58 protein-coding genes and 1 pseudogene (2 of these 59 cut by a window edge) are annotated in these 55,397 nt (G+C 68.5%); 36 read left to right on the top strand and 23 right to left on the bottom strand.

The window, feature by feature from the left end:
- The 12 genes in view from ACFPJ1_RS29125 to ACFPJ1_RS29180 are tightly spaced (at most 35 nt apart) and all read left to right on the top strand, a layout consistent with a single transcriptional unit that may run on beyond the window.
- Positions 1–392: the 3' end of an NADH-quinone oxidoreductase subunit D gene (locus ACFPJ1_RS29125; protein WP_380108742.1), read on the top strand. Its footprint begins 946 nt before the window's first position; 392 of the gene's 1,338 nt are visible here — the last part of the coding sequence; its start codon lies off the left edge, out of view; the stop codon is at positions 390–392.
- Positions 393–1,199: an NADH-quinone oxidoreductase subunit NuoE gene (gene nuoE / locus ACFPJ1_RS29130; protein WP_380108743.1), complete on the top strand. Its 807-nt coding sequence runs from the start codon at positions 393–395 to the stop codon at positions 1,197–1,199. It begins immediately after the preceding gene.
- Complete coding sequence (nuoF, locus tag ACFPJ1_RS29135; protein WP_380109370.1) at positions 1,196–2,506, top strand: NADH-quinone oxidoreductase subunit NuoF; 1,311 nt, start codon at positions 1,196–1,198, stop codon at positions 2,504–2,506. Before nuoE ends, nuoF begins: the two co-directional genes overlap by 4 nt.
- Positions 2,503–4,932 carry an NADH-quinone oxidoreductase subunit G gene (locus tag ACFPJ1_RS29140; RefSeq protein ID WP_380108744.1) on the top strand — a complete coding sequence of 810 codons (2,430 nt, stop codon included), beginning with the start codon at positions 2,503–2,505 and terminating at the stop codon, positions 4,930–4,932. The genes nuoF and ACFPJ1_RS29140 overlap by 4 nt, the downstream gene beginning before the upstream one ends.
- Positions 4,929–6,257, top strand: coding sequence for an NADH-quinone oxidoreductase subunit NuoH (gene nuoH / locus ACFPJ1_RS29145; RefSeq protein ID WP_380108745.1), 1,329 nt, complete (start codon positions 4,929–4,931; stop codon positions 6,255–6,257). The genes ACFPJ1_RS29140 and nuoH overlap by 4 nt, the downstream gene beginning before the upstream one ends.
- On the top strand, positions 6,250–6,801 hold the full coding sequence (gene nuoI, locus ACFPJ1_RS29150) for an NADH-quinone oxidoreductase subunit NuoI (protein ID WP_380108746.1): 552 nt from the start codon (positions 6,250–6,252) through the stop codon (positions 6,799–6,801). Before nuoH ends, nuoI begins: the two co-directional genes overlap by 8 nt.
- Positions 6,802–6,836: 35 nt before the next feature.
- Positions 6,837–7,643: an NADH-quinone oxidoreductase subunit J gene (locus ACFPJ1_RS29155; RefSeq protein WP_465261088.1), complete on the top strand. Its 807-nt coding sequence runs from the start codon at positions 6,837–6,839 to the stop codon at positions 7,641–7,643.
- A complete protein-coding gene (gene nuoK / locus ACFPJ1_RS29160; RefSeq protein ID WP_020391937.1) occupies positions 7,640–7,939 on the top strand; it encodes an NADH-quinone oxidoreductase subunit NuoK in 300 nt (99 codons plus the stop codon). The genes ACFPJ1_RS29155 and nuoK (ACFPJ1_RS29160) overlap by 4 nt, the downstream gene beginning before the upstream one ends.
- 12 nt (positions 7,940–7,951) lie before the next feature.
- Complete coding sequence (gene nuoL, locus ACFPJ1_RS29165; protein WP_380108748.1) at positions 7,952–9,823, top strand: NADH-quinone oxidoreductase subunit L; 1,872 nt, start codon at positions 7,952–7,954, stop codon at positions 9,821–9,823.
- Positions 9,820–11,343, top strand: a complete 1,524-nt coding sequence (locus ACFPJ1_RS29170; RefSeq protein WP_380108749.1) for an NADH-quinone oxidoreductase subunit M — start codon at positions 9,820–9,822, stop codon at positions 11,341–11,343. The genes nuoL and ACFPJ1_RS29170 overlap by 4 nt, the downstream gene beginning before the upstream one ends.
- Before the next feature lie 11 nt (positions 11,344–11,354).
- On the top strand, positions 11,355–12,953 hold the full coding sequence (gene nuoN / locus ACFPJ1_RS29175) for an NADH-quinone oxidoreductase subunit NuoN (RefSeq protein ID WP_380109372.1): 1,599 nt from the start codon (positions 11,355–11,357) through the stop codon (positions 12,951–12,953).
- The gene (locus ACFPJ1_RS29180) at positions 12,950–13,972 is read left to right on the top strand and encodes a polyprenyl synthetase family protein (protein WP_380108751.1); all 1,023 of its coding nucleotides are present in this window, start codon (positions 12,950–12,952) and stop codon (positions 13,970–13,972) included. The genes nuoN and ACFPJ1_RS29180 overlap by 4 nt, the downstream gene beginning before the upstream one ends.
- Here the strand turns inward: ACFPJ1_RS29180 and ACFPJ1_RS29185 are convergent.
- Complete coding sequence (locus ACFPJ1_RS29185; protein WP_380108753.1) at positions 13,956–14,597, bottom strand: AAA family ATPase; 642 nt, start codon at positions 14,595–14,597, stop codon at positions 13,956–13,958. The two genes, ACFPJ1_RS29180 and ACFPJ1_RS29185, sit on opposite strands and share 17 nt — an antisense overlap.
- A 162-nt stretch (positions 14,598–14,759) precedes the next feature.
- Here ACFPJ1_RS29185 and ACFPJ1_RS29190 point away from each other — a divergent pair, with 162 nt between their 5' ends.
- Positions 14,760–15,158: an SRPBCC family protein gene (locus tag ACFPJ1_RS29190; RefSeq protein ID WP_380108755.1), complete on the top strand. Its 399-nt coding sequence runs from the start codon at positions 14,760–14,762 to the stop codon at positions 15,156–15,158.
- Here ACFPJ1_RS29190 and ACFPJ1_RS29195 read toward each other — a convergent pair.
- From ACFPJ1_RS29195 to rarD, 3 genes are all read right to left on the bottom strand, one after another.
- Positions 15,155–15,574 (bottom strand): cupin domain-containing protein, encoded by a 420-nt coding sequence (locus ACFPJ1_RS29195; protein WP_380109374.1) that lies wholly within the window; start codon positions 15,572–15,574, stop codon positions 15,155–15,157. The genes ACFPJ1_RS29190 and ACFPJ1_RS29195 overlap by 4 nt on opposite strands.
- Positions 15,462–15,944, bottom strand: coding sequence for an RrF2 family transcriptional regulator (locus ACFPJ1_RS29200; protein ID WP_380108756.1), 483 nt, complete (start codon positions 15,942–15,944; stop codon positions 15,462–15,464). Before ACFPJ1_RS29200 ends, ACFPJ1_RS29195 begins: the two co-directional genes overlap by 113 nt.
- A gap of 300 nt (positions 15,945–16,244) precedes the next feature.
- Complete coding sequence (gene rarD, locus ACFPJ1_RS29205) at positions 16,245–17,153, bottom strand: EamA family transporter RarD (RefSeq protein ID WP_380108758.1); 909 nt, start codon at positions 17,151–17,153, stop codon at positions 16,245–16,247.
- 141 nt (positions 17,154–17,294) lie between these two features.
- Here rarD and ACFPJ1_RS29210 point away from each other — a divergent pair, with 141 nt between their 5' ends.
- Together ACFPJ1_RS29210 and ACFPJ1_RS29215 are read left to right on the top strand one after the other, a co-directional pair.
- Positions 17,295–18,029, top strand: coding sequence for a sugar phosphate isomerase/epimerase family protein (locus ACFPJ1_RS29210; RefSeq protein WP_380108759.1), 735 nt, complete (start codon positions 17,295–17,297; stop codon positions 18,027–18,029).
- Positions 18,030–18,131: 102 nt separating this feature from the next.
- Positions 18,132–18,890, top strand: coding sequence for a D-Ala-D-Ala carboxypeptidase family metallohydrolase (locus tag ACFPJ1_RS29215; protein ID WP_380108760.1), 759 nt, complete (start codon positions 18,132–18,134; stop codon positions 18,888–18,890).
- A gap of 38 nt (positions 18,891–18,928) precedes the next feature.
- On the opposite strand, the gene ACFPJ1_RS29220 is transcribed toward ACFPJ1_RS29215, so the two are convergent.
- Positions 18,929–19,585 (bottom strand): HAD family hydrolase, encoded by a 657-nt coding sequence (locus ACFPJ1_RS29220; protein ID WP_380108761.1) that lies wholly within the window; start codon positions 19,583–19,585, stop codon positions 18,929–18,931.
- Positions 19,582–20,733: an alpha-hydroxy-acid oxidizing protein gene (locus ACFPJ1_RS29225; RefSeq protein ID WP_380108763.1), complete on the bottom strand. Its 1,152-nt coding sequence runs from the start codon at positions 20,731–20,733 to the stop codon at positions 19,582–19,584. The genes ACFPJ1_RS29220 and ACFPJ1_RS29225 overlap by 4 nt, the downstream gene beginning before the upstream one ends.
- 166 nt (positions 20,734–20,899) lie before the next feature.
- On the opposite strand from ACFPJ1_RS29225, the gene ACFPJ1_RS29230 reads away from it, so the two are divergent.
- On the top strand, positions 20,900–21,937 hold the full coding sequence (locus ACFPJ1_RS29230; protein WP_380108764.1) for a hypothetical protein: 1,038 nt from the start codon (positions 20,900–20,902) through the stop codon (positions 21,935–21,937).
- Positions 21,927–23,132, top strand: coding sequence for an MFS transporter (locus ACFPJ1_RS29235; protein WP_380108766.1), 1,206 nt, complete (start codon positions 21,927–21,929; stop codon positions 23,130–23,132). The genes ACFPJ1_RS29230 and ACFPJ1_RS29235 overlap by 11 nt, the downstream gene beginning before the upstream one ends.
- Before the next feature lie 4 nt (positions 23,133–23,136).
- Here the strand turns inward: ACFPJ1_RS29235 and ACFPJ1_RS29240 are convergent, their stop codons facing one another.
- Complete coding sequence (locus ACFPJ1_RS29240) at positions 23,137–23,673, bottom strand: TetR/AcrR family transcriptional regulator (RefSeq protein WP_380108768.1); 537 nt, start codon at positions 23,671–23,673, stop codon at positions 23,137–23,139.
- An 86-nt stretch (positions 23,674–23,759) separates the two neighbouring features.
- Here ACFPJ1_RS29240 and ACFPJ1_RS29245 point away from each other — a divergent pair, with 86 nt between their 5' ends.
- From ACFPJ1_RS29245 to ACFPJ1_RS29265, 5 genes are all read left to right on the top strand, one after another.
- Positions 23,760–25,007 (top strand): DUF445 domain-containing protein, encoded by a 1,248-nt coding sequence (locus ACFPJ1_RS29245; protein ID WP_380108769.1) that lies wholly within the window; start codon positions 23,760–23,762, stop codon positions 25,005–25,007.
- A gap of 205 nt (positions 25,008–25,212) precedes the next feature.
- Complete coding sequence (locus tag ACFPJ1_RS29250; protein WP_380108771.1) at positions 25,213–25,563, top strand: helix-turn-helix domain-containing protein; 351 nt, start codon at positions 25,213–25,215, stop codon at positions 25,561–25,563.
- Positions 25,560–26,492 carry an ImmA/IrrE family metallo-endopeptidase gene (locus tag ACFPJ1_RS29255; protein ID WP_380108773.1) on the top strand — a complete coding sequence of 311 codons (933 nt, stop codon included), beginning with the start codon at positions 25,560–25,562 and terminating at the stop codon, positions 26,490–26,492. The genes ACFPJ1_RS29250 and ACFPJ1_RS29255 overlap by 4 nt, the downstream gene beginning before the upstream one ends.
- The gene (locus ACFPJ1_RS29260; RefSeq protein WP_380108774.1) at positions 26,489–27,112 is read left to right on the top strand and encodes a PIN domain-containing protein; all 624 of its coding nucleotides are present in this window, start codon (positions 26,489–26,491) and stop codon (positions 27,110–27,112) included. The genes ACFPJ1_RS29255 and ACFPJ1_RS29260 overlap by 4 nt, the downstream gene beginning before the upstream one ends.
- Before the next feature lie 307 nt (positions 27,113–27,419).
- Positions 27,420–30,146: a PQQ-dependent sugar dehydrogenase gene (locus ACFPJ1_RS29265; RefSeq protein ID WP_380108775.1), complete on the top strand. Its 2,727-nt coding sequence runs from the start codon at positions 27,420–27,422 to the stop codon at positions 30,144–30,146.
- 79 nt (positions 30,147–30,225) lie between these two features.
- Here ACFPJ1_RS29265 and ACFPJ1_RS29270 read toward each other — a convergent pair whose 3' ends face one another.
- The 4 genes from ACFPJ1_RS29270 to ACFPJ1_RS29285 form a co-directional block, all read right to left on the bottom strand.
- The gene (locus ACFPJ1_RS29270; protein WP_380108776.1) at positions 30,226–30,378 is read right to left on the bottom strand and encodes a hypothetical protein; all 153 of its coding nucleotides are present in this window, start codon (positions 30,376–30,378) and stop codon (positions 30,226–30,228) included.
- 171 nt (positions 30,379–30,549) lie between these two features.
- Entirely contained in the window at positions 30,550–31,359 is an 810-nt protein-coding gene (locus tag ACFPJ1_RS29275; protein WP_380108778.1) for a hypothetical protein, read from the bottom strand.
- A gap of 173 nt (positions 31,360–31,532) precedes the next feature.
- Positions 31,533–32,612, bottom strand: coding sequence for a 2-oxoacid:ferredoxin oxidoreductase subunit beta (locus ACFPJ1_RS29280; RefSeq protein ID WP_380108779.1), 1,080 nt, complete (start codon positions 32,610–32,612; stop codon positions 31,533–31,535).
- Positions 32,609–34,588, bottom strand: coding sequence for a 2-oxoacid:acceptor oxidoreductase subunit alpha (locus ACFPJ1_RS29285; protein WP_380108780.1), 1,980 nt, complete (start codon positions 34,586–34,588; stop codon positions 32,609–32,611). Before ACFPJ1_RS29285 ends, ACFPJ1_RS29280 begins: the two co-directional genes overlap by 4 nt.
- Positions 34,589–35,041: 453 nt before the next feature.
- Between ACFPJ1_RS29285 and ACFPJ1_RS29290 the strand changes: the two genes are divergently transcribed.
- Entirely contained in the window at positions 35,042–35,398 is a 357-nt protein-coding gene (locus ACFPJ1_RS29290) for an NADH-quinone oxidoreductase subunit A (RefSeq protein ID WP_132189761.1), read from the top strand.
- Positions 35,399–35,438: 40 nt separating this feature from the next.
- On the opposite strand, the gene ACFPJ1_RS29295 is transcribed toward ACFPJ1_RS29290, so the two are convergent.
- The 9 genes from ACFPJ1_RS29295 to ACFPJ1_RS29335 all read right to left on the bottom strand — a co-directional run bounded on the left by ACFPJ1_RS29295 (position 35,439) and on the right by ACFPJ1_RS29335 (position 44,000).
- On the bottom strand, positions 35,439–38,354 hold the full coding sequence (locus ACFPJ1_RS29295) for a helix-turn-helix transcriptional regulator (protein ID WP_380108781.1): 2,916 nt from the start codon (positions 38,352–38,354) through the stop codon (positions 35,439–35,441).
- 155 nt (positions 38,355–38,509) lie between these two features.
- Complete coding sequence (locus ACFPJ1_RS29300) at positions 38,510–38,674, bottom strand: hypothetical protein (RefSeq protein ID WP_380108783.1); 165 nt, start codon at positions 38,672–38,674, stop codon at positions 38,510–38,512.
- 13 nt (positions 38,675–38,687) lie between these two features.
- Positions 38,688–38,819, bottom strand: a complete 132-nt coding sequence (locus tag ACFPJ1_RS29305; protein ID WP_255511328.1) for a hypothetical protein — start codon at positions 38,817–38,819, stop codon at positions 38,688–38,690.
- Positions 38,820–39,069: 250 nt separating this feature from the next.
- The gene (locus ACFPJ1_RS29310; protein ID WP_380108784.1) at positions 39,070–39,291 is read right to left on the bottom strand and encodes a hypothetical protein; all 222 of its coding nucleotides are present in this window, start codon (positions 39,289–39,291) and stop codon (positions 39,070–39,072) included.
- 23 nt (positions 39,292–39,314) lie between these two features.
- Positions 39,315–40,229, bottom strand: a complete 915-nt coding sequence (locus tag ACFPJ1_RS29315) for a PfkB family carbohydrate kinase (RefSeq protein WP_380108785.1) — start codon at positions 40,227–40,229, stop codon at positions 39,315–39,317.
- On the bottom strand, positions 40,226–41,242 hold the full coding sequence (locus ACFPJ1_RS29320; protein WP_380108787.1) for an ADP-ribosylglycohydrolase family protein: 1,017 nt from the start codon (positions 41,240–41,242) through the stop codon (positions 40,226–40,228). The genes ACFPJ1_RS29315 and ACFPJ1_RS29320 overlap by 4 nt, the downstream gene beginning before the upstream one ends.
- Positions 41,239–41,958, bottom strand: coding sequence for a GntR family transcriptional regulator (locus tag ACFPJ1_RS29325; RefSeq protein WP_380108789.1), 720 nt, complete (start codon positions 41,956–41,958; stop codon positions 41,239–41,241). Before ACFPJ1_RS29325 ends, ACFPJ1_RS29320 begins: the two co-directional genes overlap by 4 nt.
- Positions 41,955–42,506 carry a cysteine hydrolase family protein gene (locus tag ACFPJ1_RS29330; RefSeq protein ID WP_380108791.1) on the bottom strand — a complete coding sequence of 184 codons (552 nt, stop codon included), beginning with the start codon at positions 42,504–42,506 and terminating at the stop codon, positions 41,955–41,957. The genes ACFPJ1_RS29325 and ACFPJ1_RS29330 overlap by 4 nt, the downstream gene beginning before the upstream one ends.
- Entirely contained in the window at positions 42,507–44,000 is a 1,494-nt protein-coding gene (locus tag ACFPJ1_RS29335) for a purine-cytosine permease family protein (RefSeq protein WP_380108793.1), read from the bottom strand.
- 129 nt (positions 44,001–44,129) lie between these two features.
- Between ACFPJ1_RS29335 and ACFPJ1_RS29340 the strand changes: the two genes are divergently transcribed.
- The 4 genes from ACFPJ1_RS29340 to ACFPJ1_RS29355 are packed head-to-tail and all read left to right on the top strand — an operon-like array spanning position 44,130 to position 47,264.
- Positions 44,130–44,981: an alpha/beta fold hydrolase gene (locus ACFPJ1_RS29340; protein ID WP_380108795.1), complete on the top strand. Its 852-nt coding sequence runs from the start codon at positions 44,130–44,132 to the stop codon at positions 44,979–44,981.
- A gap of 5 nt (positions 44,982–44,986) precedes the next feature.
- Positions 44,987–45,601 carry an NADH-quinone oxidoreductase subunit B gene (locus ACFPJ1_RS29345; protein WP_380108796.1) on the top strand — a complete coding sequence of 205 codons (615 nt, stop codon included), beginning with the start codon at positions 44,987–44,989 and terminating at the stop codon, positions 45,599–45,601.
- Positions 45,598–46,329: an NADH-quinone oxidoreductase subunit C gene (locus ACFPJ1_RS29350; RefSeq protein WP_380108797.1), complete on the top strand. Its 732-nt coding sequence runs from the start codon at positions 45,598–45,600 to the stop codon at positions 46,327–46,329. Before ACFPJ1_RS29345 ends, ACFPJ1_RS29350 begins: the two co-directional genes overlap by 4 nt.
- Entirely contained in the window at positions 46,326–47,264 is a 939-nt protein-coding gene (locus tag ACFPJ1_RS29355; RefSeq protein ID WP_380108798.1) for a GNAT family N-acetyltransferase, read from the top strand. The genes ACFPJ1_RS29350 and ACFPJ1_RS29355 overlap by 4 nt, the downstream gene beginning before the upstream one ends.
- A 2-nt stretch (positions 47,265–47,266) precedes the next feature.
- Here ACFPJ1_RS29355 and vapB read toward each other — a convergent pair whose 3' ends face one another.
- Both vapB and ACFPJ1_RS29365 read right to left on the bottom strand, forming a co-directional pair.
- A complete protein-coding gene (vapB, locus tag ACFPJ1_RS29360) occupies positions 47,267–47,497 on the bottom strand; it encodes a type II toxin-antitoxin system VapB family antitoxin (RefSeq protein WP_380108799.1) in 231 nt (76 codons plus the stop codon).
- Between the two features lie 19 nt (positions 47,498–47,516).
- Positions 47,517–48,371 (bottom strand): SDR family oxidoreductase, encoded by an 855-nt coding sequence (locus ACFPJ1_RS29365; RefSeq protein WP_380108801.1) that lies wholly within the window; start codon positions 48,369–48,371, stop codon positions 47,517–47,519.
- A gap of 85 nt (positions 48,372–48,456) precedes the next feature.
- Here ACFPJ1_RS29365 and ACFPJ1_RS29370 point away from each other — a divergent pair, with 85 nt between their 5' ends.
- The 3 genes from ACFPJ1_RS29370 to ACFPJ1_RS29380 are packed head-to-tail and all read left to right on the top strand — an operon-like array spanning position 48,457 to position 51,016.
- Positions 48,457–49,407 (top strand): complex I subunit 1/NuoH family protein, encoded by a 951-nt coding sequence (locus ACFPJ1_RS29370; RefSeq protein WP_380108803.1) that lies wholly within the window; start codon positions 48,457–48,459, stop codon positions 49,405–49,407.
- 60 nt (positions 49,408–49,467) lie between these two features.
- Positions 49,468–49,809 carry a YciI family protein gene (locus ACFPJ1_RS29375; protein WP_380108805.1) on the top strand — a complete coding sequence of 114 codons (342 nt, stop codon included), beginning with the start codon at positions 49,468–49,470 and terminating at the stop codon, positions 49,807–49,809.
- Positions 49,802–51,016 (top strand): RNA polymerase sigma factor, encoded by a 1,215-nt coding sequence (locus tag ACFPJ1_RS29380; RefSeq protein ID WP_380108807.1) that lies wholly within the window; start codon positions 49,802–49,804, stop codon positions 51,014–51,016. The genes ACFPJ1_RS29375 and ACFPJ1_RS29380 overlap by 8 nt, the downstream gene beginning before the upstream one ends.
- Positions 51,017–51,021: 5 nt before the next feature.
- Here the strand turns inward: ACFPJ1_RS29380 and ACFPJ1_RS29385 are convergent, their stop codons facing one another.
- Entirely contained in the window at positions 51,022–51,246 is a 225-nt protein-coding gene (locus ACFPJ1_RS29385) for a hypothetical protein (RefSeq protein ID WP_380108808.1), read from the bottom strand.
- A gap of 71 nt (positions 51,247–51,317) precedes the next feature.
- Between ACFPJ1_RS29385 and ACFPJ1_RS29390 the strand changes: the two genes are divergently transcribed.
- The 6 genes and pseudogenes from ACFPJ1_RS29390 to ACFPJ1_RS29415 form a co-directional block, all read left to right on the top strand.
- Entirely contained in the window at positions 51,318–52,082 is a 765-nt protein-coding gene (locus ACFPJ1_RS29390) for a methylenetetrahydrofolate reductase (RefSeq protein ID WP_380108810.1), read from the top strand.
- 205 nt (positions 52,083–52,287) lie between these two features.
- Positions 52,288–52,503: pseudogene (locus ACFPJ1_RS29395) on the top strand (4Fe-4S binding protein); the annotation flags it as partial.
- 155 nt (positions 52,504–52,658) lie between these two features.
- Positions 52,659–53,198, top strand: coding sequence for an NADH-quinone oxidoreductase subunit J family protein (locus ACFPJ1_RS29400; RefSeq protein ID WP_380108811.1), 540 nt, complete (start codon positions 52,659–52,661; stop codon positions 53,196–53,198).
- Positions 53,198–53,542: an NADH-quinone oxidoreductase subunit NuoK gene (gene nuoK / locus ACFPJ1_RS29405; protein WP_380108812.1), complete on the top strand. Its 345-nt coding sequence runs from the start codon at positions 53,198–53,200 to the stop codon at positions 53,540–53,542. The genes ACFPJ1_RS29400 and nuoK (ACFPJ1_RS29405) overlap by 1 nt, the downstream gene beginning before the upstream one ends.
- Positions 53,539–55,308: an NADH-quinone oxidoreductase subunit 5 family protein gene (locus ACFPJ1_RS29410; RefSeq protein WP_380108813.1), complete on the top strand. Its 1,770-nt coding sequence runs from the start codon at positions 53,539–53,541 to the stop codon at positions 55,306–55,308. Before nuoK (ACFPJ1_RS29405) ends, ACFPJ1_RS29410 begins: the two co-directional genes overlap by 4 nt.
- A protein-coding gene (locus ACFPJ1_RS29415) for a complex I subunit 4 family protein (protein WP_380108814.1) crosses the window boundary here: on the top strand, positions 55,305–55,397 show its beginning. It continues 1,464 nt past the right edge of the window; 93 of the gene's 1,557 nt are visible here — the first part of the coding sequence; its start codon is at positions 55,305–55,307; its stop codon lies off the right edge, out of view. The genes ACFPJ1_RS29410 and ACFPJ1_RS29415 overlap by 4 nt, the downstream gene beginning before the upstream one ends.

Raw genomic sequence — 55,397 nt, forward strand, 5'->3', positions numbered from 1 at the left:
AGATGGAGGGCGAGCCGGTGATGGTGGCGGACAAGAAGATCGGCTGGCCGGCCCAGCTGGCCGTCGGCAACGACGGGATGGGCAACTCTCTCGACCACATCAAGCACATCATGGGCGAGTCGATGGAAGCGCTGATCCATCACTTCAAACTGGTCACCGAGGGCTTCCGGGTGCCGGCCGGGCAGGCCTACGTGGCGGTCGAGTCGCCGCGCGGTGAGCTGGGCTGCCATCTGGTCTCCGACGGCGGCACCAAGCCGTACCGGGCGCACTTCCGCGACCCGTCGTTCGCAAACCTGCAGGCGATGCCGATCCTGTGCGAGGGCGCACAGGTCGCCGACGTGATCGTCGCCGTCGCCAGCCTTGACCCGGTGATGGGTGGAGTGGACCGATAGATGTCTGACACAACCGTTCCCTACAGCACAGGCGAGACGAAGCTCGGCGACACCACGCTCGCCGAGATGCGCGAGCTGGCCGCGCGGTACCCGGTCGGCCGGTCCGCCCTGCTGCCGATGCTGCACCTGGTGCAGTCGGTCGAGGGCCGGATCACCCCCGAGGGCATCGAGGCCTGTGCCGACGTGCTCGGCCTGACCGGCGCCGAGGTGTCGGCGGTGGCGACCTTCTACACGATGTACAAGCGTCGCCCGGTCGGCGAGTACCACGTCGGGGTGTGCACCAACACGCTCTGCGCGGTGATGGGTGGCGACCTGATCTTCGAGCGGCTCAAGCAGCACCTCGACGTCGGCAACGACGAGACCACCGAGGACGGCAAGATCACCCTCGAGCACCTCGAGTGCAACGCCGCCTGCGACTACGCGCCGGTGATGATGGTGAACTGGGAGTTCTTCGACGACATGACCCCGGAGTCCGCCACCCAGCTGGTGGACAACCTGCGCGAGGGCACCGAGGTGAAGTCGCCGCGCGGTGCCACCGTCTGCACCTGGCGCGAGGCCGAGCGGGTGCTCGCCGGGTTCCCCGACGGCCGCGCCGACGAGGGCCCGACCGGTGGCAAGGCCACTCTCGCCGGCCTGCGGCTGGCCCGGGAGCGCAACTGGACAGCGCCGCAGGGCAACCACTCCGGCCGTGCGCCGGAGCCGGAGCAGACGGTCTCCCCGGACGCGGCCTCCGGTCCGCGCCCTGAGGACCAGCCCGGCAAGGAATCCCAGACGGTCCACACCGACGACGCGCGGAAGGAGGACTGATCGCCGTGCTGACTCCGGTGCTGTCCGACAACTGGGACCAGATCCGTTCCTGGCAGCTGACGAGCTACCAGCGCTCCGGCGGCTACGAGGCGCTGAAGACCGCGCTGCGGATGCAGCCGGCCGACGTGGTCACCGCGGTGAAGGACTCGGGCCTGCGCGGCCGTGGCGGTGCGGGCTTCCCGACCGGCATGAAGTGGTCGTTCATCCCGCAGGACAACCCCAAGCCGAAGTACCTGGTGGTGAACGCGGACGAGTCCGAGCCGGGTACCTGCAAGGACATTCCGCTGATGCTGGCCTCGCCGCACACCCTGGTCGAGGGCGTGATCATCTCGGCGTACGCGATCCGCGCGAACACGGCGTTCATCTACGTCCGCGGTGAGGTGCTGCACGTGGTCCGCCGGCTGCAGCAGGCGGTCGCCGAGGCCAGGGCGGGCGGCTTCATCGGCGCCGACATCCTCGGCAGCGGGTACGACCTCGACGTGGTCGTGCACGCCGGCGCCGGCGCGTACATCTGCGGCGAGGAGACGGCGCTGCTCGACTCGCTGGAAGGTCGTCGTGGTCAACCTCGGCTGCGTCCTCCGTTCCCCGCGGTGGCCGGCCTGTACGGCTGCCCCACTGTCATCAACAACGTCGAATCGATCGCCTCAGTTCCCTCGATCATCGCCAACGGCCCGGACTGGTTCGCCTCGATGGGCACCGAGAAGTCCAAGGGCCCGACGATCTACTCGCTGTCCGGGCACGTCACCAGGCCGGGCCAGTACGAGGCGCCGATGGGGATCACCCTGCGGGAGCTGCTCGACCTGGCCGGCGGGGTCCGCGAGGGCCACACGCTGAAGTTCTGGACGCCGGGCGGATCGTCCACCCCGCTGCTGACCGAGGAGCACCTGGACGTCCCGCTGGACTACGAGGGCGTCGCGGGCGCCGGCTCGCTGCTCGGCACCAAGGCGCTGCAGATCTTCGACGACACCACCTGTGTGGTCCGGGCGACGCTGCGCTGGACCGAGTTCTACAAGCACGAGTCGTGCGGCAAGTGCACGCCGTGCCGCGAGGGCACCTGGTGGCTGGTGCAGATCCTCGAGCGGCTGGAGGCCGGCAACGGCTCCGAGGCCGACCTGGAGACGCTGCTGGATCTGTGCGACAACATCACCGGCCGTTCCTTCTGCGCCCTCGCCGACGGCGCGACCGCGCCGATCACCAGCTCGCTCCAGCACTTCAAGGACGAGTACCTGGCGCACTTCACCCACGGCGGCTGCCCGTTCGACCCGATGGCGGCTGCCGTCTTCGCGACCGCTGGAGCTAACGCATGACCATCCAAGCGAACCCGCCGGCCGGCTCCCAGGTGGAGCGCACCGACCTGGTGACGGTCACGATCGACGACATCGAGGTGAAGGTTCCGAAGAACACGCTGGCGATCCGTGCCGCCGAGCAGATCGGCGTGCAGATCCCGCGGTTCTGCGACCACCCGCTGCTCGACCCGGTCGCCGCCTGCCGGCAGTGCCTGATCGAGGTGGTCGACGCCGGCAACGGCCGGGGGATGCCGAAGCCGCAGACCTCCTGCTCGCTGACCGTTGCCGACGGCATGGTGCTGCGGACCCAGATCAGCTCGCCGGTGGCCGACAAGGCGCAGCAGGGCCAGATGGAGTTCCTGCTGATCAACCACCCGCTGGACTGCCCGGTCTGCGACAAGGGCGGCGAGTGCCCGCTGCAGAACCAGGCGATGACGAATGGCCGGGGCGAGAGCCGCTTCCACGAGGTGAAGCGGACCTACCCCAAGCCGATCAACATCTCCGCGCAGGTGCTGCTGGACCGCGAGCGCTGCGTGCTCTGCGCCCGCTGCACCCGGTTCTCCCAGCAGATCGCAGGTGACCCGTTCATCGAGATGCTCGAGCGGGGCGCCCTGCAGCAGGTCGGCATCTACGAGAAGGAGCCGTTCGAGAGCTACTTCTCGGGCAACACGATCCAGATCTGCCCGGTCGGCGCGCTCACCAGCGCGGCGTACCGGTTCCGGTCCCGGCCGTTCGACCTCGTCTCGGTGCCGTCGGTGGCCGAGCACGACGCGTCCGGCGCGGCGATCCGGGTCGACTTCCGGCGCGGCAAGGTGATGCGCCGGCTGGCCGGCGACGACCCAGAGGTCAACGAGGAGTGGATCTCCGACCGCGACCGGTTCGCGTTCAACTACGCGACCACCGGTGACCGGCTGACCCACCCGATGATCCGCGAGGACGGCGAGCTGCGGCCCGCGTCCTGGCCGGAGGCGCTGGACTTCGCGGCGAAGAAGCTCACCGCCGCCCGGGGCAACGCCGCCGTCCTGACCGGTGGCCGGCTGACCCTTGAGGACGCCTACGCGTACTCGAAGTTCGCCCGGGTCGCCCTCGGCACCAACGACATCGACTTCCGGTCCCGGCCGCACTCGGTGGAGGAAGCGGACTTCCTCGCCGCCGCGGTCGCCGGCACCGGCATCGGTACGACGTTCGCGGACCTGGAGCGCGCGGGATCCGTGCTGCTGGTCGGGTTCGAGCCCGAGGAGGAGTCGCCGACGGTCTTCCTGCGGCTCCGCAAGGGCGTTCGCAAGATCGGCACCAAGGTGTTCACCGTGGCGCCGTTCGCGTCGCGCGGAGTACAGAAGCTCTCGGGGGTCGTCGTCCAGACCTCGCCGGGCACGGAGGCCGCGGTACTGGGTGACCTCCGGAGCATGGGCGAGGCCGGAGCCGCGGCGCAGGAAGCGCTCGGCGCCGACTCGATCATCATCGTGGGCGAGCGGCTCGCGGCTGTGCCGGGTGCACTCTCCGCGGCGCTGCGGCTGGCGCTGGACTCGGGCGCGCAGCTGGCCTGGATCCCGCGCCGCGCGGGCGACCGTGGAGCGCTCGAGGCCGGCTGCCTGCCGGCCCTGCTGCCGGGCGGTCGCCTGGTGTCGGACGCTGCCGCGCGGGTCGACCTGCAGGCAGCCTGGGGCGTCGAGCACCTGCCGGGCACCATCGGCCGGGACACCGGCGAGATCATCGAGGCGGCCGGATCGCTGCAGGCACTGGTCGTCGCCGGCGTCGAGATCGACGACCTGCCGGACCCGGAGGCGGCCCTGGCCGCGCTGGAGGCCGCGCCGTTCGTGGTGAGCTTCGAGCTGCGCAGTTCGCAGGTGACCGAGCACGCGGACGTCATCTTCCCGGTGGTTCCGCCGGCGGAGAAGGACGGCACCTTCGTGAACTGGGAGGGTCGCGAGCGGCCGTTCCCGGTGGTGCTTCAGGTGCCCGCCGCGATGCCCGATGTCCGGGCGCTCGCCGCGCTGGCGCAGGAGATGGACACCCCGCTCGGGTTCAGCACCCCGGCCGCCGCCAAGAAGGAGTTCGACGAGCTCGGCCGCTGGGACGGCGACCGGGCCAGCGAGCCGACGTACCAGGCCGGTCCGGCGCTGGGCGCCTTCGACTCGACCCGGCTGGCGACCTGGCGGATGCTGATCGACGACAGCCGCGGCAACGACGGTGAGCCGCACCTGGTCGCGACCGCCCGCCGGCCGGTGGCGCGGATCTCGCTGACCACGGCGCACCGGATCGGTGTGCACGACGGTGACGAACTCGTGGTGAGCACCGACGCCGGCTCGATCCGGCTGCCGGTGCTGATCACCCCGATGACCGACAACGTGGTCTGGCTGCCGACCAACTCGGCCGACTCGCACGTCAGAAGGTCGCTGCACGCCGACCATGGCTCGATCGTGACGATCGCCGGAGGGAACGCATGAGCCCCATCTCCCTGGTGGCACGGCCGCTCGCCGTGCCGGACGCCGGAGTCGGCAACGATCCCTGGTGGGTCGTTGTCCTCAAGGTCCTGATCATCTTCGTCTTCCTGGTCGTGCTGACGCTGTTCAACATCTGGTGGGAGCGCCGGGTCGTGGCCCGGATGCAGCACCGGATCGGACCGAACGTGCACGGCCCGTTCGGTCTGCTCCAGTCGCTCGCCGACGGTATGAAGCTGATGTTCAAGGAAGACCTGATGCCGAAGGGCGTGGACAGGTTCGTCTACGTCGCGGCGCCGGTGATCGTGTCGATCCCGGCCTTCCTGACCTTCGCGGTGATCCCGTTCGGGCCGACGGTGAAGATCCCCTTCACCGACACCTACACCCGGCTGCAGCTCACCGACCTGCCGGTCTCGGTGCTGTATGTGATGGCGATCGCCTCGATCGGCATCTACGGCATCGTGCTGGGCGGCTGGTCGTCGAACTCGACCTACTCGCTGCTCGGCGGTCTGCGCTCGAGCGCCCAGATGATCTCCTACGAGGTCGGCATGGGCCTGGCGTTCGTGACGGTCTTCCTGTTCGCCGGCTCGATGTCCACCTGGGACATCGTCCAGGCACAGGGCTCGCACCAGTCGATCAACCTGTTCGGCGCGGACATCCCGATCCCCGGCTGGTACGCGTTCCTGCTCTTCCCGTCCTTCGTGATCTACGTGGTCTCGATGATCGGCGAGACGAACCGGGCGCCGTTCGACCTGCCGGAGGCCGAGGGCGAACTGGTGGCCGGCTTCCTGACCGAGTACTCGTCGATGAAGTACGCGATGTTCTTCCTGGCCGAGTACATCAACATGGCGACCGTGTCGGCGCTGGCGACCACCCTGTTCCTGGGCGGCTACCGGGCGCCCTGGCCGATCTCGATCTGGGAGGGCGCGAACTCCGGCTTCTGGCCGGTGCTGTGGTTCGTCGGCAAGATGATGTGCTTCATCTTCTTCTACATCTGGCTGCGCGGAACGCTGCCGCGACTGCGCTACGACCAGTTCATGAAGCTGGGGTGGAAGATCCTGATCCCGGTCTCGCTGGCCTGGATCGTGCTGGTCGCCACCGTGCGCGCCGTCGGCCGCGAGGTCGACTTCCAGCGCAACTGGCTGCTGGTGGCCGCGGGGATCGTCGCGCTGATCGCGGTGATCACGATGTTCCTGCCGCAGAAGAAGACCGAGGACAAGTCCGGACTGCCTGACGATGACGCCGACTTCGACGCCTTCGCCGGCGGGTTCCCGGTTCCACCACCGCTCGTCAAGACTCCGAGCCGAAGCGAGGAAGCCGACCGTGGCTAGTGTCAAAGAATCCCTCTGGGATCCGGTAGCCGGGTTCGGGGTCACCTTCCGGACGATGTTCCGGAAGGTGTTCACCGAGCAGTACCCGTTCGAGAAGAAGCCGACCGCGCCGCGGTTCCACGGCAGGCACCAGTTGAACCGCTGGCCGGACGGCCTGGAGAAGTGCATCGGCTGCGAGCTGTGCGCGTGGGCCTGCCCGGCGGACGCGATCTACGTCGAGGGCGCCGACAACGCCGAGGGCGGCAGGATGTCGCCGGGTGAGCGCTACGGCAGCGTCTACCAGATCAACTACCTGCGCTGCATCCTCTGCGGACTCTGCATCGAGGCGTGCCCGACCCGGGCGCTCACGATGACGAACGAGTACGAACTGGCCGACCGTAGCCGCGAGTCCCTCATCTACGAGAAGAAGGACCTGCTGGCCCCGCTGCTTCCCGGCATGCAGGAGCCGCCGCACGAGATGCTGCTCGGCACCACTGACAAGGACTACTACCGCGGCCTGACCGGCTCGGCCGTCGTCCCCGCCGAGGGAGGTGCCGAGAAGTGATCGGCCTCGTCACCGGCGGCCAGTTCGCCTTCTGGATGCTGGCGCCGGTCATGGTGCTGGCCGCGATCGCGATGATCCTGGTCCGCAAGGCGGTGCACTCCGCGTTGCTGCTGGCAACGGTGATGGTCTGCCTGGCCGTGCAGTACGCGGCCCAGGACGCGCCATTCCTGTTCGCGGTGCAGATCATCGTCTACACCGGCGCCATCCTGATGCTCTTCCTGTTCGTGCTGATGCTGGTCGGCGTCGATGCCTCCGACTCGCTGGTCGAGACGATCCGCGGTCAGCGGCTGCTGGCCGGCCTCGCCTTCCTCGGCTTCGGCATCCTGCTGGTCTTCGCGGTCGGCAACGCCGTGTACGGCGAACCGGTGGGCCTCGCGCAGGCGCAGCCGGACGGCAACCCGAAGGGGATCGCCCAACTGCTGTTCGGCAGGTACGTGTTCGCCTTCGAGGTGACCTCGGCGCTGCTGATCACCGCGGCGATGGGCGCGATGATGCTGGCGCACCGCGAGCGGCTCAAGCCCAAGCGGACCCAGCGCGACCTGGCCGAGGACCGGATCCGCAAGTACGCCGAGACCGGCGTACACCCGGGCCCGCTGCCGACTCCCGGCGTACTGGCCCGGCACAACGCCGTCGACACGCCGGCGCTGCTGCCCGACGGGTCGGTCGCGCCGACCTCGGTTTCGCGCGTGCTGCAGGCACGTGGCACGGTGTTCCCCGAGACCGAGGAGCGCGACGAGATCGAGACCGTCCGCCGGATCGCCGATGGCGACGCCGGCGACGTGGTCCCGCCGGAGCACACCGGCACGGACCTGACCGGATTCGGTGAAGGAGAGAAGCTGTGACCACCGAGCCGTACATCGTCTTGTCGGCGATGTTGTTCAGCATCGGGGCGCTGGGCGTGCTGGTGCGTCGCAACGCCATCGTCGTCTTCATGTGTGTCGAGCTGATGCTCAACGCGACCAACCTCGCGTTCGTCAGCTTCGCCCGCCAGCACGGCAACCTCGACGGCCAGATCGCCGCCTTCTTCGTGATGGTGGTGGCGGCGGCCGAGGTTGTGATCGGCCTGGCGATCATCATGGCCATCTTCCGCACCCGTCGCTCGGCCTCGGTCGACGACGCCAACCTGCTCAAGTACTGAGGTCGATCACCGATGAGTCATGAGCTGACGTGGCTGCTGGTCGCGATCCCGGCCGTGTCCGCGGCGATCCTGTTGCTCGGTGGCAAGGCCACCGACGCCTGGGGTCACCTGCTGGGCACCGCCGCACCGCTGGCCTCGTTCGTCTGCGGAGTCCTGCTGTTCATCCAGATGTCGGGCAAGCCCGGCGACGACCGGTCCGAAACGGTCAAGCTGTTCGAGTGGTTCTCGGTCGGCGGCATCAAGGTGGATGTGACCCTGCTGGTCGACCAGCTGTCCATCCTCTTCGTGCTGCTGATCACCGGTGTGGGTTCGCTGATCCACATCTATTCGATCGGCTACATGGCCGGCGACCCCCGCCGGCGCCGCTTCTTCGCCTACCTGAACCTGTTCATCGCCTCCATGCTGCTGCTGGTGCTGGCGTCGGACTACCTGGTGGTCTTCGTCGGCTGGGAAGGCGTCGGTCTGGCGTCGTACCTGCTGATCGGCTACTACCAGGCCAAGCCGTCGGCCGCGACCGCCGCGAAGAAGGCGTTCGTGGTGAACCGGGTCGGTGACATGGGCCTCTCGCTCGCGGTGATGAGCATGTGGGCGTTGTTCGGCTCCTCCGCGTTCACCACGGTGAACGCGGGCGCCGAGCAACTGTCCTCCACCTGGGCGACACTGCTGGGTCTGATGCTGCTGCTCGCGGCCTGCGGCAAGTCCGCGCAGGTGCCGCTGCAGTCGTGGCTGCTCGACGCGATGGAAGGCCCGACCCCGGTGTCGGCGCTGATCCACGCGGCGACCATGGTCACCGCGGGCGTCTACCTGGTGACGCGGTCGAGCGCGATCTACGAGCAGACCGACGCGGCCTCCACAGCGGTGGTGATCGTCGGTACGGTGACAGTCCTGGTGGGCGCGATCATCGGTTGTGCCAAGGACGACATCAAGAAGGTGCTGGCCGGTTCGACGATGAGCCAGATCGGCTACATGATGCTCGCCGCCGGTCTCGGCCCGGTGGGTTACGTCTTCGCGATCTTCCACCTGCTCATGCACGGCTTCTTCAAGGCCAACATGTTCCTCGGGGCCGGCTCGGTGATGCACGGCATGAACGACGACGTGGACATGCGGCGCTACGGCGGGCTGGCGAAGTACATGAAAGTCACGTTCGTGACGTTCGCCTTCGGCTACCTGGCGATCCTCGGCATCCCGCCGTTCTCCGGGTTCTTCAGCAAGGACAAGATCATCGAGGTCGCCTTCGCGGAGAACACGGTGGTCGGTCTGTGCGCGCTGCTCGGCGCCGGCATCACCGCGTTCTACATGACCCGGCTGATGATGATGACCTTCTTCGGCGAGAAGCGCTGGAAGGAGGACGTGCACCCGCACGAGTCGCCGAAGGTGATGACCGGTCCGCTGATCATCCTGGCGATCCTCTCGCTGGTCGGCGGCGCGCTCTACTTCGTCGGCCACTGGATCGTCAACTGGCTCGAGCCGGTCACCGGTTTCGAGGAAGCACACCCGCCGCTCAGCGAGCTGGCGATGACGCTGATCATCCTCGCGGTGGTCATCGTCGGCGCCGCCATCGGAGTCGTGCTGTTCCGCCGCGACATCCCGCGCGAGGCGCCGGTCCAGGTCTCGCCGGTCACCACCTTCGCCCGCCGTGACCTGTACGGCGACGCGCTGAACGAGGCGGTCCTGATGCGTCCGGGCCAGTACCTCACCCGGACGCTGGTCTGGTTCGACAACCGCGGGGTGGACGGCCTGGTCAACGGGCTGGCCGCGCTCTTCGGTGGGTTGTCCGGCCGGTTGCGCCGGTTCCAGACGGGCTTCGTCCGTTCGTACGCACTCAGCATGGTCTTCGGCGCCGCACTCGTGGTCGTCGCCCTCCTCGCGGTGAGGTTGTCGTGAACATCGGTTGGTTGACCCTGACAATGCTCCTGCCGCTGGTGGGTGTCCTGGCGACGATGGTGGTGCCGAAGGCCAAGGCGCTGCTGTCCAAGCAGGTCGCGGTGGGCTTCTCCCTGCTCACGCTGGTGCTGACCATCGTGATCGCGGTCGGCTACCAGCAGAACGGTCCCGCGGACTACGACGAGACGCACACCTGGATCGCGGCGTTCGGCGCGCACTACGCGGTCGGCCTCGACGGGGTCGGCATCGTGCTGATCGTGCTCACCGCGCTGCTCACCCCGGTCGTGCTGATCGCCTCCTGGAATGACGCGAAGAGCGGCCGCTGGAGCGAGAAGTCCTTCTTCGCCTGGGTCCTGGGCCTGGAGGCGCTGTCGATCGGCGTGTTCGCCGCCACCGACGTGTTCCTCTTCTACGTGCTCTTCGAGGCCACGCTGATCCCGATGTACTTCCTGATCGGTGGCTTCGGCGGCGCCCAGCGCTCGTACGCCGCGGTGAAGTTCCTGCTCTACTCGCTGCTCGGCGGTCTGCTGATGCTGGCGTCCGTGGTCGGCCTGTACGTCGTGTCCGCCAAGACCGGCGACCCGTCGTACCTGCTCAGCGACCTGATGAAGGCCGACATGAGCCAGAACACCGAGCGCTGGCTGTTCCTCGGCTTCTTCTTCGCCTTCGCGGTGAAGGCGCCGATGGTGCCGTTCCACACCTGGCTGCCGGACGCCGCCGCCGAGGCGACACCCGGGACGTCGGTGCTGCTGGTCGGCATCCTGGACAAGATCGGCACCTTCGGGATGATCCGGTTCTGCCTGGGTCTGTTCCCGAACGCGTCCGAGTGGGCCACCCCGGTGGTGCTCGTGCTCGCGCTGATCAGCGTCCTGTACGGCGCGCTGGTGGCGATCGGGCAGACCGACATCAAGCGGCTGATCGCGTACACCTCGATCTCGCACTTCGGCTTCATCGTGATGGGCATCTTCGCGCTCACCTCGCAGGGCCTGACCGGGTCGACCTTGTACATGTTCAACCACGGTCTCTCCACGGCGGCGCTGTTCCTGATCGCCGGCTACCTGATCTCGCGGCGCGGGTCGGCCCGGATCGCGGACTACGGCGGTGTCGAGAAGGTGGCTCCGGTGCTGGCCGGCACTTTCCTGTTCGCCGGCCTGTCCAGCCTCTCGCTGCCCGGATTGTCGCCGTTCATCTCCGAGTTCATGGTGCTCGCCGGGACGTTCAGCAGGCACAAGGTGATCGCGGTGATCGCCGTGCTCGGTATCGTGCTGGCCGCGCTCTACATCCTGATCATGTACCAGCGCCTGATGACCGGGCCGGTGCGTGAAGGGATCGACAAGATCAAGGACCTGAACTTCCGCGAGGTGTTCGCGATCGCACCGCTGGTGCTGCTGATCGTCGGCATCGGCCTCTACCCGAAGCCGGTGGTCGACATCATCAAGCCGGCGGTCCAGTCGACGATGCAGCGCGTGGGTGTCACCGACCCGGCCCCGCAGGTTCCCGTGACGGAGGGACAGAAGTGAGTGCAGTGCTGATGCCGCTGGCGGCGGAGATCTCCAGGCCGCTCGCGGACTTCGTGGCACCGAAGATCGAGTACAACGAGCTCGCTCCGCTGCTTGTCATCTTCGGCGCGGCGTGTGTCGGCGTTCTCGCGGAGGCGTTCGTGCCGCGGTCGTGGCGGCACCTCGTGCAGCTGGCGATCTCCATCCTCGCCCTGCTCGTCGCCGGCGTGCTGACGGTGATCCTGGTGGCCGACAACAAGGAGCTGATCGCGGCCCAGGGCGCGATCTCGGTGGACGGCCCGGCGCTGTTCACCTGGATGCTCCTGCTGGCGCTGACCCTGATCAGCGTGCTGCTGTTCGCCGAGCGCTCGGTCGACGGTGGCCTGTCCGCGTTCGCGGGCCAGGCGGCCGCGGTACCGGGGAGTGAGGCGGAGCGGGAAGCCACCGCGGCCAAGGTCGAGCACACCGAGGTCTTCCCGCTGACCCTGTTCGCGGTCGGCGGCATGATGCTCTTCGCCTCGGCGAACGACCTGCTGACGCTGTTCGTCGCGCTCGAGGTCTTCTCGCTGCCGCTCTACCTGCTCTGCGGGCTGGCCCGCCGTCGCCGGCTGATCTCGCAGGAAGCCGCGATGAAGTACTTCCTGCTCGGCGCGTTCTCCTCGGCGTTCCTGCTCTACGGCATCGCCCTGCTCTACGGCTACTCCGGCACCATGTCGCTGGGCGGCATCTCCGACGCGCTGGCCACCAAGACCGGCGGCGACTCGATCCTGCTGGCCGGTACCGGCCTGATCGGGGTCGGCCTGCTGTTCAAGGTCGGGGCCGTGCCGTTCCACTCGTGGACGCCGGACGTGTACCAGGGTGCGCCGACGCCGATCACCGGATTCATGGCGGCCTGCACCAAGATCGCCGCGTTCATCGGGCTGATGCGGGTCTTCTACGTCGCGCTCGGCGGCACCCGCTGGGACTGGGCGCCGATGATGTGGGTCGTCGCCATCCTGACCATGGTGGTCGGCTCGGTCGTCGCGATCACCCAGACCGACGTGAAGCGGATGCTGGCCTACTCGTCGATCGCGCACGCGGGCTTCCTGCTGACCGCTTTCGTGGGGCTCGCACAGGCCGGCAACGGCGTGCTCAATGGGATCACCTCGACCCAGGCGGTGCTGTTCTACCTGGTCACCTACGGTTTCCCGACCATCGGCGCCTTCGCCGTCGTCACGCTGGTGCGGGACGCGGGCGGCGAGGCGACCCACCTGTCCCGGTGGGCCGGGCTGGGCAAGAAGTCGCCATTGCTGGCCGGCATCTTCGCCTTCTTCCTGCTCTCCTTCGCCGGTATCCCGCTGACCGCGGGCTTTACCGGCAAGTGGGCCGTGTTCACCGCGGCGTGGACCGGTGGCGCCTGGCCGCTGGTGGTGGTCGCCGTACTGTGCAGCGTGGTCGCCGCCTTCTTCTACGTCCGCGTGATCGTGCTGATGTTCTTCTCCGACCTACCGGCTGACAGCCCGGACGTGGCCCTGCCCGGGTGGCAGACCACCGCGGCTGTCGCCCTGGGTCTCGCCGCCACGGTGGTGCTCGGTCTGGTTCCCGGACCGGTGCTCGACCTGGCGGCCCGAGCGGGTGAGTTCATCCGTTGAGCCCGTCACCGCTGCCGGCCGAGAGCCTGGGATTCGAGTTCGCCGACGCGGCGCTCGAGTCCCGGGTTCGTACTGGGCTGGAGGCGGTCGAGCGGGCGCTCCGCGACGCCGCCCGTTCCGAAGCTCCTTTCGTCACCGAGGCCGCCCAGCACGTAATGGTTGCTGGCGGCAAGCGGTTCCGGCCGTTGCTGGTGCTGCTCGCCGCTGAGCTCGGCTCCGAGCCGGGCGCGGCCGAGGTGGTCGACTCCGCCGTGGTGGTCGAGCTGACCCACCTGGCGACGCTGTACCACGACGACGTGATGGACGAGGCAGCCCTGCGTCGCGGCGCCGACAGCGCCAACGCGCGCTGGGACAACTCGGTGGCGATCCTGACCGGCGACTGGCTGTTCGCACGGGCCTCCGACCTGGTGGCCGACCTCGGCCCCGAGGCGGTCAAGATCCAGGCCCGTACCTTCGGCCGGCTGGTCGAGGGCCAGATCCGGGAGACGCTCGGTGTCTCACGGGGCCAGGACCCGCTCGCGCACTACCTGTCGGTGGTCGCGGACAAGACCGGCTCGCTGATCGCGACGTCCGCGCTCTTCGGCGCTCGCTTCGCCGGCGCCTCCGCCGAGATCCAGGAGACGCTGCGGGCCTTCGGTGAGGAGATCGGCCAGGCCTTCCAGCTGGCCGACGACATCCTCGACGTGACCTCGGAGTCCGGCCAGTCCGGCAAGACGCCCGGGACGGATCTGCGCGAAGGCGTGCCGACCCTGCCGGTACTGATCTTCCGGGCCCAGGCAGATCCGGCCAAGGCCGAGGACACCCGGCTGCTCGAACTGCTCGACTCCGACCTGAGCGACGACGCCCGCCTGGCCGAGACCCTCGGGCTGCTGCGGTCGCACTCGTCGCTCCAGCAGGCCGAGGACGACGTACGCCGTCGTGCGGACGACGCCCGCAAGCTGCTCGAGGACCTTCCCGAGGGCTCAGGCCGCAGCGCGCTCGAGTCCCTGTGCGACCTGGTGGTCACCCGCTCGGTCTGATCCCACCTGCTCGTGCGGGCTGTTGGTCGGCTCGCGACGTGAAGGTGATCTTGCGGAGCCGGTCGGCCTGGTCCCGGTCCAGGATCACCGCGGAGGCCGCGCCGGGGACCACCTGCCCGGGGTCGTCGGCTGCCAGGTCGAGCAATTCGGGCCAGCGCCGGCTGTGGGTCGCCATGCTCCGTGCTCGCACCACCCGCGCCCGCGCGTGCTGACCGAGCCGCGCCACGTCGGCCGGTACGTCGAGCATGATCAGGTGGACCGCCACTCCCGAACGCCGGGCCCATCGCCCGATGAGCTGTCGCGCCCAGGGCCTTGTTGCGCAGTCGTGAACCACCAATGGGCCGCCGCCGCGGATGGCCCGTAGTACGCGCGCGTAGTACGTGAGGTGCATCAGCGGGCGCCAGACGGAGTACGGGACCGGACCGAGCACCGGCATCCAGCGGTCCCTGATGCGTTCGGAGTCGAGGACCCGTACGTCGGCGGTCCCGGGGAACAACCGCCGGAGCAGAGTGCTCTTGCCGGCTCCCGGGATCCCGGCCAGCACGACGACGGAGTCCGCCGGGTACCGCAACTCGGTGATGCCCGGATCCTGGCGGGCGCTCGGCGGGATGAGCAGAGCTGTCAAGGAACCTCCCTCGGCCTTTCCCTCGACAACGGGGGAGGCGGCGACCGGTGTTCCGCGATCGGCGCCCGGGACCCTAAGAACTCGATGAGAATCCGCTGAGTCCGCCGAGGACGTCCGATCTGTTCAAGACGGGCGGCGCGGCGGCCGGATAGCGTCGCCGTCATGGCTACAGAAACCCGGCACCTCAGTACCTTCGTCGATCGGTCCGCGCAGGAGGTCTACGACTTCGCCTCCGACCCGGCCAATCTGCCCGCGTGGGCCGCGGGGCTGAGCAGCAAAGTGGAGCAGGTCGACGGCCAGTGGTTCGCGGACTCACCGATGGGCCGGATCGAGCTCGCCTTCGCGCCCAGGAACTCGTACGGCGTACTGGACCACACCGTCACGCTGGCGTCGGGCGAGGCGACGGCCAACCCGATGCGGGTGATTCCCGACGGGGCCGGCTGCGAAGTCGTCTTCACGCTCCGGCGCCGTCCGGGCATGACCGATGAAGACTTCGCTGCCGACGCCGACGCCGTACAGGCCGACCTCAAGACCCTCAAAGCCCTGCTGGAAAAGGCCTAACGCCCGATCCAGACCGGGCTCTCGACATAGTGGTTGTCGTAGAGATCGCTGGTCGCGGCAAGCTCGGCCGGGTCGGTCTCGCCGCGGTACACGCCCTCGAGCAGCCGGTAGTAGTCGAACCGCGGCTTGGCGTGAGTGAGCACGAACAGTACTTCGGTATCCGTGGTGCCGGCCGCCTCGAAGGCGTGCGGAGTGTTCGGCGGGATCACCAGGAAGTCGCCCTCGTTGAGGATCACGAGATCTTCGCCAGTGAGAACGCGGAGGCTGCCGGTGAGGACGTAGAACAGCTCGGACGCGTCCGGCTCAGGACTTGAGGTTGGCGAACCAGTTACGGGTGTCGTCGGCGGTGGCGGGGTAGGAGGTTTCGACCTGGCGGACGAGGTCGGCGATGGTCTTGCCGGCCAGTTCGCGGCGATAGGTGAGCTCGGCCTTGCGCATCGACTGGGAGATCACGCAGATCTTGCGGTAGTCGGCCTTCGGGTCGGCGCCCGGTCCGGCCTTCAGGATCTGCGTGCAGCGGAAGGCGTCCTCTGGTCCGTCGATCGCGGTCACGACGTCGAGCACGCTGATCTTGTCCGGCCGGCGGGCCAGCTGGAAACCTCCCTTGGGTCCGGAGGTCGAGGTGAGGATGCCCGCTCTGCTCAGCGCCTGGAGTTGTTTGTTCAGGTATGCGGTGGGCAGGTTGTAGAACGCGGCGAGGCGCTTGGCGGTGACGGCCTCTCCGGGGATGAAGCACAGGTTCACGCAGCTGTGCAGCGCCCACTCCACGCCCTCGTTCATCTTCATAACCTAGATACTAAATGTCCAGAATGAAGTCCGTCAAGAGCCCGGCGCACCCTCGAGCGCCGGGCTCCTGGCTGAGTGCTGAAACGGTGGCTTAGCGCGTGAAACACCGTTTCAGACGGTAGTCGGTGGTTCTGGTGGTGGACGGTTCAGGGAGCGAGGTGGTGGGGCGGCTCGTCAGCCGCCCCACCGGTCAGGGGGTTAGTTGCCGCGAGGCTAGGGAGCAGAAGCGGGGACGGGGTGAAGGTCAGGTGAACGTCGTGAGGCTTAGGTTGTCCTAAGTCGCCAAGAGCGGTGAAACGGTCACGCTGCGGAGGCGGCGACCTCGAGCGGCAGGGTACGCCGGCGACGCGTCACGCCGTGCCAGGTGAGGATCACCAGCGCCAGCCAGACCAGCCCGAAGCCGGCCCAGCGCATCGGCGACATCAGTTCGTGGAAGACCAGCACGCCCACGGCGAACTGCATGATCGGCGCGATGTAGTTCAGCAGTCCCAGCGTAGTCATCGAGATCCGGGTCGCGGCGGCGCCGAACAACAGCAGCGGTACGGCGGTGATCGGCCCTGTCAGCAGCACGAGCACCAGGTAGCCGAGGCCCTCGTGGGTCACGGTGGATTGGCCCTGGACACCCAGTACCAGGATCGCGATCAGCGCGAGCGGGGCCACCGTCGCCGACTCGACCGCCATCCCCTCGATCGCCCCGGCGCCGGCCTTCTTCTTCGCCAGCCCGTAGAGCCCGAACGAGAAGGTCAGGATGATCGCGACCCACGGCGGCCGGCCGTTCTCAATGGTCAGGCCGACCACGGCGACGAACGCGATCGCCAGCGCGATCCACTGCGCCACCCGGAGCCGCTCCTTCATCACGATCACGCCGAGCAGCACGGTGAACAGCGGAGTGATGAAGTACCCGAGCGAGGTCTCGACCACCCGGCCGTGGTTGACGCCCCAGATGTAGGTGCCCCAGTTCACCGAGATCAGCAGCGCCCCGGCGACCAGTGGCCACCGCCGGCGGGGATCCCCGAGCAGGGCCCGCACCTGGCCGAAGCGTCGCCGTACCAGCACCAGCGCGACGATCGTGATCAGTGACCACAGGATCCGGTGGGCGAGCAGTTCGACCGCGCCGGAGGAGTCGAGCAGTTTCCAGTAGAGCGGGAAGAGGCCCCAGAGCAGATAGGCGGAGAAGCCGTAGATGAACCCTCTCCGCTGTTCTGGCACGCTGGCGAGTCTAGACCTGAGGTCAGTTGCGTCCAAGTCCTTTGCTCATGACGTGAGATGCGCTTTACCGATGAGGTTGGATAGAGGGGTGCAACGCGATTCTGGGAGGCGCACGTGGGCGTGAGGACCGGACTGGTCTCGGTGACGTTTCGTCAGCTGGCCGTCGAAGAGGTCGTCGAGGTGGCCGCGCAGTCGGGCCTGGCCGCGATCGAGTGGGGCGGGGACATCCATGTCCCGCTCGGTGATCTGCCGGCCGCCCGCAAGGCCCGCGCGCTCTGCGAGGACCACGGCCTCGCCGTTGCCGCCTACGGTTCCTACCTGCGGGCCGGCAGCGTCGACCGCGAAGAGATCCGTACTGCGGTCAACACCGCCGCGGAGCTCGGGGCGCCGCGGATCCGCGTCTGGGCCGGCACTGTCGGGACCGCCGAGGCGGGAGTCGGTGACCGGATGGCGGTGACCCGCGGTCTGGCCGAGCTCTCGGACGTGGCGGCCGGCTCCGGGATCGAGATCGCGATGGAGTTCCACCGGGGCACGCTGACCGACGAGGTGGACTCCACCATCACCCTGCTGCTGGATGTCGGCGCGCCCAACCTCACGACGTACTGGCAACCTCCGGTGGATCTCGACGACGGCGAGTGCCTGGCCCAGCTGGAGGCGCTGATGCCGTGGCTCAGCACCGTGCACGTCTTCTCCTGGTGGCCTTCCAACACCAGGCTGCCGCTGTCCGGCCGCGAATCCCTGTGGCGTCCGGTGCTCGACCGCATCGCCAAGGAGCCTCGCGAGATCAACGCGCTGCTGGAATTCGTTGCCGACGACTCGGTGACCCAGCTGGCCACCGACGCCGCCAAACTCCACAGCTGGGTGCCGACTGTCTGACCCCGGTCGAAAATTTCTGCTGAGGTCTGGTCAAGCGGTAGAAAGTGACGCAATTCTTGCGGTGACCGCGTTTCGCCCCAATCGCGTCCCGGAGGTTGATCCATGTCCCTCTTCAGCAAACCCCTTCCCCGCGTCCTGGCTGTACTGTCGCTGTTCGCGGCGATGCTCGGCGCCACTGTGGTGACCTCGGTGGTCACCGCGACCGAGGCACACGCCGACGGCTGCTACACCTGGAGCCGCACGCTCAGCCAGGGAGCCAGTGGCGAGGACGTCCGCCAGTTGCAGATCCGCGTCGCCGGCTACCCGGCGTACGGCGCGCACATCGCCGCCGACGGCGCCTTCGGCCCGGCGACCAAGGCCGCGGTGCAGCGGTTCCAATCGGCGTACGGTCTGGGCGCGGACGGCATCGCCGGACCCGCGACCTTCAGCAAGATCTACTCCCTACAGGACGACGACTGCACGCCCATCCACTTCGCCTACACCGAGCTCGACGACGGCTGCGGCGGAAGCGGCTGGGACGGCGGCCCGCTGTCCGCGGCCGCGACCAAGGCCAACGCGCTGCAGACCATGTGGCAGCTCGAGGCGATGCGGCACGCGCTCGGCGACCAGCCGCTGAACATCACCAGCGGATTCCGCAGCATCCCCTGCAACAACTCGGTCGGCGGTGCGAGCAACAGCCAGCACCTGTACGGCCGATCGGCCGACCTGGTCGGCGCGCATTCGCTGTGCACGTTGGCGAAGCAGGCCCGCAACCACGGCTTCGGCGGCATCTTCGGTCCCGGCTACCCCGGCCACAACGACCACACCCACGTCGACATCCGCACCAGCAACGCCTGGTCGGCTCCGACCTGCGGCATCTGACGAACCGATCGACCCGGCCCCCGTCCGGGCCGGGTCGATCACCCTGTACTGCGAACCAGCTGCGCGAGGGTGATCCCGGCGGCCCGGTCGAGGTGCTCCGCCGTCAGGCCGGCCGCCTGGGCTCCCAGCACGTCGAGCTCCAGGTTGTCGCCGATCATCAGGACATCCGCGGGCTCCACGCCGAGCGCCTCGCAGGTCCGCAGGTACGCCTCGGGCGCGGGCTTGCTGCAGCCGAGCGTCTCCGTGGTGCAGACGACGTCGACCAGGTCGGCAAGGCCGATCGCCGCGAGCTTGTTGTTCTGCTGCGCGGTGCTGCCGTTGGTCAGCACGCCGATCCGCCAGCCGTTGCCGCGGGCAACCTCCAGCGCGGGCCGGGCGTCGTCGAAGGCCGACCAGCTCGCGCGATAGCGGTCTAGGTAACCTGTGAAGAGCTCGTCCAGCTCGTCGTCGGCCTGCGGCACCGGCAGCGACAGCATCGGCAGGAAGTCCCGCAGCCTGCCCCGCCGCTGCCCCTGGTGGCTGGTCTGCCCGGTCAGCCAGCGGTCGTACTGCACCCGCTCGATCTCGAACCAGCGGGTGACCAGGTCGTCGGAGAACCTCGCCCCGAGGGTCGGGACCCAGGCCCGGATCGCGGTGGTGGCCGAGGTGGTGTGGTCGAAGAGGGTGTCGTCCAGGTCGAAGATGACCGCCTTCACGCGGGGACCACCGAGTCCCGGTTGAGCTCGCGATGGTTCGCATATCCCGACAGCGCGAGGGTGAGATCGAGCTCGGCCAGCAGACAACGCAGTACATGATCGACACCTGCCTGTCCGGCCAGGGCCAGTCCGTACAAGAAGGGCCGGCCGAGCAGCACGGCCTTGGCGCCGAGCGCGAGCGCCTTCGCGGCATCCGAACCTGTGCGCACACCCGAGTCGAAGAGAACGGTCAACTGCTCGCCGACCGCGTCCGCGATCGCGGGCAACGCATCGAGGGAGGCGATCGCGCCATCGACCTGGCGGCCGCCATGGTTCGACACCACCACGCCGTCCACGCCGTGCTCGGCCGCGAGCTTGGCGTCGTCGACCGAGGTGATGCCCTTCAGCACGATCGGGCCGTCCCAGTTGTCGCGCAGGAAGGACAGTTCGTCCCAGCCGAGACCGACGTTCGGGAACATCTGCGCCCAGTGCATCACCGCCGCGGTCGGGTCCTCCTCGAGCGGCTTGGCCAGCTTCGCGCGGAAGGCGGGATCGCTGAAGTAGTTCGCCAAGCCCTCGCCCTTGAGGAACGGCAGGAAGCCGCGGTCCAGGTCGGCCGGGCGCCAGCCGATCGTCCCGGTGTCCAGCGTCACCATCAGCACGGAGTACCCGTTGTCCTTGGCGCGTCGGAGGAAGCTCAGGCAGACGTCCTTGTCGGTCGGCCAGTACAGCTGGTACCACTTGTTGTCCGCCTCGATCTGCTCGAACGAGTGGCTCGCCTGGGTCGAGTGGGTGTAGGTCAACCCGAGCGCACTGGCAGCCCTCGCCGTAGCGAGCTCGCCCTCGGGATGCGCGAGCGTCTGGACGCCGACCGGCGCGATCAGCACGGGCGCGGGCATCCTGGTGCCGAGGATCGTGCAGGACAGATCCCGCTCGGTGCTGCCGCGCAGCATCCGCGGTACCAGTCGCCACCGGTCGAACGCGGCCAGGTTGGCCCGCGCGGTCGAACCGCTGCCCGCGCTCGGCACGATGTAGCCCATCGCCTCGGCGGTCAGGTTCGCCGCGGCCTGGGACTCCAGCCGGGACAGATCGGTGGTGATCTCCGGCCGGGTGTCCTGGAACATCCCCTGCACGTAGATGCTCAACTGGTGATCGCCGTAGTTCGCCATGCCGGATGTTTTCACAAGCGCTTCCCGCAGGTACAGATGCTGACCTGCGTGCCGTGATCGGATGGTGCCCGCATGACATCCGTCAGGGGCAGATCGGTACGGACAGCACCGTCGCCCGGGCGTTGTCCCCTCGAAGCTGGGAGGAGACACCCGGAGGAGAGGGAACATGGAGCAGAGGCGGCGGTACTGGCCGGCAGTCGGGTTGTTCTTCCTGGCGCCGTTGGTGGCGGAGTTCCTGCTCGGGAACCTCCCGGTCACCAAGTTGTTCGCGCTCTTCGCCCTGGCACCTCTGTACGGCGGTGGGGCGGTCGTGATTCGCGAGGTGGCCCGCCGGCGCGGCTGGGGATACCCGAGCATCATGCTGCTGGCGCTCGCGTACGGCGTACTGGAGGAGGGGGTGACCACCCAGTCGCTGTTCAACCCGAACTACGCGGATCTGCGGCTGCTGGATCCGGGGCACATCTCCGCGCTGGGCATGGGTGCTCCGTGGACTGTCTTCGTGCTCTCGATCCACACGCTCTGGAGCATCACCGTCCCGATCGTGCTGATGGAGTCGGTGTCACGCCGACCGCGAGAGCCTTGGCTGGGCAGGAAGGGCTTCGTGGTCTTCTGCGTGATGTTCGCCTTCGGCATCTTCGCGACCACCGCCTTCCAGTTGCAGAGCGACTCCTTCGTCGCATCCGCCGGGCAGTTCATCGGGGTCGGGGTCGCGCTGGTGGTGCTGATCGCGCTCGCGGTTTGGGTGGGGCGCCGGGAACCGGTCCACGAGCACGGCTCGGCCCTGTCAGTTTGGCTGGTCGGTGTTGCCGGACTGGCCGGCACGTCGCTCTACATGGTGGTGGATGACCTCGACCTGAACGGCTGGCTCCAGGCGGTGCTCCTGCTGGCACTGATCGCGGTCGGGACCTTGGTCGTACTCCGCTGGTCGCGGCGCGACGGCTGGACCCGCCTGCACACGCTGGCGCTGGCCGGGGGAGCCCTGTTGACCTATGCCTGGCACGCGTTCCCGGAGAAGTCGCTCGGTGGCGGGTCGAAGGCGGTCGACCTGGCGGGCAACGCGGTGTTCGCAGTACTGGCGGTGGCTCTGCTCGTGATCGCCTGGCGGCGGACGGCGGTGGCAGTCGTCACACCCGCGGCTGAGATGACCGGGGATGACGGAATGGCTGATGCGACAATCAGGCGTGACAAGTTCGGTGACTCCTGACAACAGGCCTATTTCCCGGCACGTCGGCCTGGCTCTGCTGGCGCTGGCGACCGGTGGATTCGCGATCGGGACCACCGAATTCGTGACGATGGGTCTGCTGCCGCAGATCGCGGACGGGGTCGGCATCTCGATCCCGACCGCCGGGCACATCGTCTCGGCGTACGCGATCGGTGTCGTCGTCGGTGCTCCGGTGATCGCGGCGCTGGGCGCCCGGACCGGACGCAAGCGGCTGCTGCTCGGCCTGATGGCAGTGTTCGTGCTCGGCAACGTGCTCTCCGCCGTTGCCAACAGCTACGAACTGCTGATGGCCGCGCGGTTCCTGACCGGCCTGCCGCACGGCGCGTTCTTCGGGATCGGCGCCGTCGTCGGAGCCTCGATGGTGCCGGTGACCCGGCGCGCCTGGGCCGTCTCGATGATGATGGTCGGGCTGCCGGTGGCGAACATCATCGGCGTCCCGCTGACCACCCTGCTCGGGCAGTGGCTCGGCTGGCAGTTCCCGTTCCTGGCGGTCGGGGTGCTCGGGCTGCTGACGTTGGTGGCGGTCTGGTTCTGGGTCGCTCCGCAGCCGGTCGGGAACGACGTGAACATCCGGAGCGAGCTGAGCGCGCTGGCCAAGCCGCAGGTCTGGATGGCCTTGCTCATCGGCATGGTCGGCTTCGGTGGCATGTTCGCGACCTACTCCTACATCGCGCCGACGATGACCGAACTGGCCGGCTTCAGCGCGGCCGCGGTGCCGATCGTGCTGGCCGTCTACGGCGTGGGGATGACCGGCGGGACTCTCGTCGGTGGACGGCTCGCCGACCGCGCGCTGATGCCCAGCCTGTACGGCGGGTTGGTGGCGGTGGCGGTGGTTCTCGGAACGTTCGGGTGGTTGGCGCAGAGCAAGGCAGGGGCGCTTGTCGGGGTGTTCGCGATGGGGTTCAGCGCGAGCATCCTGATTCCGGCGCTGCAGACCCGACTGATGGATGTGGCGCACGAGGGGCAATCGCTGGCGGCTTCGCTGAACCACTCGACCTTGAACGTGGCGAATGCGCTGGGCGCGTGGCTCGGGAGCGTCGTACTGGCCGCTGGGTACGGGTACGAGTGGCCGAGTCGGGTGGGTGCTGCGCTGGCTGTGGCCGGGTTGGTGCTGGCGCTGGTGTCGGGGTTGATGGACCGGCGTTCGGTGCTGACTCTTGAGCGGGTCACCGCCTGAGCGGCTACTGCCTGAGCTTGCGGACGATGAGGCGGAGTTGCTCCTCGTAGTTCGCCGGCGCATCGGAGTACAGCAGGGGAGCGGTGATCATGCCGGTGATGGCGAGCATCACGGCCTGCGGATCGAGATCCGCGGCCAACTCCCCGGCCTTCAAATTGTCGAGGTGTTGTCCGGGCTGTTCCCGCTCGTTTGTGGTGCTGCCGTCGAGCATGGTGCGGGCGGCGAGCTTGGCCCAGCGCGGGTCGGCCAGCGCTTCGCGGAGGTAGCCGACCGCCAGGTCTTCCAGCGACTCCGCTTCCTCGCGGAAGCCCTGCTCGCGGTGCTCCCCGAGCCGGAAGATCGCGCCGTACAGGCCCCGCTTGCCGCCGAAGTGGTAGCTGATCAGTTGCTTGTTCACTCCAGCGCGGCTCGCGATGTCCGCCACTCGCGCGCCCGCCAGGCCCCGCTCCGCGAACTCCGTCAGCGCCGCGTCCAGCAGGGCGGCCTTGGTCCGCTCGGCGTTCACCGTGCGTCCGTCAGTGGGAGGGCCTTCAGTCGTCACGGCAGCGAGGTTATCAGCCGGATGGTTGAAAAGACGCCGGTGGCGTGGCCCCGTCGCGATCACCAGGTAGTTGGTTAGATCGGGGTATGGCGACAATGACGTTGAGTGGGCCCGATCTGGCCCGGCGGCGGGGACTGCGGCAGATGCGCCTGGTCGCGCTGTCGCTACTGGTGCTGGCGGCGATCGTGTACGTCGTGACGCTGCACCGCGACGGCGGCTGGGGCTACGTGAACGCCGCGTCCGAGGCGGCGATGGTCGGCGCGCTGGCGGACTGGTTCGCGGTCACCGCGTTGTTCCGGCGGCCGCTCGGACTGCCGATCCCGCACACCGCCATCGTGCCGACCCGCAAGGACAGCCTGGCCGAGAGCCTGGAGCAGTTCGTCACCGAGAATTTCCTCTCCGAAGAGGTGGTCGCGGAGAAGATGCGGACCGCCGAGGTCAGCCGCCGGGCCGGCGAGTGGCTTGCCGCTGGCAACCATGCCGAGCGGATCGTCGAGGAAGGCGCCCGGACGATCGGCGCCGCGCTGCCCAAGCTCGGCGACGAGGACGTGACCGCGTTCATCCGGGGCTCCTTGCTGCCGCGGTTCGCCCAGGAGCCGTTGAGCCCGATCGCCGGACACTTCCTGCAGTCTGTGGTGGAAGACGGTGCCCACCACGCGCTCTTCGACCTGCTGGTGGTCGAGGCGTACGACTGGCTCCGCGACAACCGCGAAACCTTGACCGAGGTGGTCGGTCCCCGGGCGCCGCGCTGGTCTCCCCGGTGGGTCGACACGCTGGTGATCGACCGGATCCACAAGGAGGCGCTGACCTGGCTGGCCGGAGTACGGGACGAGCCCCAACACCCGGCCCGCAAGGCGATCGACCGCCTGCTCGGCCAACTCGCGGACGACCTGCAGAACGACCCCGACATGATGGAGCGCTTCGAGGCGTTCAAGCGCCGCATGCTCAGCCACCCCGACATGGGCACCAGCCTCACCGCCGTCTGGGACGCAGTACGCACGGCCCTCATCGGCGCCATCAACGACCCCGAGGGCCCACTCCGCTCTCGCGCCGCGCAAGCGATCAAAGACCTCGGCAAACGCCTCCAAACCGACGAGGTACTCCGTGCGCGTGTGGACACCCGCGCCTCCGAGGCAGTCGGCTACGTAGTCCGCACCTACGGCACCGAAATCGTCTCCGTCATCTCCGACACCATCGAACGCTGGGACGGCCAAGAAGCCTCAGCCCGCATAGAACTCCACGTAGGCCGAGACCTCCAATTCATCCGAATCAACGGCACCGTAGTCGGCGCCCTGGTAGGCCTCGTAATCCACACCCTCAGCCAACTCCTGTAACCCACCCACCTCCTCCGCCACCACTCCCACCCACCCTCGTCCCGCCGCTTCTCCATCGCAGCTCAGCGAGAACAGGGGTGTTCAGCAGCCGGGTCGGCTTTGATCCACCCGGGTGCTGCCTCTACTTCGGGCGCGGGCGACGGCCCGGGAGTGCCGAGTTGTCAGGTGCTCGGGCTATCCCTAGACTGAATCAGGACGAGGGGAAGTGATTCAGTTGGTCCACGCGGACACGACTTCCGGCCGGATCATCGAGGCGCGCGAGGCAGCCAAGCTCACGCAGCGCCAGCTCGCTAGTCGATCCGGCATCGCCCAAGCAACCCTTTCGCGCATCGAGCAAGGCGCCCGGCTGCCCAAGATGAACGAGATCCTCGCCCTCGCCTGGGCGCTCGGCTGCACGGTCTCGGAGTTGACCGGGATCTCGGAGGTCAAGACCAGACTCTTGTGCGTCGCGCGCGCGACTGATCAGTCGAGCATGGAGACGATGCAGCGCGAGCTGAGCCACTACCTGGAGCTGGACGCCTACCTCGAGGACCAAGGGATCCCGTCGCAGCTATGAGCGCAGAGGACCATGGCCGGGCCCGCGCAGCAACCTTCCGCGAGCAGCACAACCTCGGGCACGCCCCGCTGCCTGATCTGGTCAGTCTGATCGAGTTGACCCAGCGCATCGACGTCGCGGTCATCGAGGCCGAGCAGGACGAGCACGGGATGACCATGCGCGATCCGGTTCGCCAAGTGGTGATGCTGGCTGTCGCGCTGACCAGCCATCCGATGCGCCAGCGCAGCACACTTGCTCACGAGCTGGGTCATGTCCTGTTCGGCGACTTCACCGCACCGAAGGACGGTGGCTGGGACCGCCGAAGTCCTGAAGAGATCCGTGCGGACGCCTTCGCCCGGCATCTCCTCGTACCGATCGCCGGCATCAAGTCGGTCTTGGCGGACCGTGACGCAGGTCGGACCGAGGATGCTCGGTCTGGCGCCAAGGGACGGCGTGGACCGGAGAAGGTCTCGCTGCCGGAGTTGTCCGTGCTCGTGCAGCGGTTCAAGGCGTCACCGAGCCTGGTGGCGATCCAGCTCTGTGGGGCGCGTTTGATCAGCATCGCGCAGAAGAACGAGTGGATGACGCTGTCGACGCCGACGCTTGCCTCACGCTTCGGCTGGTCCGATCTGTACCAGGGGTGGCAGCACGAATCCCAGACCAGGCGGGCCCCTCAGCGATTGTTGTCCAGGGCAACCGAGGGCTACGTGGCAAACGTCGTGTCGCTCCAGGCGGTGGCGCGGCTGCGAGGCCTGCCCGAGGAGCAGATCGCGGCCGAGCTTGAGGAGGCCGGCATCATCCCGGCCGAAGTGGAGCCTGTTCCGGTACCTACAGCCCCCGAGCGTCGTCCGGACACAGACTTCAGCGAGCTTGATGCCTTGGAGGAGTCGACCGGGTCCGCGGGTGACAAGGCTGCTCCCAAAGCTGGCAGGGGAGCGCACGACGAATGACCGACCCCGTCATCGTCGACGCCGGGCCCGCCCTGAACTTCTTCTCGATCAACAAGGAACGCCTGCTGCTTGATGCCATCGGCAAGATCGCCGCGCCCGAAACCGTCGCCGGCGAGATCCGGCGCAAGGCTCACCGAGACCCTCGATTCAGGGCGGCGGCCGACGTGTGGACGAAGCTCGAGCGGACAGCCTGGCTGGACGTGCTCTCGGACGATGTCACCCCGGAACTCGCGTCCGCGGTCCAGCGCATCACCAGGATTCCGATGGCCGAGCGGCTCAGACAGAGCAAGGACCTCGGTGAGGTCATGGTGCTGGCCCACGCCGCCGTCCGGGCGGAAACCGGGCGAGACGTGGTGGTACTGATCGACGATGCAGGCGGTGCCAAGCTGGCCGCGATCGAAGTCGCCCGGCTGCAGCGCCTGCGCGCACTAGGCCGCTGTGTGGGGGCTCTGGGTCTCATGAACACCCAGGTCGTTCTCGAGCGCGGTGCGGGCCGAAAGTACCTGCCCGACCGCAAGGCGATGCGACGGACCTACGCCCAGCTGCGCGAATGCGACGACGGACTGGTCGACATCACCCAGACAGACCTGCTCTCGAAACGCGTGTGGCCCAACGCCTGACACCAAGCCGGCTGGCAGACAGGCAGGCGAACCAACCACCAGCCACGCGAGCGCGAGCCAACCACCAGCGCACACCGGTGAAGCCGCGTGGGTGGTTGGTTGACCGTCCAGGTGTCGGAGACGATTACCAGGGCCTGGAAGTCTTCGGACATACCTTCCAAGCGGCAATTCGTCCGTGTTTCGCAACATTTGGGGTCGGGCGCGCATCATCTCAGTAGGTGCCTTTCCGGCGATGGGTGGGGGAACGGTTATGAAGCTTGAGTTGCGGTGTTTTGGCGCACCGATGATCAGCGGGGGGCGGCAGGTGGTGACGGCTCTTCTGGTTGTGCCTCTGCTGATCGCCGGTGCTGTGGTGAGCCTTCCGCCGGCGGACGCTGCCGAGACTGCGGTGGTGATTCCGGCGGGTTTCACGCCGGTGCCGATCGCGACCGGGCAGCCGGCCGCGAACCTGACGAACTTCGAGTTCCTGCCGGGCGAGCGGGTGCTGACGCTCGGGCGGGACGGCCGCCTGACCGTGGTGTCGGACGATGCGCCGCCGCGGACGCTCCTGACGATTCCGGACGTCACGCACACGGGTGATCTCGGTGCGCTCGGTCTCACGCTGGCTCCGAACTACGCCACGACGGGGCAGCTCTACCTGCAGTACGCCCGGACCACTGCGACCGGGAGTCGCGTGATGCGCGTCTCGCGCTGGACAGCAGCGCCGGTCGACAACCCGACCACGCTCGGCGGCGAACAGGTCCTGCTGGAGGCGCCGCTCACCAGCGTCTACCACGGCGGTGGGACGGTTCTGGTCGCGCCGGACGGCAAGCTGCTGATCAGCATCGGTGATAGCGCCGCGCCGCTCGCCTCCCCGAACCCCGATGCCTTGCGGGCGCAGAGTCTGGACGGCCCCTACGGCAAGATCCTCAGGATCGATCCGCTCACCGGCGCCGGAGTGCCTGGCAACCCCTACTACAACGCGGCATCTGCGTCGTCGTGGCGAAGCAGGGTCTACGCGTATGGCGTGCGCAACCCGTTCCGGATGTCGGTGGATCCGCGGAACGGGCAGGTACTCGTCGGCGACGTCGGCTGGACGGCGTACGAGGAGGTCAATCGGCTGGCCGCTGGTAAGAACTACGGCTGGCCCTGCTACGAGGGACCGGGCCGGCAGCCGGGATACGCCAACACCGCGCAGTGCCAGCAGGTCTACACGCAGTCAGTGCAGGGACCGCTGTGGAACTACCCGTCGCCCAACGTCCAGGCGGCGGTCACCGGCGGTACGTGGTACACGGGCACGTCCTACCCGGCTGCGTACCGGGACGCGTACTTCTTCGCGGACTACGCGCAGCAGAAGATCTGGACCATGATGATCGACGCGCAGGGCAAGATCACCAGGCCCCCCGAGGCCGCGGCCTTCGCCACCGGTATCGGCGGGCCGGTCGCGCTGAAGACCGGTCCGAACGGTGACGTGTACTACGCGGACATCCTCTCGTCCAACCTGGTCCGGCTGCGCTACTCGGCCGGGAACCGGGCGCCTGTTCCGCGCGCCGGCACCACCGTGAACCCGGACACCTTGACGGTCACCTTCGACGGCTCGGCGTCGTACGACCTGGACGGCGACGATCTCACGTATACCTGGGACTTCGGCGACGGCAGCCAGGGAACGGGTGCGATCGCAGCTCACACCTACGCGGTCCCGGGGAGGGTCAGCGCGACGCTCACCGTCAAGGATCCTCTCGGTGCCGCGGCGACCACCACTGTCACCGTGGTGCCGGACAACCACTCGCCGGTGCTCACGCTGTCTGCTCCCGACAAGAAGTACGCCGTCGGGAACACCGTCTCCTTGAGCGCCTCCGCGAATGACATCGAGGATGGCGCACTCCCGGTGTCCTGGCGGACCGACCTGATCCATTGCGACACCGGCGGCGGGTGCCATCTCCATCCCGGCCAGACCAGCACGGGGCCGACCTACTCGGATCTGTTCGACGACCATGGCGACGAGACACGCATGCAGATCACCGCTTCGGTGGTGGACCAGGCCGGCGTGCGGACCGAGAAGGTGTACTCCGCTGAGCCGGATCTGCGCACGCTGACTGTGCTGGCCCCGGCGCCGGTGCTCATCAACGGTGCCCAGCGGGTGAGCGTCAAGGTGGCGGTGAACTCGAGCAACGAGGTGTCCGCTCCCAGCGTGGCCGGCAGCACGGTGTTCACGAGTTGGTCCGACAGCGGGCTGCAGACGCACACGCTGAAGATGCCCGCGGGCGACCGGACCCTGACGGCGCACTACGCCAAGTTCGTACCCGGTCGGTACGGCGACTACAACGGTGACGGGCGCACCGATCGGACGGTGTTCCGGCCGTCAACGGCGACCTGGTTCGACCTCGGGTTGTTCAACACCCAGTACGGCGGTGCCACCGACCTGCCGGTCCCCGCGGACGTGAACTCCGACGGGCGGACCGACGTGGTGAGCTGGCGTCCGTCGGACGGGATGTGGCAGGCGCGCGGACTCTTCGAAGTCCGCTGGGGTGGGAACGGGGACGTGCCCGTCCCGGGTGACTACAGCGTCAACGGCCGTACCGACCTCGCGATCTGGCGACCCAGTACAGGTATCTGGTACGTGCGTAACGTCCTGCAGATTGCGTGGGGTGGGCCAAGCGACGTGCCGGTACCGGGCGACTACAACGGTGACGGCAAGATGGAACTCGCGATCTGGCGCCCATCGACCGGCATGTGGTGGATTCGTGGGCGAGCAGCCATCCATTGGGGTCAGGCCGGCGACATCCCGGTCCAGGCCGACTACAACGGTGACGGCCGAACCGACCTGGCCGTCTGGCGCCCGTCGACCGGCTACTGGTGGATCAACGGCGCCCCAGCATCTCGTTGGGGCGAACCCGGCGACGTTCCACTCACCGGCGACTTCAATGGCGACGGCCGAACCGACCTGGCCGTCTGGCGCCCCTCGACCGGCTACTGGTGGATCGTCGGCACCCCAGCATCCCGTTGGGGCGAATCCGGCGACCGCCCCCTGCCCCGCCCCGTCGGCTCCAAGTAGGCCCTCCGCGTCCGCCCCACCGGCACTGGTCCCGGTGGGGCGGCGTCGTGGGGCTGCGTGGGTTAGTTGACCGTCCAGGTCATCGGCCGTGAATCCGCGTGACCCACATCTCGAGTTCGGGGTCTTCGACCGGCGCGTTTGGCTGAACTGAGAAGTCGAAATGTTTGAGCAGGCGTTGGCTGGCGCCGTTGTTCACGTCCACCAGGCCGTACACGAGGCCGGCACGTGCCATCACGTCGATCCTGGGGGACGGGAAGTGTCCGGATCGCCGATTGGACCGCCTTCTCCCACGGCTTGGGATGCGGCTTTGCTCTGCGGCCAGGTTCCTTCGGGGCGGGACTTGTGCAGGCAAACGTCTTCAGGAGGTTGCGATCGCCAGGCGTTGCTTCCCGCCAGATGAGGTTCACCCAGCCGGCCGTACTGCGCGCCGAGACTGGATCGCCTCCGAAGGCAGTGAAAGCAAGAACTCTGCTTCCGCGGCTGTCGGCTGGGCGCCCGGACCGGTGGTCAGGTAGCGCTGCGCATCGGCTGACTCGGCCGTGCCGCCACGATTCGATCCGCGGGGGGTGTGGATCTCAGCTGGTCGAGCATCTTCATCGGTCGACGCGCTGACCGCCGGAAGCACGTTCAGGACAGCCGCGGAGCCCATGATGCGGCGAAAGAGCCAGACGTAGTCTCCCTGGGAGATACCGCTCTGTTCCAGCAGTTCTCGCGGAAGATCGACATCGAAGTGCGCATCGAGATGCTTCGCTTCGATGACCACGGATGTCTGGAACACCTCATGGACTCGACCGATCGCGAACACGACGTCAGGGAACCGATCCCAGGCCTCGATGGCTTCCTCAGTGATGGCCACCAGCGCTGCGTAAAAGGGCGCCTCGTCCAGCTCCTCGAGGGAGTGGTTGGTCAGGAACTTCCGGATCCTCAGGTCGAAACGCTTCTCTATGGCCGAACCTCGACGGCTCAAGGTCTTGGCGCCAGCCTCGTCGCCCGCCTGCTTGGCTTGAATCGCCAAAGCAAACAATGCGCTGTGGTAAGTCTGGCTGCCGGCCGCGCGACCGCCCTGGCGTGATTGGACGTGCAAGCCCTCGGACAGCAGGCCCTTCTCCTTGAGCGTGCGCTTCTTGGCGCGAGTCGGCTCCCGGGTGGGATCGCTCGTGGCGACGACCGTCGTCCATGGCACCACAGGTGCGGGAATGGTTGTCAGTGACACGATGGATCCTTTCGCCGCCGCTGCCTCTGAGCGGTCGTATCAACCGCTCAGAGCCAAGGTACAGCCGCTGACCGGTCGAAACAACCGGTCAGCAGCTGGTCGCTGACCGGTCACCCGACTTCAGCTGGACATGCCTGCTCGAGCGGCTGGCGGCGACGTAGGAGTTGCGTGGGTTAGTTGACCGTCCAGGTGTCGGAGCCAGTTACGAGGGACTGGAGGTCGCCGATTCCCTGGGATTCCTTGGAGGTTTCTACCTGTTGGCGGACCATGTCGTCGTAGGCCGGGTGGTCTACTGAGCGGAAGATGCCGATGGGGGCCTGGTGCAGGACTCCCGCGTCGGTCAGGCGGGAGAGGGCGAAGGCGTACGCCGGGTCTTCGGTGTGGGCGTCGTGGATGACCAGGTCTGCCTCGCCGTTCGGGAGCGAGGCGATCTCCTTGACCGCAAGAGAGGCGAAGCCGTCCCGTACTACGCCGAGGCGGCCGTCGGTGCCGAAGCGGATCGGTTCGCCGTGGACGAGCGGGATGATCGCGTCGTCGCGGGTCTCCGGGTTCTTGAAGGCGTCGAAGGCGTTGTCGTTGAAGATCGGGCAGTTCTGGTAGATCTCGACGAAGGCCGTACCGCGGTGCTCGGCCGCGGCCCGCAGTACCGAGGTGAGGTGCTTGCGGTCCGAGTCGACCGTCCGGGCGACGAAGGTCGCCTCGGCGCCCAGCGCCAGGGAGACCGGGTTGAACGGGTTGTCCACCGAGCCCATCGGGGTCGACTTGGTCACCTTGCCGGGCTCAGACGTGGGAGAGTACTGCCCCTTCGTCAGGCCGTAGATCCGGTTGTTGAACAGCAGGATCTTGAGGTTCACGTTGCGCCGGAGCGTGTGGATCAGGTGGTTGCCGCCGATCGACAGCGCGTCGCCGTCACCGGTGACGACCCAGACGCTGAGGTCGGGCCGGGCCACCGCGAGCCCGGTCGCGATGGCCGGCGCGCGGCCGTGGATGGAGTGCATGCCGTACGTCGAGAGGTAGTACGGGAAGCGCGACGAGCATCCGATCCCGGACACCATCGCCACGTTCTCCCGCTTGATCCCCAACTCGGGCAGGAACCCCTGGAAAGCAGCCAGTACGGCGTAGTCGCCGCAGCCGGGGCACCACCGGACCTCCTGGTCCGACACGTACTCCTTGCGGTTCTGCGGCTCGGTCGCGGCTGGTACGCCGCGGAGTCCGCCGGGCAGACTCGGCAGGCCGAGGTCGACGGTGCTCATCGTGCTCCCTCCGGGTGGTGCAGGCCGTTCGGTTCGATGTGCAGGGCCTCGCCGTGGGTCAGGTTGGCGGCGGCCTCACCGAGGTGGCGGGCGTCGTCGTCGATGCCCTCGGTCTCCTCGACCAGGTTGCCGATCACCTCGGCCAGTTCGGCGGCGCCGAGTGGCATCCCCCGGACCTGCGCGTAGGAGACGACGTCGACCAGGTACTTCGCCCGGAGCAGCATCGCCAGTTGGCCCAGGTTCATCTCGGGCACGAGCACCTTGTCGTACGACTTCAGCACCTCGCCGAGGTTCGGCGGGAACGGGTTCAGGTGCCGCAGGTGGGCCTGCGCGATCTTGCCGCCGACCTTGCGGACCCGGCGGCACCCCGCGCCGATGGGGCCGTAGGTGCTGCCCCAGCCGAGCACGAGCACCTTCGCCGTACCGTCGGGGTCGTCGACCTCGAGTGGCGGGACGGTGATGCCGTCCACCTTGGCCTGGCGGGTGCGGATCATCAGGTCGTGGTTGGCAGGGTCGTAGGAGATGTTGCCGGTCTTGTCCTCCTTCTCCAGACCGCCGATGCGGTGGTCCAGACCCGCCGTACCGGGGATCGCCCAGGCGCGGGCGAGGGTCTCCGGGTCGCGCAGGTAGGGGAGGTAGACCGGCTCGCCCTTGTCATCGGTCGAGTTCGGCTCGGTGGTGAAGTTCGGGTCGATCTTCGGCAGGTTCTCGATCACCGGGATCTGCCAGGGCTCGGACCCGTTCGCCAGGTAACCGTCGGACAGCACGATCACCGGGGTGCGGTAGGTGATCGCGATCCGGGTCGCCTCGACGGCGATCGCGAAGCAGTCCGCGGGGGACTGGGCGGCGACCACCGGCAGCGGCGCCTCACCGTTGCGGCCGAACATCACCTGCAGCAGGTCGGCCTGCTCGGTCTTGGTCGGCATACCGGTCGAGGGGCCGGCCCGCTGGATGTCGCAGACGACCAGCGGCAGCTCGAGCATCACGCCGAGACCGATCGTCTCGGACTTCAGGCTGATGCCCGGACCGGAGGACGTGGTCACGCCGAGCGCCCCCGCGAACGACGCGCCCAGGGCGGCGCCGACACCGGCGATCTCGTCCTCAGCCTGGATCGTCGTCACGTCGAAGCGCTTCAGCTTGGACAGCTCGTGCAGTACGTCGGACGCCGGCGTGATCGGGTACGCGCCGAGCACCAGGGGCAGTCCCGCTCGCTGGGCGCCCGCCACCAGGCCGTACGCCAGCGCGAGGTTGCCGGAGATGTTGCGGTAGGTGCCGGTGGCCATCCTGGCCGGCTTCACCTCGTACCGGACCGAGAACTCCTCGGCCGTCTCGCCGAAGTTGTAGCCGGCCCGGAACGCCGCGATATTGGCGTCGCGGATGTCGGGCTTGCCGGCGAACTTCGACTGGAGGAAATCGATCGTCGACTCCACCGGTCGCTGGAAGAGCCAGGAGACCAGGCCGAGCGAGTACATGTTCTTCGCCCGGGACGCGTCCTTGCGGGACAGGCCGAACTCCTTGACCGACTCGATCGTCATCCCGGTCAGGTTCAGCGGGACCACGTGGTACGCGTCGAGCTCACCCGTCTCCAGGGGATTCTCGTCGTACCCGATCCGCTTCAGGTTGCGGGGGGTGAAGTCGGCGGTGTCCACGATCAGCGTGGCGCCCCGCGGTACGTCGCGCAGGTTGGCCTTGAGCGCGGCCGGGTTCATCGCGATCAGCACGTCGGGCGCATCACCCGGCGTGAGGATGTCGTGGTCGGCGAAGTGGAGCTGGAACGACGACACTCCCGGCAGGGTTCCGGCTGGTGCCCGGATCTCGGCCGGAAAGTTGGGCAGGGTCGACAGGTCATTGCCGAACGATGCCGTTTCCGCTGTGAACCTGTCCCCCGTGAGCTGCATCCCGTCGCCGGAGTCGCCGGCGAAGCGGATCACCACGCGGTCGAGCTGCTTGACCTCGATGGTCACTGTTCTGTTCATCTCCAAGTCGAAGCTTGGGTCGGTGAACCATGTGCCGGCGCACCGATCCCCCCGTTAGGGCGATACAGCCATGTTAGTTCGGCCTTAGTACGTCGGCATGCACAAGCACGTGTGTTCCACAGCCTGGGATCGGCGTCCAGGACCCGCGAAATCGTGCTTTGACCAGCCGAGGCGTGTGGTCAGCCCACTGGTGCGCTCCAAAGATGCCCCGGAAGAGAGTGGTCAACCCCACAGTGTGACTCAAAGCAGTCGCTCGCTTTCCATCCGCAGTCATGACCGGCATGGTGTCGTCATCGATCTGTGACCTACCCCGGGATCCACCCAGGCTCGAGGGAGTTCTCACCATGGGCGTTCGCCCAGTCTTCGGCTGCAGATCGCCGATGTTGAAGTCCGGGTACGGCCCGCAGGTCGCGGTGGACGCCTTGCTGCTCTGCACCAACTAAGGTTGGGCAGGTGTCAGAGAGCTACGGGGTCATCGCCGCGATCGTCGTGCTCGGCCTCCTCGGCCTGGTCGGCGCCTTCGCGCTGAACAAGGCGCTGACGATCACCTACCCGACGGCCGACAAGCTCAAGACGTACGAGTCCGGCGTCGACCCGGTCGGCGAGGGCTGGGCCCAGGTCCACATCAGGTACTACCTGTTCGCCTATCTGTACGTGATCTTCGCCGTGGATGCCGTCTACCTCTTCCCCTGGGCGACCATCTTCGCCGAGCTCGGCGTGGCGACCCTGATCGAGATGTTCGTCTTCCTCGCCTTCGTAGCCGTAGGTCTCCTCTACGCCTACCGCAAGGGCATCCTCAGCTGGACCTGACCACCCTGACCACCCTGACCGTGGGCGAGGCATGTCCGGATCAGTCGAGGAGGCCGTCCCGGCGGGCTACGGCGGCCGCTTCGGTGCGGCTGCGGACACCCAGCTTGGCCAGGATGTTCGAGACGTGGACGCTGACCGTCTTCTCGCTGATGTAGAGCTCGCGAGCCAACTGCCGGTTGGTCCGCCCCTCGGCGAGCAACGCCAGTACTTCGGTCTCGCGCGCCGTCAGCGCCGCAGGCCCAGCGCCGCTTTCGGCGCCACCAAGCTCATCGAGCAGCGGCTTCGCTCCCAGCGCCCGCGCGGTCTCAGTCGCCAACTGCGTCTGCTCGTTCGCGTCGGCCACTCGTCCAGCAGCCCGCATTGCAGCCGAGAGATGCACCCGCGACCACGCCTGTTCGAAGACGTACCCATAGCCGAAGGCGTCGACCGTCCGCTGCCAGGTCGCGACGTGCTCCTCCGGCGTCGGCGGATCCACATTGGCCAGCCAGCGCAGCCGCTCCCACTCAGCCTCGAGCCGAGCAAGCCAAGCGATCCCCTCGACGCCGAGCACCCGCCCCGGCGGCATGCCCTTCTCCGCGGTCGCCTGCCCGGACGCCACCAGTTCCGCGCCCCGCGCGACCAGCTCGGCAGCGGCCGTCGGCTCGTGGACGACCCGGTGGCTCAGCAACTGCAGACCCACCGCGGAGAACCGGATCCGCGCCATGAACCACTCGGTCTGGAACACGTCGGCGCACAGCGCGGACACGTCCTCGATCAGCTTCTCCGCCTCGGCGACCTGGTTGAGCGAGCGATAGGCATCCACCGCGGGCTGCATCGCGATGATCGGCAGCATCACGTCGAGCGTCCACCACTTGCGGAGCCGCTCCATGTCCTCGGCCACCGACGTATCACCGCGCCCGCCGCGAACCGCCAGGCCAACTCCGCGCAGAGCAGCCTCGGCTGCCGCAGGCGTCATCGAGTCCGTTCGCGCGGTCGCCGCGGCGTCATCCCACTCGCCCAGCACGAACTGCGTCAGCGCCAGCATCCGCCGCGCGTCGAACCCGTACGCCGCCCACTGGCGACCCAACTCGCCCGCCCGCTGCGCGGCGTACATCAGGGCGGTCTTGGCGCTGGTGAGGTCGCCTTGCTCGTAGTGGTTCGAGCCGAGCAGGAAGCGGCTGCGAACCTCGGCCGCGGGATCCCCGGCCAGCTGAGCCCGTACTGCGGCCTCCTCCAGCTGCTTCGCCGCAGCTATAGGGTCTCCGGCGCGGCGACGGAGCTGGGCCAGGGTGATGCCGGCGTCGCCTGCGGCTGATTCCTGACCGACCTCTCGCGCGATCTGCAGGGCTTCGTGGGCCCAGCGCTCGGCCTCCATCGGGCGACCCAGAGCATCGGACACTCGGGCGTAGAGCGAGGCGACCTGGGCCTTGAACACGCTCGGCGGCTCGTCCGAGGTGAGCCGCAGCGCCTGCGAGATCGCCTCGTGGGCCTCCTGGTCCTGGTCGATCACCAGCGCGATGTCGGCCAACGGCATCAGCAGTTGGGCGCGTTGGAGCCTCGGCGCATCGGCCGGGAGCTCGGCAAGGGCCTTGCGGAGCAGCTTCAGCGCACGGAGTTGCTGCGCGGACAGGGCAGCGGCGGTCGCCGTCTCGACGATCAGCCAGGTCTTGTCGATGCTCGCGTCCGCCGAGGCATTCGGATAGAGCTCCAGCGCCATCTCGTAGTGCTTCAGCGCCTCTTGCGGCGCGGCCACGGAGATCGCCTCCTGGCCTGCCCGAACCCGCGCCTCGAAGGCAGTCGCCAGGTCGTGAGATCTGGTCGCGTGCCCGGCCAGCTCGGCGGCTGTGCCTGCGACCGTCTGATCCTTCAAAGCCTTCGCGTACGCCGCGTGCTGCCGCACCCGCTCGCCCGGGAGCAGGTCGTCGTACACAGCCTCGGCCAGCAAGGCATGGCGGAAGTAGTAGCTCGCGTTGCCCGGGTGCTCGATGATGTGCGCGTCGATCAACTCCCGCAGGGCAGCGTCGAGTTCACGATCGGGCAGCCCGGCCACCGCGGTCAGCAGCGTGTGCGGAACCCGCCGACCGGCGACGGCGATCACGCGAGCGACCTGGCGGGCGTCGTCTGACAACGGATCGAGCCGCACCAGGAGGAGATCCGCCAGATCGGGTGGCACGGCATCCGCGTCGCCCATCGAGGCCGCGGCGACCAGTTCCTCCGTGAAGAAGGCGTTGCCACCCGCGCGCTCGAGGATCCGGCCCACCTCGGCCTCGGGGAGCGGCTGGGTGAGCAGGGCGGTCAGCAGCGTGCGGGAGTCGTTGGCGTCCAGCGGGAGCAGGCTGACTCGGCGGACTCGCGGGTTCCGGGACCACTCGGCGATCGGCCGGCGGAGCGGGTGGCGCCGGTGCAGGTCGTCGCTGCGGTAGGACACCACCAGCGCGAGCCGCTGGGAGGTCAGCCGGGTGAGCAGGAACCCGATCAGGTCGCGGCTGGAGTCGTCGGCCCAGTGCGCGTCCTCCACGATCACCAGCAGCGGCTCACTGGTGGACAGGGCGGTCAGCGCGCCCAGCACCGCGTCGAACAGCGCGGCCCGGTCCAGCTGCCCGTCCTGGGGCGCTGGCTGGGCACCGATCAGGCGGTGCGTCGGCAGCAACCGGCCGATCGCGGGGAAGTTGTTGAGCACGCTCTCGACCAGGTCGGGGCGCTCCCCGGCCAGCCGGCCGAAGATCTCGGTGAACGGCAGGTACGGCAGTCCGGCGTCGCCGAAGTCGGTGCAGTGCCCGACCAGGACGCCGAAGCCGCGCTCGTGCGCGCCGGTGGCGACCTCGTCCAGCATCCGGGTCTTGCCCACGCCGGCGTCGCCGGACAGCAGGATCGCGCCGGCACGACGGGTTTTCGCCTCGTCCACGGCGCTGAGCAGTGCGGCGAGCTCGGTCGAGCGGCCGACGAGAGGTGTCGAGGTCCAGGGCACGTCGTCCATCTTCGCCCCTGGCGCCGACACAATTCGACGGCATCCCGTCCGATCGGCCTTTTCGGCCGAAGAAAAGCCGTTCCCGGCCGAAGAAAAGCCAGTCCCGGCCGAAGAAAAGCCGTCCCCGACCGGGACTAGCTGGTCGGGGACGGCGATTCCGGCGCTCATGCGGCCGGAGTGGGGCGGAGGGCCTGGCGCGCGTGCCGAGGCTCAGACTGCGAAGCCCGCTCCCGGCGCTCCCGGCGGGCGGTGGCCCGGCCGAACTCGCGCTTGATCCGCTCCTGCCGGTAGGCGGTCTCCGCCCGGGCTGTGTCGATGGTCAAATACATGGTGTGCCTCCCTTCAGACGTTCCGGGTGAACAGGTGGACGAGGTGCCGACGGGTCCCGGACTTGCGGGAGAAGCGGCGGTAGTCGCGGGTGAGGCGCTCCTTGCGGTAGCTGACCTCTGCCTTGACCGAGTCGTTCGTGAACATCTGTGCCTCCTGGCTGGTGGTGCTTCGACTCCTTGTCGATGCCCCCAATCTGCTCGTCTGAGGAGGACCGGCACATCGGCACAAGTCCCTATCCACACCCCCTGGGCAGTCCCTAGTGCCGCCGGTACGCCGTACGCCGGGCCTAGGTAGTCCCGAATCGCCCTAGGCGGCCCCACAAACGGCAGCGCGGCCGGGTTCCGGGAGGAACCTCGGCCGCGCGGGTCGAAAGGGACGGGCGGTGATCTTGCCATCACATCGCGTGCCTGGCCAGGACCGCCGGGGCGCAGGGCATCTGCGAGACCGGCTTGGCAGGCTTGCGGTGGAACCACCACGGACGCTGGTAGTCGCGCTTGATCCGCTCCTGCCGGTAGGCCATCTCTGCCTGAAGCGATTGCGGGGAGTAGAAGTACATCGTGTCCTCCGGGAGCTGGTCGATGCACACAATCTGCTCGCCTGAGGAGGACCGCCACATCGGCACAACTCCCTATCCGCGGCTCAACAGGCCCTTAGGTACGCCTCCAGCTCGTCCCGAGTGGGCGAAGTGGCCGGTCCTCGCCGGGTGACGGCAAGGGCCGCGGCCGCGTTCGCCCGGCGGGCCGCCTCGGCCGGTTCCTTGCCGTCGGCAATTCCCGCGAGGAACGTCCCGGAGTGCGCGTCACCGGCGCCGTTGAGGTCCACCGCCTCGACCGCGAACCCCTCGATGTGCTGGACCTCAGCACCCCGTACTGCGAGGAAGCAGCCGGCCGCTCCGGTCCGAACGAGCACATCGGCACGTGCGGTACGTCGGACCAGAGAGCGGGCCGCCTCGAGAGGTTCGGCGAGACCCGTCACCGCGGTGGCTTCCCCGGCGTTGCAGCTCCACCAGTTCGCCCGGGCGGACACCGCTTCGAGCGCGGCTTCGGGGATCTCGGCAACCAACGGTCCCGGGTCGAAGAACACCGGCACGTCAGGAGAAATCGTGCCCAGCCAAGGGATCAGGGCTGCCCGGTTGGAGTCGTGCAGCAGGCTGTACCCGGACAGATACACCAGGTCATGGCCAACGGTCGGATCGGGGAGATCCTCGCTCGTCAGCGTGGCCTCCGCGCCACGACTGGTGACGAAGGTGCGTTCCCCGGAAGCGTCGACCAGCGTCACCACGAACCCGGTGTCCAGGTTCTCTCTTGCCGGGTGCGACAACTCGACCCCGGCCTGTGCCAACGCCACCCGCGCCTGGCTGCCGAACGGCCCGGCGCCGTGCGCCCCGGCGTACAGGGTGGGGAGTCCCTGGCGGACGGCCGCGGCCATCACGTTGAAGCCGCCGCCGGCCGCGGTCGTCGTACTGGAGGCGATCACGTCACCGCCGCGGTCCGGTAGGTCGCTGACGGTGAGGACCAGGTCGATCACGAGATTGCCGAGGTGCAGCAGCCTCATCCGGCCCGGACCTTCAGCAACTCCTCGGCGAGGTCGTCGAGCTCCAGGTCGTTGACCCCGGCAACGGTGATCCGGGCCTCCGCGGGAAACCCCTCTTCGCCGTGACAGGCGCCTGCCACGGCCCCGGCGATCGCGGCGATCGTGTCGGTGTCCCCGCCGACCGAGGCGGACAGGCGTACTGCGAGCCAGGGGTCGTCCGGGAAGGCGGCGAGCACGGCGAAGGCGGCCGGCACGGATTCCTGGCTCGCCAAGCTGGTGCCGACCAAGTCGTACAGAAGTGCAGACACGGCGCCCGGCCTAGGAGGGGTGTTGCCAGACGCCGTGTCGATCAGGGAGGTGGCCCATTCGATCCGGACGGCGACGTCCGCACCTGCCACCCAGTGGCCGCGCGGGGCGGCCTTGGTCGCGGCCCGGATCGCGAGGTCGGTCGCCTCGGGGACCGTCGCGCCGTCGATCCCGGCGCTCACCGCCGCGGCGACGGCGGCTGCGGCAGCCAGCGCCAGGCCGGTGTTGTGGGTCGCGGCACTCGCGGCGACGACCCGGTCGAGCAGGAGGTCGAGGTCGGTCGACGGCGTCGCGATGCCGACCGGGGTGATCCGCATCGCGGCACCGTTCGTGGTGCCGTAGCGACCAGTCTCGTCGATGTCCTTGCCCTGCAGCAGTTCGTCGATGGCGCGCTTGGTCGACGGGCCGAGGAGGTCGAGCGACCCTCTGGCGCGCATCGAGTCCTCCCATTCCAGCAGCTTCTGCGCCAGTTCGCGGCCGTCGACCAGGCCACCATTGGAGACGACGAGGCGAGCCAGCAGGAGGGCCTGTTCGGTGTCGTCGGTGATCGCGCCGGCGGGCATGCCGGCAGCGAGCGGCTGATCGGGCGGCGCCGGGTGGAAGCCGTCGATCACCTCGCCGTACCGCTCGAGGATGCGTGCCCTGGGCAATGACTGGGTCGGCATGCCGAGCGCGTCGCCGATCGCCAGGCCGTAGAGAGCACCGGCCGCGCGGGAAGTAGCTGTCACCGGCCCGCCTCGCTGTAGTTCAGGTTCAGCTCGAAATGCCGCGGGTCGAGCAGGCTGTCGACCTGCTCCGCGAACCGGTTGTCGGCGGTCCAGCTGGTCCGCTGGGTGTGCAGGAACCAGGTGCCCTCGGGCCGGTCGAGCAGAGCTGCCTCGTCGCGATCGAGGGGACGGCCGCGCAGCCGCTGCTCGCCGTGGTCCAGGTGCAGTCCGGCGCGGCTCAGCGTGGCGGTGATGGAGTCGTTGTCGAGCCCTCGCTCGGGCAGGTCGCGGAGTTCCTCGATGGCCGGCACCCGGCTGTGCTCGATCGAGATCGCCTCACCGCCGACGATCAGCCGGACCCGCTGGATCACGATCACGTCGGGCGAGTCGAGGTCGAGCCGCTCGGCCAACTTGTCGTTCCGCTCCCGCGCCAGCTTCAGCACCCGAACCTGGGTCTCGATGCCCTGCTCGGCCAGCGCGTGGGTCCAGCCGAGTCGATCGTCCAGCGGCCGCCCGTCGAACAGCACGAACGACCCCTTGCCTGTGCGAGTGGTGATCAGCCCGTCCTCGTTCAGTACTGCGAGCGCGGAGCGGACGGTGTTCCGGCTGACCGCGAACCGCTTGGCCAGTTCGAGCTCCCCGGGCAGTTGGGTGCCGCGCTCCACCCGGCCCGAGCGGATCTCCCGGGCCAGGATCGAGGCGATCCGCTCGTGCTTGAGGTTCACTCCACGAATCACTGGCGCTCCGGGGTGAGCTGGGCGCGGATCTCGTCGACCGTGACGACCTCCAGCATCGGGGCGTAGAGCCGCAGGATGTCGAGGGTCTTCTGGTGGCTCGCCTCGTCCACTCCGGCGCACGCGTCCGCGACGACCCGGACGTGCACACCGGCATCCAGCGCCGCCAGGGCAGTGGTCAACACGCAGCAGTCGGTGGTCACACCGGACAGGACGAGCTCCGCGCCCGGTCCGACCGCCTCCGCTAGCTCCGGCCCCCACTTGCCGAAGGTGGTCTTGTCCAGCGTCGGTGCTCCGGCGAACTCGTCCACCAGTTGATAGGCGTACGACGTGGGCGGTTGCAGGGCGAAGGGCCACTGCTCGTAGTACGGGATCCAGGAACCGGTGGGCTCCTCGGGAGCGATGAACCGGGTGAAGATCACGTGCGGCGAGAAGAGCCCGATCAGGTCCTGGGTCGGCTTGATGACCCGCTGGAAGTCCGGCGTGGCCCAGCCGCTGTCGGGCTCCGCGAAGATCTTCTGCAGATCGATCAGGACCAGCACCGGGGCCATTCAGACCTCCTGGCTGCTCAGCTGCTCACGCGACGGTCCCTGCTCCTGCAGGCGCACCTGGGAGCGGCCGGCGAAAAGCTGGACCAGGAACGCGACGACCAGGGCGAACAGCACGCCCAGGTTTGCGAACGCCCAGTTGCCTTCCTTGCCGCCGAGGCCGAGCGGCTCGAGCAGGTAGCCCTGCCAGGTCAGCCAGTCCGCGGCGCTGTTGGTGACCAGGCCCCAGCCGATCACGGTGACGACCAGCATGGTTGCTACGGGCAACCACCGGATGTCGCCGTACCGGCCGGTGCGGTCGAAGAGGGCGGCCTCGTCGTAGTCGCGCCGGCGGCTGGCGAGGTCGGCCAGCATGATGCCGCACCAGGCCGCGACCGGGACGCCGAGCGTGATCAGGAAGCCCTGGAACTGACCGAGGAACTCGTCCCCGAAGAACACCACGTAAACGGTTCCGGCGATCATCACGATGCCGTCGATGAAGGCCGCCACGTACCGCGGCACGGGCAACCCGAGCGAGAGCAGGGCGAGTCCGGACGAGTAGATGTCCAGCACCGCGCCGCCGACCAGGCCGAGCACCGCCACGATCACGAACGGCACCAGGAACCAGGTGGGCAGCGCCTCGGCCAGCGCGCCGATCGGATCGGCCGCGATCGCGTCGCTGAGGTCGGTTGAGGAACCCGCCAGCAGCAGGCCGAAGATCAGCAGGACGAGCGGTGCGATCGAGGAGCCGAAGGTGGTCCAGCCGACCACTCCGCGGCTGGAGGCCGAGCGGGGCAGGTAGCGGGAGTAGTCGGCGGCCGCGTTCACCCAGCCGAGGCCGAAGCCGGTCATCAGGAACACCAGCGCCCCGATCACCTCCTGGCTCGAACCGCTCGGCAGCGAGGAGACGGTGCTCCAGTCGACCTGGTCCGCGACGAGCGCGATGTAGACCACGGTGAGCACGCCGGTGACGATCGTGATGATGGTCTGCGCGCGCATGATCAGGTCGAACCCGAGCACGCCGCAGGCGACGATCAGGGTTCCGACCACGACCAGCGCGATCAGCTTGGTGATGTCGCCGCCGCCCCAGCCGAGCCGCTCGAACACGGTCGCGGTGGCCAGCGTCGCGAGGATCGTCAGCACCGTCTCCCAGCCGACGGTCAGCAACCAGGACACCAGTGAGGGGAGTTTGTTGCCCCGGACCCCGAACGCGGCCCGGCTCAGCACCATCGTCGGTGCCGAGCCGCGCTTGCCGGCCAGCGCGACCAGGCCGCAGAGCAGGAAAGAGAAGACGATTCCGATCACGCCGGCGACCGCCGCCTGCCAGAACGAGATCCCGAAGCTGAGCGCGAAGGCGCCGTAACTCAGCCCGAGAACGGAAACGTTGGCGCCGAACCAGGGCCAGAACAACTGGCTCGGGGTGCCCTTGCGGTCGGCGTCATCGATGACGTTGAGACCGTTGCTCTCCACCGCGAACGTTCGCGGCTCGACTGCGTCCGACTGCACTCGATCGGCCATCCGCTCTCCAACCCGAAATGGACCTGTTCAGTCCTGTCCAATCACGCTATTCGCGGATCCGGGCAGGGTCAAGGACGTTGCCGGGGCCGGATCGAGGACGATGATGGGAGCCCGACGGAGAGGATGAACATGCCGGTCAGTGCTGCTGTGGACGGGTTCTCGTTGACCTATGACAGAGACGGGGAGGGGCCTGCCGTCGTCCTGCTGCATGGCTGGCCCGGGGATCGGACGGACTACCGATTGCTCGCGCCGATGCTGGTCGAGCGTGGGTTCGAGGTGGTGGTGCCCGACCTGCGCGGATTCGGGGAGTCGGACAAGCACGTGGTCGACCCGACCGCGCAGTACGGCGTGGCGGCGCAGGGGCGCAGCGTGGTCGGGCTGGTCGAGGAGCTCGGGCTGGAGCGTCCGGTGCTCGCCGGGTACGACGTCGGCAGCCGCATCGCGCAGGGGATCGCCCGGAGCCGGCCCGACCTGATCGAGGGCCTGGTGGTCGCTCCGCCGTTGCCGGGGATCGGGAAGCGGGTGTTCTCCGAGCACGCGCAGGCGGAGTTCTGGTACCAGGCGTTCCACCGGCTGCCCGTGATCGAGGAACTGATCGACGGGAATCCCGACGCGGTCCGGTCGTACCTGCGGCACTTCTGGACGCACTGGTCGGGGCCCGGGTTCGAGCCGGAGCTGGATCACCTGGTGGACGTCTACTCGAAGCCGGGCGCGTTCACCGCGTCGATCAACTGGTACCGGGCGGGTGCCGGGTCCGTCGCCACCTCGGCCAAGGAGATGTCGCCCGCGTTGTACGACCGGATCGCCGTACCGACGGTGGTGCTGTGGCCGGAGTTCGACCCGCTGTTCCCGCGGGAGTGGTCGGACCGCCTCGACGACTTCTTCAGCGACGAGCGGCTGCGGTTCGTCGACGGCGTCGGGCACTACGCGCCGCTGGAGTACCCGGAGATCCTCGCGGAGGAGATTGTCGGACTAGGCTGAGGGCTATGCCTGACAGCCCGGTCCATCTGCCGACACCGACGGTGCGGCCGGCCGTCGGCGTGCTGGCGAAGCTCGCGCCCGAGCCGGTGCGGTACCTGCTGAACTGGGGCCGCAAGTACTCGCTCTGGGTGTTCAACTTCGGCTTGGCCTGCTGCGCGATCGAGTTCATCGCGGCGTCGATGGGGCGGCACGACTTCATCCGGCTCGGCGTGATCCCGTTCGCGCCCGGGCCTCGGCAGGCCGACCTGATGGTCGTGTCGGGCACCGTGACGGACAAGATGGCACCCGCGATCAAGCGGCTGTACGACCAGATGCCGGAGCCGAAGTATGTGATCTCGTTCGGCTCCTGCTCGAACTCGGGCGGGCCCTACTGGGACTCGTACTGCGTGACGAAAGGCGTCGATCAGATCATCCCGGTGGACGTGTACGTGCCGGGCTGCCCGCCGCGGCCGGAGGCGTTGCTGCAGGGCATCCTCAAGCTGCAGGAGAAGATCGCCGGCGAGAACGTCACCAGCCGGTACGAGCCGTCCGCGCAGGCACTGACCCGCGGTCTGGTGTCGCCGCCGGCCCTCGGTACTTCGGCCGCTGCTGATCCTTCGGCGTCGGTGGAGCCGCGGTGAGCGACGACGCGGTCGGGGCCCTGGTCCAGGCGGGGATCGCCGCGGTCAAGGCCGAGAGCTTCGGCCCGGTCGCGGTCGACGTACCGGCCGAGTCGTGGGTCGCGGCGCACGAGGTACTGCGGGACGAGGTCGGGCTGACCTTCTTCGACTTCCTGACCGCGAGCGACGAACTGAACGACGGATTCCGGATCGTCACGCATCTCGCGGATTTCTGGGGTGGTGCGCATGTCGACCACCTGCTCGTGCGCACGCTGATCCCGCGCGCGACGCCGCAACTTGCCTCGCTGAGCGGCCTGTACTCCGGGGCGAACTGGCACGAGCGGGAGACGTTCGAGATGTTCGGGATCACCTTCGACGACCATCCGAACCTGATCCCGTTGTTGCTGCCGGACGGGTTCGAGGGCAACCCGCTGCGCAAGGAGTTCGTCCTCGCCTCCCGCGTCGCCAAGCCCTGGCCGGGCGCGAAGGAGCCGGGCGAGTCGGACCACGCCCCGAAGGCCGGAGCCCCGAGCCGCCGCCGCACCCTGCCGCCGGGCGTCCCGGACCCGGAGTCCTGGGGACCTCGCCCGGCCGGCAGCCCCGACCCCGATCCGCTGGCACCCGCGCTGTCCGCCGCCACCCCGGCCCGCCCCCGCCGCGCCGCAGGCGAACGCCGTACTTCAAAGCAGGCTGAGGCAGCGCCTGCCAAGCCGGAGTCGCAGGGTGAGCAGGGCGAATCGTCGTCGTGATTCCCACTCCTGGTGAGCTGGCCGGGTACACGCTCGAGCGCCAACATCCGTTGTCTCGTGCGTGGGCGGACGATGCGACGCGACTGCAAGCCCTGGCCAAGCAGCATGAGGAAGTCGACATCCTGCTCGCCACGGACCGCGACATCGCCGCGGCTCGCGTGGAGAAGACGGCGCCGGGCACTCCGGTCGAGAGCATGCTCAACTACTGGGTCCCGGTGAGCGATGACCTGTCGGCGATGCTCAGCATGCGGTTCGAGGGCATGGACCCGACCAAGCCGTTCGTCGACGCCTCACCCCTGAGCCGCGCGCTTCGCACCGAAGACCTGCCGGCCCTGGCCGCGGCTGCGACGCGGTACTACGCGATTCACAAACCGACCTACTTGCGCCTGTGGAGTGCCGAACCCGTCGGCGCGTTCCCCGGCACAGGACCCGACCGCCGCTTCCTCGCCGCCCCGATCGAGCAACTCCAGCCGCGCGACGTCCCACCCGGGCTGGAAGTCACCCCGGCCCGGAACGTGGACCACTACGACGATGCCCGCCGCGCCTACGACGCGGTCGACCACGCCCACCCGGCGCACGCAGTACAGGCTCATTTGCAAGATCGAGAAGACCTGGAGGAGTCCGCCGAGGCAGGCCTGCTCTTCGACGTGACAGTCGACGGCACCTGGGCCGGCTACGTCTCAGCCCTCGCGGACGGCGAGGACACCCTCGGCCTCCCGGCGTACATCGTCCAGGAGATCATCCTGACCCCGGAGTACCGCGGCCGCGGCCTCGGCGCCCACCTCTCCACCCTGATGGCCCAAGCCCTCCCCGACCCCTCCCGCATCCTCATCGGCTGCATCCACGCCAACAACACCGGCGCCACCCGAGCCGCCACCACCGCCGGCCGCCAAGACCTCGGCGGCTGGCTCCAGGTCCCCCTCACCACGACCTGAAGTCACGACCACGCCTGGTCCGCGACTTCTGGATCAGCAAGGTCGCGGACCGATCGAGACAACTGCCTGAGATCTGCGGCCGTTACAGGGTTGTCACTGCGACCGGCCTGTTGCCCGAGCAGCCGCTGAAGGTATTCAGTCCTCGACAACCCGAGTCGTTGAGCACGCCGGTCGATCACCGCAAGCACGTCATCGGGAACATCGCGAATCAACACGTCGACGATGAGAATCACCTCGCCCTCCCGAATGATGTCAGTTCGACGGCAGCGGGCTGAGGAATTCGTCTACGTGTTCTTCGGACCAGTCTTGGTAGGTGAGGGCTGGGCGGTCGAGGAGGGTCGGGATGGCCGGCGTTACTGGTTCGGGGGTGGTGACGAGGGTGGACCAGTAGGTGACTGAGGAGTCGGCGAGGGTGGGGTCGGCGCCTAGGGCGAGCATGGTTTCGCGGGCTTCGGCGGGGGATTGTTCTTCGATCCGCATCGGCTTGCCGGTGACAGCGCTGAGGATGGCGAGCTGCTCGGCCTGGGTCAGGACCTCCGGGCCGGTCAGGAGGTATTTCCGGCCGATGTGTTGCGGATCCAGAAGAGCCAGTACTGCGACCGCGGCGAGGTCGCGTTCGTGGATCAGGGAGCGGCCGGCGCCTGGGAACGGGATTCGTACGACGTCGCTCGTGCGGAAGGCTTCGGCCCAGGCCTGGGTGTTCACGGCGAAGCCGCTGGGACGGAGGAAGGTCCAGTCCGAATCGGCGAGAAGCTCCTCGAGTTCGCCCCAGACTCCACTGGCGGCGAGCGGTTGGTCGTCGCGGACGTTCAGGGAGGACAGGTAGACAACCCGCGACACGTGCTTCGTCAGCGCCTTCACCGCGGCCTCGGCGCCCTCGGCGCTGAACGACGGCCACAGCAGGAAGACCGCATCGACACCAACCGCCGCTCCTTCGACCGCACCCGGATCGTAGAGGTCACCCCGCACCACCTCGACCGGCGCGGGCAGCCCGGCGTCCTGCGGATTCCGCACCAGCCCGCGCACCGACGCCCCGGCCTCCAGCAAGCCCTGTACTACGTGTCGCCCGACGCGCCCGGTGGCTCCAGTGACGAGGATCGTGCTCATCTCGGCTCTCTTTCCCGCGAGGTTTTCCACCACCCTCGGACCTCAAGAGCGGTTCAGGTCAAGCCGGACTCGATAGGGTGCGGTCATGCTCGAGTTCGTGGTGCGGGTCGCCGGGGTGCTGGTCGCGTTCCTGGTGACGCCCTTGCTGGTCGGTCAGGCCGAGCACAAGGTGATGGCGCACATGCAGTCGCGGCTCGGCCCGATGTACGCCGGCGGCTTCCACGGCTGGGCGCAACTGGTCGCGGACGGGGTGAAGTTCGTCCAGAAGGAGAGCGTGACCCCGGCGGCCGCGGACAAGCGGGTGTTCGAGTGGGCCCCGGTCGTGGCGATCCTGCCGTACATGGCGGCGATGGCGGCGATCCCGCTGGCCCCGGGCATCGTCGGCGCCGACCTCGACTCGGGTCTGTTCTACGTGCTCGCCGTGATGAGCGTCGGCGTGCTCGGCTCGCTGATGGCCGGCTGGGCCAGCGGCAACAAGTACAGCCTGCTCGGCGGTCTCCGGGTGGCGGCGCAGCTGATGAGCTACGAGCTGCCCTTCGTGCTGTCCGCCGCGAGCGTCGCGGTGGCGGCGGGCACCCTGAGCCTGACCGGGATCGTCGAGGCCTGGAACCCGTGGTGGTTGCTGTGGCAGCTGCCCGGGATGGTGGTGTTCTTCATCGCCGGACTGGCCGAGCTCCAACGGCCGCCGTTCGACATGCCGGTCGCCGACTCCGAGGTGATCTTCGGCCCGTACACGGAGTACACCGGTCTCCGCTTCGCGATGTTCCTCCTCGCGGAGTACGCCGGGATCGTCGTACTCGCGGGCCTCACTACGGTCCTGTACCTCGGTGGCTGGAGCGGGCCGGGTCCGGACAGCATCGGCTGGATCTGGACCGTCCTGAAGATCGCGGTGGTGTCGGTCCTGGTCATCTGGGTCCGGGTGGCGTTCCCCCGGATGCGCGCCGACCAACTGCAGAAGCTCGCCTGGCAGGGCCTGGTTCCGGTGGCGCTCCTCCAGTTGGCGCTCACCGGCATCGGCGTCGTCATCTTCTACTAGTGCCTGCCTGTCGATCCGGGCTGAGGCTGTTCGTGTAGCAGATAAACGGAGGAGGAGACGATGAAGCAGTATCTGCTCAGCATCTACCAGCCCGACGGACCTGCTCCCGAACCCGAGGTCCTCGAGCCGATCCTGCGCGGTTTGGATGCCTTGAACGAGGAGATCCGCGCGGCGGGCGCCTGGGTGTTCGCGGCCGGCCTGCAGCCGGCGGACTCGGCGACCGTCATGCAGGCCAAGGGGGACGACGTGCTCGTCACCGACGGTCCCTATACCGAGGGCAAGGAACACCTGGGCGGCTTCACCGTGATCCAGGTCGAGACCGAGGACGAGGCCCTCGAGTGGTCTCGCAAGCTGGCCCGCGTCCTCAGCCCGCTGCACATCGAGGTCCGGGCCTTTGGCTGAGGTCGGGCCGGCCGAGATCGCCGCTGTGTTCCGGGCCGAGCACGGACGGGCGGTGGCCGTGCTGACCCGGGTGTTCGGGGATCTGGACGTCGCCGAGGACGCGGTCCAGGAGGCCTTCGCGGCGGCGATCGAGAAATGGCCGGCCGCCGGGCTGCCGCCGAGTCCGGCCGGGTGGATCATCACCACCGCCCGGAACCGCGCGATCGACCGGCTCCGGCGTGAGGCCTCGCGGGCGGACAAACAAGCCCAGGCTGCCCTGCTGCATGCCCAGGACGAACCGGTGGAGGAGGGTGCCGTGCGCGATGACCGATTGCGGTTGATCTTCACGTGCTGCCACCCGGCGCTCGCCCTGAACGTGCGGGTCGCCCTCACCCTGCGGCTGCTGGGCGGCCTGACCACCACCGAGATCGCGCGGGCATTCCTGGTGCCCGAGCCGACCATGGCGCAGCGGATCGTCCGGGCGAAGGCGAAGATCCGCGCGGCCGGGATCCCGTACCGGGTGCCGTACGAGGCCGATCTGCCCGAGCGGGTCCGCGGTGTGCTGGCCGTCGTCTACCTGATCTTCAACGAGGGGTACGCCGCGTCGTCGGGCGACGAGCTGATCCGTACCGAGCTGTGTCAGGAGGCGATCCGCCTCGGCCGGCTGCTGGTCGACCTGATGCCGGACGAGCCCGAGGCCGTCGGTCTGCTCGCGCTGATGCTGCTGCAGGAGTCCCGCCGCCCGGCGCGGACAGCCCCGGACGGCAGGCTCGTGCGACTCCCGGACCAGGACCGCGCCTTGTGGGACCGCGCTCTGATCACGGAAGGCCAGGACCTGGTACGCCGGTGCCTGCGCCGCGGCCAGCCTGGTCCGTATCAGCTCCAGGCGGCGATCAACGCAGTACACAGCGATGCTTCGACCGCGGCGGAGACCGAGTGGGGGCAGATCGTCCAGCTCTACGACCACCAGCTCGCCATCGCACCGAGCCCGGTGGTCGCTCTCAACCGCGCTGTCGCCGTCGCCGAGATCTCCGGCCCCGCGGAGGGTCTCGCCCTCGTCGACGACCTGGACCTGGGCGGCTACTACCTCTTCCATGCGATCCGCGCCGATTTCCTCAAACGCCTGGACCGTGCCACGGAAGCAGCCGCCGCCTATGAAGCTGCACTCGCGCTGACCACGAACACCACCGAGCAGAACTTCCTCCAGAACAGCCTCGATGCGCTCTGAACTCCTCAGCGCTCGAGCTCCTCACGACGCTTCCGCAAGGCCAGGCGGATCCTGCCCGCCCCTGCGCCGATGAACGCGCCGACGAGGGCGGCGAGCGGGCTCATGACGAGAGCCGGGTCGGTCCACTCGTAGTGGTCGGGGGCGGTCGCGAACCAGGCGAACGCGACGTTGGCGGCGACCAGTACCGCCGCGCCGATGGCGGCCCAGGCGAGCGGCTGGTAGCTGTCCATCTCGCGACGGTAGCGACAACCTGTGGACAACGGGAGGGGGCTGGAACCCCGCGTCGCTATGGTCTGCGGGTATGGGCGAGGGCTTCGAGCTGGTGTGTGAGGTGGAGCCGCCGACGCGGCCGGATCTGAAGAAGGTGCGGCACCAGATCGGGGTGCTGAGCCCGATCGCGGACGCGTTCCTGATCCCTGACAACCACATCGGCCGCGCCACCGTGTCGAGTGTTGCCGTCGCGAACGAGGTTCAGGCGATGGGCGCGCGCGGGATCGCCTGCCTGAACTCCCGCGATCGGAATCTGCTCGGCTTCCGGCGCGACCTGCTCACTGCCGCGGCGTACGGGGTGGAGCAGTTCCTCTTCGTCCGGGGGGATGAGCCGACCGCGGGTGGGCGGACCAGCGAACTGACCGTCCGAACGATGATCGAGCAGGCCCGGGCGACGACCTTCCCCGGGATCAACCCGTTCCAGGTGGGCGCCGCGACCGGGCTGCGCGCAGTACCGGGGTGGAAGGCGGAGGCCGACTTCCTCTACGTGCAGGTCAGCTACTCGCTGGAGAATCTGCTCCGGTGGCGCGAGAGCGTCGAGCTGGACATCCCGGTCTACGCGGGTGTGATGGTGCTTGCGAGCGCGAAGATGGCGCAGAACCTGACCGCCGCGTTGCCCCAGATCGCCATCCCGGACGACCTGGTCGCGGCCGTCGAGGCGGACCGCGACGCCGGGGTGGACGCCGCCTGCGAGCAGATCCTGAGCATCCGAGACAGCGGCGCCTTCGACGGCGTACACCTCGTCCCGGTGAGCCGCTACCGCCAGGTCGCCGCCCGGCTGGAGCGTGACCTTTGACCGGTTAGCGACGTTGCGGCTTCTGAGCGACTAGTGTCAGCGTGCACAGCTAACTGACGGAGGAGGAGGCGTGGCCGTACCCGGCAAGGGTCTGATCGAGGGCCTGAAGGTCACCGCGAAGACGCTGTCTCGCCGCTCCGTCACCGAGCAGTACCCTGACGTCCAGCCCGAGCTGCCGCCGCGGAGCCGGGGCGTGATCGCCCTGATGGAGGAGAACTGCACCTCCTGCATGCTCTGCGCCCGGGAGTGCCCGAGCTGGTGCATCTACATCGACTCGCACACCGAGACCGCGCCGTCGGTCGGTGAGCAGGCCCGGGAGCGCAGCCGGAACGTGCTGGACCGGTTCGCGATCGACTTCTCGCTGTGCATGTACTGCGGGATCTGCATCGAGGCGTGCCCGTTCGACGCGCTGTTCTGGTCCCCGGAGTTCGAGTACGCCGAGACCGACCTGCGCAACCTGACCCACGAGAAGGACCGGCTGCGCGAGTGGATGTGGACCGTGCCGGCGCCCCAGCCGATCGACCCTGGCCCGGCGGTCGTTCCCGACCCGCCGGCCATCGAGGGTGGGAGCGAGCAGTGACGACGGCGCTCTTCTCCATCGCGGGGGCGGTGGCGGTCGTGGCGGCCGTACTGGTGGTGACGTCGCGGCGGATCGTGCACGCCGCGCTCTGGCTGGTGGTCGCACTCGGCGCGGTGGCCGGCTGCTTCGGCGTGCTGCACGCGGAGTTCGTCGCGCTGGTGCAGATCCTGGTCTACGTGGGCGCGATCGTCGTCCTGGTGCTCTTCGCGTTGATGCTGACCAAGGCCCCGACGAATCCGCTGCCCGGGCTGACCACCGGCCGCAGCCCGTTCGCCGCGGTGGTCTCGCTGGTGCTCGCGCTGATCCTCGGCGCCGGCGTAGTCGTTGCCTTTGGCAATGAGAGGATCAAGCCGGTATCGGCGGGCTCGGCGGAGAGTGTCGGCAACGCGGTGTTCCGCAGCTGGGTGCTGCCCTTCGAGGTGCTGTCGGTGCTGTTGCTGGCGGCCCTGATCGGAGCGATCGTGCTCTCCCAGCGCAGCGGAAGACTGTCGGAACCCGCTGAAACGGTGTCCAGCGCGGACGGGGGAGACGACTGATGCCGCTGGTCCTTCCGCTGCTGCTGGCAGTACTGCTGTTCTGCATCGGCGTGTACGGCATCCTCGCGCGCCGCAACGCGATCACCGTGCTGATGTCGTTCGAGCTGATGCTGAACGCGGTGAACCTCAACCTGGTCGCCTTCGACGCCTGGCGCCTCGACGGTCTGGCCACCGGGCAGACCCTGGCGGTGTTCGTGATCACGATCGCGGCGGCGGAGATCGGGCTCGGCCTGGCGATCGTGCTGCTGCTGTTCCGCGGCCACGGCCATGTCGACGTGGACGCCGCCCGTGACCTGGCGGAGGCCGACCGGGGCGACCTCGCGGAGAAGGGCACCGGCCGGTGATCGCGACCGCCTGGCGGGTGATCGGCGTCGGCTTCTCCCTGCTGGTCGTGCTGGCCGCCGCGCTGCTCTACGGTGTCGAGCCCCAGCAGACGGCGTTCACCCACGGGGCCAGGGTGGGCGGCGACGTCTTCATCAGCTTCGACCTGCGCACCGACGACCTGACCGTGGTGATGCTCGCCGTGGTCGGCGTCGTCTCGGCCTGCGTCCAGGTCTACTCGATCGGCTACCTGCGGGAGCGAGTCGCGTCGTACACGGCGCTGGTGACGCTGTTCACCGCGGCGATGGTGACCGTCGTGGTCGCCGACAACCTCTTCCTGCTGCTGATCGGCTGGGAGGTGATGGGCGCCTGCTCGTACCTGCTGATCGGTCATTACTGGGAGCGCCGCGACGCCCGCTCCGGCGCGATGAAGGCGTTCCTGATGACCAGGCTCGGCGATGTCGGCTTCCTCTTCGGCATCTTCGTGCTCGGCCTCGGTTACGGCACCTTCAAGATCTCCGAGCTGGGCGACAGCCCGATCTCCTCGGGCGCGCTCACGACCGGCACCCTGCTGTTGCTGGTCGGTGTGGTCGGCAAGTCTGCCCAGGTGCCGCTGCAGACCTGGCTCCCGGACGCGATGCCCGGCCCGAGCCCTGTCAGCGCCCTGATCCACGCGGCCACCATGGTCGCCGCCGGTGTCTTCCTGATCGCCCGCCTGTACGACGTGTTCACCGCGGCCGCGACGACTCTCACCGTGCTGGCGATCGTGGCCTGCGTGACGATGCTCTTCGCGGCGCTCTGCGCGATGGCGGCGGTAGAGGTGAAGCGGGTGCTCGCCTGGTCGACCGTTAGCCAGTTGGCGATCATGTTCGCCGGGCTCTCGCTCGGCACCTCCGACGGACGCCACGCCGCGCTGTTCCACCTGGTCACGCACGCCGCCTTCAAGGGGCTGCTCTTCCTCTGTGCGGGCGTGCTCCTGCACGAGGTCGGGAGCGCCGCCTTCGTCGTGCTCCGCCGGTACACCCGCCACGGCGCGTTGCGGAAGGCGATGCCGGTCACCTTCGTGACGATGACGATCGGCCTCGCCTCGCTGGCCGGCGTACCGGGGTTCGCGGGGTTCTTCTCCAAGGACGCGGTGGTCGAAGCGGCCTGGCAGCACGCGCGGGACGGGTCGACACTCGGCTGGGTCGTGCTGGTCTCGGTGTGCCTGACTGTCGCGCTGACCGCCTTCTACTGCGTCCGGTTGTGGTTGTGGGCGTTCTTCCGGACGCCTGCTCTCGCCGGTGCGCTCGGCGCGTTCGAGGACGACGACCAGATGGCGGATCTCGAGGAGCCGGACACCTCCAAGCTGCACGATCCCTCGTGGCTGATGCTCGGTCCGCTGGTGCTCCTGGCGATCGGATCGATCGGCCTCGGGTACGTCGACGGGGTGCACATCAACTTGGGGGTCGCCCTGGTGACGACGGTGCTCGCGGTGCTCGGCGCGTTGCCGGCGTACTCGTTGTGGCAGCGCGGGGCCGACCCGCGGCCGGTGGTGCTGGAGCGGGAGTTCGGGGTGGACCAGGCTTACTACCGGATCTTCGCAGTGCCGGTGCGGTGGTTCGCGCAACTGACGGTCGCCGGTGACCGGGATGTCATCGGCGCTTACGTGCGCGCGGCGGGACGAACGGGCACGCTGGCGTCGCAGGGCTTCCGCCGGCTGCAGACCGGGAACGCGCAGACCTACTTGACCGCCGCGGTGGTCGGGGTCGTCGCGCTCGCGATCCTGGCGGGGGTGATCGGCTCATGAGCGCCTTGCTGCTCGTCCTGCTGGGCTTGCCGTTCGTGGCCGCGATCGTCCTGTGGGTCTTGCCGGTGACGAAGGCCGACCGGCTCGCG

The organism is Kribbella qitaiheensis, assembly GCF_042657745.1.
In the GTDB taxonomy this organism is placed as follows: domain Bacteria; phylum Actinomycetota; class Actinomycetes; order Propionibacteriales; family Kribbellaceae; genus Kribbella; species Kribbella qitaiheensis.

Coding starts and splice junctions, on each gene's coding strand:
- ACFPJ1_RS29330 (WP_380108791.1), bottom strand. CDS start 42,506: ATGGCCCCGGTGCTGGTCCTGATCGATCTGCAGAAGATCTTCGCGGAG.
- nuoL (WP_380108748.1), top strand. CDS start 7,952: ATGAGTCATGAGCTGACGTGGCTGCTGGTCGCGATCCCGGCCGTGTCC.
- nuoN (WP_380109372.1), top strand. CDS start 11,355: ATGCCGCTGGCGGCGGAGATCTCCAGGCCGCTCGCGGACTTCGTGGCA.
- ACFPJ1_RS29385 (WP_380108808.1), bottom strand. CDS start 51,246: ATGGACAGCTACCAGCCGCTCGCCTGGGCCGCCATCGGCGCGGCGGTA.
- nuoE (WP_380108743.1), top strand. CDS start 393: ATGTCTGACACAACCGTTCCCTACAGCACAGGCGAGACGAAGCTCGGC.
- ACFPJ1_RS29260 (WP_380108774.1), top strand. CDS start 26,489: ATGACCGACCCCGTCATCGTCGACGCCGGGCCCGCCCTGAACTTCTTC.
- ACFPJ1_RS29340 (WP_380108795.1), top strand. CDS start 44,130: ATGCCGGTCAGTGCTGCTGTGGACGGGTTCTCGTTGACCTATGACAGA.
- ACFPJ1_RS29230 (WP_380108764.1), top strand. CDS start 20,900: ATGGAGCAGAGGCGGCGGTACTGGCCGGCAGTCGGGTTGTTCTTCCTG.
- ACFPJ1_RS29390 (WP_380108810.1), top strand. CDS start 51,318: ATGGGCGAGGGCTTCGAGCTGGTGTGTGAGGTGGAGCCGCCGACGCGG.
- ACFPJ1_RS29370 (WP_380108803.1), top strand. CDS start 48,457: ATGCTCGAGTTCGTGGTGCGGGTCGCCGGGGTGCTGGTCGCGTTCCTG.
- ACFPJ1_RS29345 (WP_380108796.1), top strand. CDS start 44,987: ATGCCTGACAGCCCGGTCCATCTGCCGACACCGACGGTGCGGCCGGCC.
- ACFPJ1_RS29245 (WP_380108769.1), top strand. CDS start 23,760: ATGGCGACAATGACGTTGAGTGGGCCCGATCTGGCCCGGCGGCGGGGA.
- ACFPJ1_RS29200 (WP_380108756.1), bottom strand. CDS start 15,944: ATGAAGATGAACGAGGGCGTGGAGTGGGCGCTGCACAGCTGCGTGAAC.
- ACFPJ1_RS29270 (WP_380108776.1), bottom strand. CDS start 30,378: ATGGCACGTGCCGGCCTCGTGTACGGCCTGGTGGACGTGAACAACGGC.
- ACFPJ1_RS29315 (WP_380108785.1), bottom strand. CDS start 40,229: ATGAGGCTGCTGCACCTCGGCAATCTCGTGATCGACCTGGTCCTCACC.
- ACFPJ1_RS29215 (WP_380108760.1), top strand. CDS start 18,132: ATGTCCCTCTTCAGCAAACCCCTTCCCCGCGTCCTGGCTGTACTGTCG.
- ACFPJ1_RS29310 (WP_380108784.1), bottom strand. CDS start 39,291: ATGTGGCGGTCCTCCTCAGGCGAGCAGATTGTGTGCATCGACCAGCTC.
- ACFPJ1_RS29225 (WP_380108763.1), bottom strand. CDS start 20,733: ATGGCGAACTACGGCGATCACCAGTTGAGCATCTACGTGCAGGGGATG.
- ACFPJ1_RS29295 (WP_380108781.1), bottom strand. CDS start 38,354: ATGGACGACGTGCCCTGGACCTCGACACCTCTCGTCGGCCGCTCGACC.
- ACFPJ1_RS29305 (WP_255511328.1), bottom strand. CDS start 38,819: ATGTTCACGAACGACTCGGTCAAGGCAGAGGTCAGCTACCGCAAGGAG.
- ACFPJ1_RS29285 (WP_380108780.1), bottom strand. CDS start 34,588: ATGAACAGAACAGTGACCATCGAGGTCAAGCAGCTCGACCGCGTGGTG.
- ACFPJ1_RS29255 (WP_380108773.1), top strand. CDS start 25,560: ATGAGCGCAGAGGACCATGGCCGGGCCCGCGCAGCAACCTTCCGCGAG.
- ACFPJ1_RS29375 (WP_380108805.1), top strand. CDS start 49,468: ATGAAGCAGTATCTGCTCAGCATCTACCAGCCCGACGGACCTGCTCCC.
- ACFPJ1_RS29335 (WP_380108793.1), bottom strand. CDS start 44,000: ATGGCCGATCGAGTGCAGTCGGACGCAGTCGAGCCGCGAACGTTCGCG.
- nuoK (WP_380108812.1), top strand. CDS start 53,198: ATGCCGCTGGTCCTTCCGCTGCTGCTGGCAGTACTGCTGTTCTGCATC.
- ACFPJ1_RS29300 (WP_380108783.1), bottom strand. CDS start 38,674: ATGTATTTGACCATCGACACAGCCCGGGCGGAGACCGCCTACCGGCAG.
- ACFPJ1_RS29365 (WP_380108801.1), bottom strand. CDS start 48,371: ATGAGCACGATCCTCGTCACTGGAGCCACCGGGCGCGTCGGGCGACAC.
- ACFPJ1_RS29190 (WP_380108755.1), top strand. CDS start 14,760: ATGGCTACAGAAACCCGGCACCTCAGTACCTTCGTCGATCGGTCCGCG.
- ACFPJ1_RS29140 (WP_380108744.1), top strand. CDS start 2,503: ATGACCATCCAAGCGAACCCGCCGGCCGGCTCCCAGGTGGAGCGCACC.
- ACFPJ1_RS29280 (WP_380108779.1), bottom strand. CDS start 32,612: ATGAGCACCGTCGACCTCGGCCTGCCGAGTCTGCCCGGCGGACTCCGC.
- ACFPJ1_RS29155 (WP_465261088.1), top strand. CDS start 6,837: ATGCTGGCGCCGGTCATGGTGCTGGCCGCGATCGCGATGATCCTGGTC.
- nuoH (WP_380108745.1), top strand. CDS start 4,929: ATGAGCCCCATCTCCCTGGTGGCACGGCCGCTCGCCGTGCCGGACGCC.